Annotated in this window: 50 protein-coding genes and 2 pseudogenes (1 of these 52 running past the window's edge); 29 read left to right on the top strand and 23 right to left on the bottom strand. The window is 72.5% G+C overall.

All coding sequences use genetic code 11. The annotated features are described in order from the left end of the window. Positions 1-2,848, bottom strand: the 5' portion of a protein-coding gene (locus QMZ92_RS16820; protein ID WP_283298195.1) for an FAD-binding and (Fe-S)-binding domain-containing protein. Its footprint begins 86 nt before the window's first position; the window shows 2,848 of its 2,934 coding nt (coding positions 1-2,848); it begins with the start codon at positions 2,846-2,848; its stop codon lies beyond the left edge, outside the window. A 121-nt stretch (positions 2,849-2,969) separates the two neighbouring features. Here QMZ92_RS16820 and serC point away from each other — a divergent pair, with 121 nt between their 5' ends. Together serC and QMZ92_RS16810 are read left to right on the top strand one after the other, a co-directional pair. Further along, positions 2,970-4,088 carry a phosphoserine transaminase gene (gene serC / locus QMZ92_RS16815; protein WP_283298194.1) on the top strand — a complete coding sequence of 373 codons (1,119 nt, stop codon included), beginning with the start codon at positions 2,970-2,972 and terminating at the stop codon, positions 4,086-4,088. A 388-nt stretch (positions 4,089-4,476) separates the two neighbouring features. Beyond that, positions 4,477-5,130 (top strand): DUF4360 domain-containing protein, encoded by a 654-nt coding sequence (locus QMZ92_RS16810; RefSeq protein WP_283298193.1) that lies wholly within the window; start codon positions 4,477-4,479, stop codon positions 5,128-5,130. Between the two features lie 306 nt (positions 5,131-5,436). Here QMZ92_RS16810 and QMZ92_RS16805 read toward each other — a convergent pair whose 3' ends face one another. Beyond that, positions 5,437-6,426, bottom strand: a complete 990-nt coding sequence (locus QMZ92_RS16805) for an SdiA-regulated/phytase-like domain-containing protein (RefSeq protein WP_283298192.1) — start codon at positions 6,424-6,426, stop codon at positions 5,437-5,439. 70 nt (positions 6,427-6,496) lie between these two features. Here QMZ92_RS16805 and QMZ92_RS16800 point away from each other — a divergent pair, with 70 nt between their 5' ends. The 5 genes from QMZ92_RS16800 (at position 6,497) to QMZ92_RS16780 (ending at position 9,831) form a co-directional block, all read left to right on the top strand. Then, the gene (locus QMZ92_RS16800) at positions 6,497-7,186 is read left to right on the top strand and encodes a GDSL-type esterase/lipase family protein (protein WP_283298191.1); all 690 of its coding nucleotides are present in this window, start codon (positions 6,497-6,499) and stop codon (positions 7,184-7,186) included. 285 nt (positions 7,187-7,471) lie between these two features. Beyond that, positions 7,472-7,675 (top strand): antitoxin, encoded by a 204-nt coding sequence (locus QMZ92_RS16795; RefSeq protein WP_283298190.1) that lies wholly within the window; start codon positions 7,472-7,474, stop codon positions 7,673-7,675. 41 nt (positions 7,676-7,716) lie between these two features. Further along, positions 7,717-8,157: a CBS domain-containing protein gene (locus QMZ92_RS16790; protein ID WP_283298189.1), complete on the top strand. Its 441-nt coding sequence runs from the start codon at positions 7,717-7,719 to the stop codon at positions 8,155-8,157. A 662-nt stretch (positions 8,158-8,819) separates the two neighbouring features. After that, positions 8,820-9,344 (top strand): P-loop nucleotide/nucleoside kinase family protein, encoded by a 525-nt coding sequence (locus QMZ92_RS16785; protein WP_283298188.1) that lies wholly within the window; start codon positions 8,820-8,822, stop codon positions 9,342-9,344. Between the two features lie 46 nt (positions 9,345-9,390). Next, complete coding sequence (locus QMZ92_RS16780; RefSeq protein WP_502962074.1) at positions 9,391-9,831, top strand: NUDIX hydrolase; 441 nt, start codon at positions 9,391-9,393, stop codon at positions 9,829-9,831. A gap of 132 nt (positions 9,832-9,963) precedes the next feature. Here QMZ92_RS16780 and QMZ92_RS16775 read toward each other — a convergent pair whose 3' ends face one another. The 4 genes from QMZ92_RS16775 to QMZ92_RS16760 all read right to left on the bottom strand — a co-directional run bounded on the left by QMZ92_RS16775 (position 9,964) and on the right by QMZ92_RS16760 (position 13,826). Next, entirely contained in the window at positions 9,964-10,953 is a 990-nt protein-coding gene (locus QMZ92_RS16775; protein WP_283298187.1) for an aldo/keto reductase, read from the bottom strand. A gap of 380 nt (positions 10,954-11,333) precedes the next feature. After that, positions 11,334-11,903, bottom strand: a complete 570-nt coding sequence (gene thpR, locus QMZ92_RS16770; RefSeq protein ID WP_283298186.1) for an RNA 2',3'-cyclic phosphodiesterase — start codon at positions 11,901-11,903, stop codon at positions 11,334-11,336. Between the two features lie 91 nt (positions 11,904-11,994). Beyond that, positions 11,995-13,362 carry an MFS transporter gene (locus tag QMZ92_RS16765; protein WP_283298185.1) on the bottom strand — a complete coding sequence of 456 codons (1,368 nt, stop codon included), beginning with the start codon at positions 13,360-13,362 and terminating at the stop codon, positions 11,995-11,997. A 26-nt stretch (positions 13,363-13,388) separates the two neighbouring features. After that, positions 13,389-13,826, bottom strand: coding sequence for a MarR family winged helix-turn-helix transcriptional regulator (locus QMZ92_RS16760; RefSeq protein WP_138054584.1), 438 nt, complete (start codon positions 13,824-13,826; stop codon positions 13,389-13,391). 132 nt (positions 13,827-13,958) lie between these two features. On the opposite strand from QMZ92_RS16760, the gene QMZ92_RS16755 reads away from it, so the two are divergent. Next, a complete protein-coding gene (locus QMZ92_RS16755) occupies positions 13,959-14,222 on the top strand; it encodes a hypothetical protein (protein ID WP_283298184.1) in 264 nt (87 codons plus the stop codon). Positions 14,223-14,286: 64 nt separating this feature from the next. Here the strand turns inward: QMZ92_RS16755 and QMZ92_RS16750 are convergent, their stop codons facing one another. Beyond that, entirely contained in the window at positions 14,287-15,753 is a 1,467-nt protein-coding gene (locus QMZ92_RS16750; RefSeq protein WP_283298183.1) for an NCS2 family permease, read from the bottom strand. Positions 15,754-15,966: 213 nt separating this feature from the next. On the opposite strand from QMZ92_RS16750, the gene QMZ92_RS16745 reads away from it, so the two are divergent. The 3 genes and pseudogenes from QMZ92_RS16745 to QMZ92_RS16735 all read left to right on the top strand — a co-directional run. Beyond that, positions 15,967-16,257 (top strand): DUF2530 domain-containing protein, encoded by a 291-nt coding sequence (locus tag QMZ92_RS16745; protein WP_283298182.1) that lies wholly within the window; start codon positions 15,967-15,969, stop codon positions 16,255-16,257. A 319-nt stretch (positions 16,258-16,576) separates the two neighbouring features. Further along, positions 16,577-19,030 carry an HAD-IC family P-type ATPase gene (locus tag QMZ92_RS16740; protein WP_283298181.1) on the top strand — a complete coding sequence of 818 codons (2,454 nt, stop codon included), beginning with the start codon at positions 16,577-16,579 and terminating at the stop codon, positions 19,028-19,030. Positions 19,031-19,119: 89 nt separating this feature from the next. Further along, a pseudogene (locus QMZ92_RS16735) lies at positions 19,120-19,329 on the top strand (ISAzo13 family transposase); the annotation flags it as partial. A 29-nt stretch (positions 19,330-19,358) separates the two neighbouring features. On the opposite strand, the gene QMZ92_RS16730 reads toward QMZ92_RS16735, so the two are convergent. Continuing rightward, positions 19,359-20,375, bottom strand: coding sequence for a GlxA family transcriptional regulator (locus QMZ92_RS16730; protein ID WP_283298180.1), 1,017 nt, complete (start codon positions 20,373-20,375; stop codon positions 19,359-19,361). Positions 20,376-20,639: 264 nt separating this feature from the next. Here QMZ92_RS16730 and QMZ92_RS16725 point away from each other — a divergent pair, with 264 nt between their 5' ends. Beyond that, the gene (locus QMZ92_RS16725) at positions 20,640-21,623 is read left to right on the top strand and encodes a hypothetical protein (protein WP_283298179.1); all 984 of its coding nucleotides are present in this window, start codon (positions 20,640-20,642) and stop codon (positions 21,621-21,623) included. Between the two features lie 404 nt (positions 21,624-22,027). Here the strand turns inward: QMZ92_RS16725 and QMZ92_RS16720 are convergent, their stop codons facing one another. After that, positions 22,028-25,177 carry a sacsin N-terminal ATP-binding-like domain-containing protein gene (locus tag QMZ92_RS16720; RefSeq protein ID WP_283298178.1) on the bottom strand — a complete coding sequence of 1,050 codons (3,150 nt, stop codon included), beginning with the start codon at positions 25,175-25,177 and terminating at the stop codon, positions 22,028-22,030. Positions 25,178-25,598: 421 nt separating this feature from the next. On the opposite strand from QMZ92_RS16720, the gene QMZ92_RS16715 reads away from it, so the two are divergent. After that, positions 25,599-26,447 (top strand): helix-turn-helix domain-containing protein, encoded by an 849-nt coding sequence (locus QMZ92_RS16715; protein ID WP_283298177.1) that lies wholly within the window; start codon positions 25,599-25,601, stop codon positions 26,445-26,447. A 446-nt stretch (positions 26,448-26,893) separates the two neighbouring features. Next, a complete protein-coding gene (locus QMZ92_RS36380) occupies positions 26,894-27,175 on the top strand; it encodes a hypothetical protein (RefSeq protein ID WP_502962073.1) in 282 nt (93 codons plus the stop codon). Here the strand turns inward: QMZ92_RS36380 and QMZ92_RS16710 are convergent. Further along, positions 27,166-28,077: a DUF3027 domain-containing protein gene (locus QMZ92_RS16710; protein ID WP_283298176.1), complete on the bottom strand. Its 912-nt coding sequence runs from the start codon at positions 28,075-28,077 to the stop codon at positions 27,166-27,168. The genes QMZ92_RS36380 and QMZ92_RS16710 overlap by 10 nt on opposite strands. Positions 28,078-28,358: 281 nt before the next feature. On the opposite strand from QMZ92_RS16710, the gene QMZ92_RS16705 reads away from it, so the two are divergent. The 4 genes from QMZ92_RS16705 to QMZ92_RS16690 all read left to right on the top strand — a co-directional run bounded on the left by QMZ92_RS16705 (position 28,359) and on the right by QMZ92_RS16690 (position 32,058). Next, entirely contained in the window at positions 28,359-29,726 is a 1,368-nt protein-coding gene (locus QMZ92_RS16705) for an MFS transporter (RefSeq protein WP_283298175.1), read from the top strand. Positions 29,727-29,979: 253 nt separating this feature from the next. Further along, positions 29,980-30,459 (top strand): DUF2771 domain-containing protein, encoded by a 480-nt coding sequence (locus QMZ92_RS16700; RefSeq protein ID WP_283298174.1) that lies wholly within the window; start codon positions 29,980-29,982, stop codon positions 30,457-30,459. A 25-nt stretch (positions 30,460-30,484) separates the two neighbouring features. Beyond that, positions 30,485-31,204, top strand: a complete 720-nt coding sequence (locus QMZ92_RS16695; protein WP_283298173.1) for a futalosine hydrolase — start codon at positions 30,485-30,487, stop codon at positions 31,202-31,204. Next, positions 31,201-32,058, top strand: a complete 858-nt coding sequence (locus QMZ92_RS16690; protein WP_283298172.1) for a 1,4-dihydroxy-6-naphtoate synthase — start codon at positions 31,201-31,203, stop codon at positions 32,056-32,058. Before QMZ92_RS16695 ends, QMZ92_RS16690 begins: the two co-directional genes overlap by 4 nt. A gap of 53 nt (positions 32,059-32,111) precedes the next feature. Here QMZ92_RS16690 and QMZ92_RS16685 read toward each other — a convergent pair whose 3' ends face one another. Next, entirely contained in the window at positions 32,112-32,495 is a 384-nt protein-coding gene (locus tag QMZ92_RS16685; protein ID WP_017946048.1) for a cold-shock protein, read from the bottom strand. Between the two features lie 158 nt (positions 32,496-32,653). Here QMZ92_RS16685 and QMZ92_RS16680 point away from each other — a divergent pair, with 158 nt between their 5' ends. Beyond that, positions 32,654-32,920, top strand: coding sequence for a hypothetical protein (locus QMZ92_RS16680; protein WP_283298171.1), 267 nt, complete (start codon positions 32,654-32,656; stop codon positions 32,918-32,920). 120 nt (positions 32,921-33,040) lie between these two features. Here the strand turns inward: QMZ92_RS16680 and QMZ92_RS16675 are convergent, their stop codons facing one another. Next, positions 33,041-33,682, bottom strand: coding sequence for an HAD family hydrolase (locus tag QMZ92_RS16675; protein ID WP_283298170.1), 642 nt, complete (start codon positions 33,680-33,682; stop codon positions 33,041-33,043). A 379-nt stretch (positions 33,683-34,061) separates the two neighbouring features. After that, a complete protein-coding gene (locus QMZ92_RS16670) occupies positions 34,062-35,084 on the bottom strand; it encodes a hypothetical protein (protein ID WP_283298169.1) in 1,023 nt (340 codons plus the stop codon). 110 nt (positions 35,085-35,194) lie between these two features. Here QMZ92_RS16670 and QMZ92_RS16665 point away from each other — a divergent pair, with 110 nt between their 5' ends. Beyond that, positions 35,195-38,056, top strand: coding sequence for a helicase C-terminal domain-containing protein (locus QMZ92_RS16665; RefSeq protein WP_502962072.1), 2,862 nt, complete (start codon positions 35,195-35,197; stop codon positions 38,054-38,056). 714 nt (positions 38,057-38,770) lie between these two features. Here QMZ92_RS16665 and QMZ92_RS16660 read toward each other — a convergent pair. The 3 genes and pseudogenes from QMZ92_RS16660 to QMZ92_RS36375 all read right to left on the bottom strand — a co-directional run bounded on the left by QMZ92_RS16660 (position 38,771) and on the right by QMZ92_RS36375 (position 39,584). Further along, positions 38,771-39,268 (bottom strand): recombinase family protein, encoded by a 498-nt coding sequence (locus QMZ92_RS16660; RefSeq protein ID WP_349307731.1) that lies wholly within the window; start codon positions 39,266-39,268, stop codon positions 38,771-38,773. Then, a pseudogene (locus tag QMZ92_RS16655) lies at positions 39,242-39,379 on the bottom strand (recombinase family protein); the annotation flags it as partial. The pseudogene QMZ92_RS16655 and the gene QMZ92_RS16660, both read right to left, overlap by 27 nt. Further along, positions 39,351-39,584: a recombinase family protein gene (locus tag QMZ92_RS36375; RefSeq protein ID WP_502962071.1), complete on the bottom strand. Its 234-nt coding sequence runs from the start codon at positions 39,582-39,584 to the stop codon at positions 39,351-39,353. The gene QMZ92_RS36375 and the pseudogene QMZ92_RS16655, both read right to left, overlap by 29 nt. Before the next feature lie 194 nt (positions 39,585-39,778). Between QMZ92_RS36375 and QMZ92_RS16650 the strand changes: the two genes are divergently transcribed. Then, positions 39,779-41,419 (top strand): DNA repair helicase XPB, encoded by a 1,641-nt coding sequence (locus QMZ92_RS16650; protein ID WP_283298167.1) that lies wholly within the window; start codon positions 39,779-39,781, stop codon positions 41,417-41,419. 283 nt (positions 41,420-41,702) lie between these two features. Next, positions 41,703-41,984, top strand: a complete 282-nt coding sequence (locus QMZ92_RS16645; RefSeq protein WP_138054564.1) for a type II toxin-antitoxin system RelE family toxin — start codon at positions 41,703-41,705, stop codon at positions 41,982-41,984. A gap of 76 nt (positions 41,985-42,060) precedes the next feature. Here QMZ92_RS16645 and QMZ92_RS16640 read toward each other — a convergent pair whose 3' ends face one another. After that, positions 42,061-43,278: a glycosyltransferase 87 family protein gene (locus tag QMZ92_RS16640; RefSeq protein WP_502962070.1), complete on the bottom strand. Its 1,218-nt coding sequence runs from the start codon at positions 43,276-43,278 to the stop codon at positions 42,061-42,063. A gap of 226 nt (positions 43,279-43,504) precedes the next feature. Then, entirely contained in the window at positions 43,505-43,693 is a 189-nt protein-coding gene (locus tag QMZ92_RS16635; RefSeq protein ID WP_283298166.1) for a hypothetical protein, read from the bottom strand. Positions 43,694-43,912: 219 nt separating this feature from the next. Between QMZ92_RS16635 and QMZ92_RS16630 the strand changes: the two genes are divergently transcribed. Beyond that, positions 43,913-45,985 (top strand): HelD family protein, encoded by a 2,073-nt coding sequence (locus tag QMZ92_RS16630; RefSeq protein ID WP_502962069.1) that lies wholly within the window; start codon positions 43,913-43,915, stop codon positions 45,983-45,985. Between the two features lie 326 nt (positions 45,986-46,311). Here the strand turns inward: QMZ92_RS16630 and QMZ92_RS16625 are convergent, their stop codons facing one another. Both QMZ92_RS16625 and QMZ92_RS16620 read right to left on the bottom strand, forming a co-directional pair. Further along, on the bottom strand, positions 46,312-47,001 hold the full coding sequence (locus QMZ92_RS16625) for a copper homeostasis protein CutC (protein ID WP_283298165.1): 690 nt from the start codon (positions 46,999-47,001) through the stop codon (positions 46,312-46,314). A gap of 179 nt (positions 47,002-47,180) precedes the next feature. After that, entirely contained in the window at positions 47,181-47,555 is a 375-nt protein-coding gene (locus tag QMZ92_RS16620) for a DUF6479 family protein (RefSeq protein ID WP_283298164.1), read from the bottom strand. 254 nt (positions 47,556-47,809) lie between these two features. Between QMZ92_RS16620 and QMZ92_RS16615 the strand changes: the two genes are divergently transcribed. The 3 genes from QMZ92_RS16615 to QMZ92_RS16605 all read left to right on the top strand — a co-directional run bounded on the left by QMZ92_RS16615 (position 47,810) and on the right by QMZ92_RS16605 (position 51,166). Continuing rightward, complete coding sequence (locus QMZ92_RS16615; protein WP_283298163.1) at positions 47,810-48,508, top strand: HD domain-containing protein; 699 nt, start codon at positions 47,810-47,812, stop codon at positions 48,506-48,508. A 62-nt stretch (positions 48,509-48,570) separates the two neighbouring features. Continuing rightward, positions 48,571-49,803 (top strand): Cmx/CmrA family chloramphenicol efflux MFS transporter, encoded by a 1,233-nt coding sequence (locus QMZ92_RS16610; protein ID WP_283298246.1) that lies wholly within the window; start codon positions 48,571-48,573, stop codon positions 49,801-49,803. 157 nt (positions 49,804-49,960) lie between these two features. After that, positions 49,961-51,166, top strand: coding sequence for a hypothetical protein (locus tag QMZ92_RS16605; RefSeq protein WP_283298162.1), 1,206 nt, complete (start codon positions 49,961-49,963; stop codon positions 51,164-51,166). Between the two features lie 177 nt (positions 51,167-51,343). On the opposite strand, the gene QMZ92_RS16600 is transcribed toward QMZ92_RS16605, so the two are convergent. The 3 genes from QMZ92_RS16600 to QMZ92_RS16590 form a co-directional block, all read right to left on the bottom strand. Next, on the bottom strand, positions 51,344-52,012 hold the full coding sequence (locus QMZ92_RS16600; RefSeq protein ID WP_283298161.1) for a class I SAM-dependent methyltransferase: 669 nt from the start codon (positions 52,010-52,012) through the stop codon (positions 51,344-51,346). A gap of 300 nt (positions 52,013-52,312) precedes the next feature. Beyond that, the gene (locus QMZ92_RS16595; RefSeq protein ID WP_283298160.1) at positions 52,313-52,582 is read right to left on the bottom strand and encodes a DUF4031 domain-containing protein; all 270 of its coding nucleotides are present in this window, start codon (positions 52,580-52,582) and stop codon (positions 52,313-52,315) included. Next, positions 52,579-52,932 (bottom strand): DUF8819 family protein, encoded by a 354-nt coding sequence (locus tag QMZ92_RS16590; protein WP_138054553.1) that lies wholly within the window; start codon positions 52,930-52,932, stop codon positions 52,579-52,581. Before QMZ92_RS16590 ends, QMZ92_RS16595 begins: the two co-directional genes overlap by 4 nt. A gap of 184 nt (positions 52,933-53,116) precedes the next feature. Here QMZ92_RS16590 and QMZ92_RS16585 point away from each other — a divergent pair, with 184 nt between their 5' ends. From QMZ92_RS16585 to QMZ92_RS16575, 3 genes are all read left to right on the top strand, one after another. Beyond that, a complete protein-coding gene (locus tag QMZ92_RS16585; RefSeq protein WP_283298159.1) occupies positions 53,117-54,253 on the top strand; it encodes a MurR/RpiR family transcriptional regulator in 1,137 nt (378 codons plus the stop codon). A 23-nt stretch (positions 54,254-54,276) separates the two neighbouring features. Further along, on the top strand, positions 54,277-55,203 hold the full coding sequence (gene murQ / locus QMZ92_RS16580) for an N-acetylmuramic acid 6-phosphate etherase (RefSeq protein ID WP_283298158.1): 927 nt from the start codon (positions 54,277-54,279) through the stop codon (positions 55,201-55,203). A 576-nt stretch (positions 55,204-55,779) separates the two neighbouring features. Beyond that, positions 55,780-56,106: a hypothetical protein gene (locus QMZ92_RS16575; RefSeq protein ID WP_283298157.1), complete on the top strand. Its 327-nt coding sequence runs from the start codon at positions 55,780-55,782 to the stop codon at positions 56,104-56,106. Positions 56,107-56,363: the final 257 nt, after the last annotated feature.

Raw genomic sequence — 56,363 nt, 5'->3', positions numbered from 1 at the left:
CCAGCCCCTCGGCGAGCACCTCCGCCAGATGCCGTCCCCGCCGGCCCGCCAGCTGTTCCAGTTGGGTGCGGCAGGAGTAGCCGTCGGCGAGGAGGACCGTGTCGGCGGTCGCGGCGCGCACCGAGGGCAGCAGCCGGTCCTCCGCGCAGGCCACCGACACCTCGTAGTGGCCGCGCTCGAAGCCGAAGTTGCCCGCGAGCCCGCAGCAGCCGCCGCTCAGCTCGCCGGTGAGGCCGGCTCGTTCGCGCAGCCGGCGCTCGGCGGCGTCGCCGAGGACCGCGTGCTGGTGGCAGTGGGTCTGGCCGGCGACCGGGCGGTCCAGACGGGGCGGGCGCCAGTCGGGGGCGTGTTCCTCCAGGGCGGCCGCGAAGGTGCGTACGGAACCGGCCAGACGGTGTGCCCGCGGATCGTCCGCCAGGAGTTCCGGGAGGTCCGTGCGCAGGGCCGCCGCGCAGCTCGGTTCGAGGACGACCACCGGTGAGCCCCGGTCCAGGACGGGCTCCATCACGTCCAGGGTGCGGCGCATGACGGCGCGGGCGCGGTCCGGTTGGCCCGTGGAGACGTAGGTGAGACCGCAGCAGACCCGGCCCGGAGGCAGGGATACGCCCAGGCCCGCGGACTCCAGGACCCGGACGGCCGCGCGGCCGACCGACGGGGAGAGGTGGTCGGTGAACGTGTCGGGCCACAGCACGAGCGGTGAGCCGGGGGTTCCGTCGCGCCGCCACCAGGAGCTGAAGGTCCGCGTCGCCAGCCGTGGGATCTCCCGCTCCGGGGCGATGCCGCCGAGGCGTTTCGCGAGCGACGCGAGGGGCCGTACCCGCGAGGCCGCGTTCAGCACCCCGGCGAACGGTGCGGCGGCTCGCAGCCAGTGCGGCAGCCACCCCATCGTGTAGTGCGCGGCGGGCCTCAGCCGCCCCGCGTAGTGGTGGTGCAGGAACTCCGCCTTGTACGTGGCCATGTCGACGCCCACCGGGCAGTCGCTGCGGCAGCCCTTGCAGGCCAGGCAGAGGTCGAGTGCCTCGTGCACCTCCCGCGAACGCCAGCCGCCGGTGACCACCTCGCCCGCGAGCATCTCGTGCAGCAGCCGGGCGCGGCCGCGCGTGGAGTGCCGCTCCTCGCCGGTCGCACGGTACGACGGGCACATCACCCCCGGTCCCGTGGAGGGCCCGTCCACCCGGCACTTGGCCACCCCGACGCACCGCCGCACGGCGGCCGTGAAGTCCCCGCCGTCGTGCGGGTACCCGAAGGCCACGTCCACCGGCTCGCTCGGCAGGACCGCGAAGCGCAGGTTCTCGTCCAGTCTCGCGGGCCGGACCAGCATGCCCGGGTTCAGCCCGCCCGCCGGATCCCACACGTCCTTGAACCGGCCGAACAGCGCCACCAGTTCGTCCCCGTACATCCGCGGCAGCAGCTCCGCGCGCGCCTGTCCGTCGCCGTGCTCGCCGGACAGCGAACCGCCGTGCGCCACGACGAGTCCGGCCACGTCCTCCGAGAACGCACGGAAGCGCCGCACTCCCTGCTCGCTCAGCAGGTCGAAGTCGATACGGACGTGGATGCAGCCGTCGCCGAAGTGGCCGTACGGCGTACCGCGCAGCCCGTGTTCGGCGAGCAGCGCCCGGAAGTCCCGCAGATAGGCGCCCAGCCGGGCCGGTGGCACCGCGCAGTCCTCCCAGCCGGGCCAGGCCTCTCCCCCGGAGCCTCCGGTATCCCCACCGTCAGGAATCCGGGTCGCGGTGCCGGAGGCGTCCTCGCGGACCCCCCACAGCGCGCGCTGCCCCGCGGGGTCGGTGACGACGGTCCCGTCGAGGGCGTCCGCGCCGCGCACGATCTCCTCCGCGCGTGCCCGTGCCTCGGCGGCCGTCGCCCCGCCCGTCTCGACGAACAGCCATGCGCCGCCCCTCGGCAGCCCCTTGCCCGCGGCGTCCGGAACGAGATCGTCCGCCATCCCCTCGACCGTGAGCGGCCGGTACGGCAGCAGCCCGGCGGCCGCCTCGGCGGCCGCGCTCTCGTCCGGGTACCCGAGCAGGGCGAGCGCCCGTGCGGGCGGCGACTCCACCAGCCGTACGGTCGCCTCCGTCAGCACCGCGAGAGTGCCCTCGCTGCCGCAGAAGGCGCGGGCCAGATCGGTGCCGTTCTCGGGCAGCAGGGCGTCCATCGCATAGCCGGAGATCCTGCGCGGCAGCCCGCCGGGGAACCCGGTGCGCAGCAGCGCCAGACGGCCCGCGACCAGTTCGCGCAGACCGTCCTGGACGCGGGACCCGGGTGGTCCGCCGCGGGCGGCCGCGGCGTCCGCCCCCGGCAGCCCCCAGCCCTGCCCCAGCCGCAGCTCCTCGCCCCCGTACGTCACGACGGACAGCTCACGGACGTTGTCCGCGGTCGTCCCCCACGCCACCGAGTGCGAGCCGCACGAGTTGTTGCCGATCATCCCGCCGAGCGTGCAGCGGCTGTGCGTGGAGGGGTCCGGACCGAAGGTCAACCCGTGCCGGCCCGCCTCGTCCCGCAGCCGGTCCAGCACCGCGCCGGGCTGGACCACCGCCGTGCGGGCGGCCGGGTCGACGGAGACCACGGAGCGCATGTGGCGGGTGAAGTCCAGCACGACGCCGGTTCCCGTCGCCTGCCCCGCGATCGACGTCCCCGCTCCCCGGGGCACCACCGGGACGCCGTGACCGCGGCAGACGGCGAGCGCCGCCGCGACGTCCGCGGCGTCGAACGGCGTGACCACGCCCTCGGGCACCCGGCGGTAGTTGGACGCGTCCATCGTCGTCAGCGCCCGCGTCCCGGGCGAGAAGTCCACCTCGCCGCGGAGCTCCTTCCGCAGCGCCCGTTCCAGCTCCCTGCGATCAGCCATGGGCCCAGCGTGCCCCACGCTCGATCGGGTGATGCCCATACCCGTCCCGACCAGTGACCGCTTGTCTCATTCGCCGGACATCGAGCCCGGTGACCTGGCGGAACCGACTAGGCTCCGGCTCGTGGCCGATATCCAGATTCCCGCTGACATCAAGCCCGGCGACGGTCGTTTTGGCGCCGGACCCTCCAAGGTGCGGACGGAGGCGCTCGACGCCCTGGCCGCCACCGGTACGTCCCTGCTCGGCACCTCCCACCGCCAGGCCCCGGTCAAGAACCTGGTCGGCTCGGTGCGCGAGGGCATCCGCGAGTTGTTCTCCCTGCCCGACGGCTACGAGGTGATCCTCGGCAACGGCGGCTCCACCGCGTTCTGGGACGTCGCGACCCACGGGCTCATCGAGGACAAGTCCCAGCACCTGTCCTTCGGCGAGTTCTCGTCGAAGTTCGCCAAGGCGGCGAAGCTGGCTCCGTGGCTGGCCGAGCCGACCGTGATCTCCTCCGACCCCGGCACGCATCCGGAGCCGCGGGCGGAGGCGGGCGTCGACGTGTACGCCTTCACCCACAACGAGACCTCCACCGGTGTGGCCGCCCCGATCAAGCGCGTCGAGGGCGCCGACGAGGGCGCGCTCGTCCTCGTGGACGCCACATCGGGCGCCGGCGGCCTGCCGGTCGACATCACCGAGACCGACGTCTACTACTTCGCGCCGCAGAAGTCGTTCGGGTCGGAAGGCGGGCTGTGGATCGGGGTGTTCTCGCCCGCCGCGCTGGAGCGCGCCGCCCGTGTCCACGGCTCGGGCCGGCACGTGCCGGAGTTCTTCAGCCTGCCGACGGCGATCGACAACTCGCTGAAGAACCAGACGTACAACACCCCGGCGCTGGCGACCCTCTTCCTGCTCGACGAGCAGCTGAAGTGGTTCAACGGCCAGGGCGGGCTGGACTGGGCGGTCCGGCGGACCGCGACGTCCGCGCGCAACCTGTACGGCTGGGCCGAGGAGTCGAAGTACGCCACGCCGTTCGTCGCGGACCCGGCGCAGCGCTCGCAGGTCATCGGCACGATCGACTTCTCGGACGACATCGACGCCGCGGCGGTCGCGAAGGTGCTGCGGGCCAACGGGATCGTGGACACCGAGCCGTACCGCAAGCTGGGCCGCAACCAGCTGCGGATCGCGATGTTCCCGGCGATCGACCCGGCTGACGTACAGGCACTGACGGCCTGTGTGGACCACGTGATCGAGAAGCTGTGACCCGGGCGTCGTGAGCGCCGGCTCCGGCCGGTCGCGACACGGCGGAGGTGCGGCGCGCCGTACCAGGGTGAGAGGCACGGGAGGGCTCGGCGGCCATGGCGTCCGCCGGGCCCTTCGCCGTGCGCGGACGGACGCCGCCCCACCGCATGCGCACACGGTGCTGGTTTTGTGAGAACGGCGTGCAGCAGTCGTGGAGGTACGGCTGATAACCGCCCTACCCGGCGGGCGTGTTGGTCCATACGATCCAAGCGATCCGATGCGTTTGACATGTTCACACCTCAACAGTCCAGTGCTGTCGAGAGCGGGACACGGGATCGGCTGGACCCCCCACGGTTCACGTCCCGCAAGGCCACCGACCGACTCTCCTCCGACCACAGGAGTACGCATCATGCCCCGCGCCTTACGCGCCAGCGCCGCCCTCACCGCGGTCCTCGCCTCCACGCTCGTCGCCGGGAACGCCGGCAGCGCGAACGCGTCCATCGTCGCACCACCCGACAAGATCGTCATCGAGATCGCCACGGTGAACGGCTCGGGATGCGCGCCCGGGACCGCGGCGGTGGCGGTCTCCCCGGACAACACCGCGTTCACCATCACCTACAGCAACTACCTCGCCCAGGTCGGCGGGGGAGCCTCGCCCATCGACTTCCGCAAGAACTGCCAGCTGAACCTGATCGTCCACGTCCCGCAGGGCTTCACCTACGCCGTCGCCAGCGCGGACTACCGCGGTTACGCCAGCCTGCAGAGCGGCGCCACGGCCCTCCAGAAGGCGTCCTACTACTTCCAGGGCTCGCCCGACACGGCCGCGAGGAGCCACTCGTACAGCGGTCCCTACGACGACAACTGGCAGGCCACCGACGAGACCGAATGGGGACAGTTGGTCTGGGCCCCCTGCGGAGTGAAGCGGAACTTCAACATCAACACCGAACTCCGGGTGAGCGCGGGGACGTCCGACCCCGCGAAGACCAGCTTCATGACGATGGACTCCACAGACGGCGAGATCAACACCATCTACCGGCTCGCCTGGAAGGAGTGCCCGGAGTAATCGGGAGCGCCCGGCGCGGGCGGACCCGTTCCGACGGGAACCGCCCGGCGCGGGGCGACCGGCGTGGCGCCGTCCGGCCTCCTGCGGACCGGCGTCACGCCGACCGGGTGGCCCCCTCGCGGGCCCGCCCACCGGGGCACACCGCGCCGCGCTCGCGGTGCCGGTACGGGCCTCCCCCGGTGTCCGCCTCCCCGCAGGCGGGGTGGACCGCCGGCGCGTGGCCCGGCCGGGTCCGCGGTGCGTACTCCACGGCCCTGACGAACTCGTCGGCGGAGAAGGCCACCGCCCCCGGAGGGGAAAGCCCCGTCAGCCGCGACGCCGCCGGGACCTGAGCACGAGGAACGCCAGCACCGCGGCCACGACGGCGCCCGCCGGCACGGCGAAGCCCTTGCCGTCCTCACCGCCCGCGCCCCGCGCGGACGAGTCCGCGCCTCCGGAGCGGGAGGGCGACGCCGCGTCCGAGCCCTTGCCGTCTTCGCGACCCACGTCCCGGGGCAGGACCTCGCTCCGCTCGCCCTCCGTCCCGAACATCAGCTGTGTACCGTCCGGCGTGAAGGTCACCGACTCGGCCTGGCCCTGCAGCGGCGCGCTGACATGGCGGTCGGCGCCCAGCCGGCCGTCGTGCCAGGCGTAGCCGCGTGCGCTGAAGTACGAACGCAGCACCAGCTCGCGGCCGTCGGGCGAGAAGGCGCCGTCCGTCACCCAGGGCACCTCGCCGATCCGCCGGAAGACGTTCGTCCCGCCGGTCACCAGCCGGGACGGTCCCTCGTAGAGCCCGCCGCCGTCCTCGTTCTTGCTGGCGATGTAGACGCGGCCGGTCTTCGGATGCACCATCATCGCCTCCGCGTTCCGTGGGCCGTCCGCGTACCGGACCGTGTACTGGGTGGCGTGGACGGTCACGTCCCGCAGTGTCCGCGGTTCGGGGAAGCGGTAGATCCAGACGTGGTCCCAGCTGCCGTTCGCGTTGTCACCGATGTCGCCGACGTAGACGTCGCCGTCGGGGCCGACCGAGATCGCCTCCATGTCGCGCGGCCTGCCGACGCCCTCGAGGGTGACGGTCGCCACGGTCTCGCCGGTCCGGGAGTCGACCGCGAAGACCCGGGGCTCGTCCTGGTCGTTGTGCGTCCAGTACACACCGGGGTGGGCGCGGCTGGCCGCGAGCCCGCTCGACTCCGTGATCCGCGGGTCCTTGATGATGAAACCGCCGGAGTCGTCGGCCGCGGAGGGCACGGCGGCCCCCAGGACCGCCACGGCGGCGGCGACCGCAGCCGCCATAGTCGTACGCAACGAACGCATGCCACCAAGTGTCCATCGTCACGTCACCTGCCGGGGCCACGCCTGGCGGGGGTCGGCCATCATTACCCCCATGCGCTTCATGTTCGTCGGTGACTCCATGACCATCGGACGCGCCGGCGACTACACCTGGCGCTACCGGATGTGGCAGCACCTGAACCGCTCCTTCGGCGGCCCGTACGCGATCGTCGGCCCGCGCACGGAGCTGTACGACACCGCCGCCGACGCACCCGTGTCCGCCGACTACGCCCGCCCGGACTTCCCGGCGAAGGCCCGCCGCCACCTGGCGGGCTGGGGCGAGGGCTGGCTGCACATGGCGCCGCTCATCGGCGGGGCGGTGGCCGCGGCGAAGGCCGACGTGCTCCTGGTGTCGCTGGGGCTGATAGACCTCGGCTTCTACACGAACAGCACTCAGACCGCCGCGAACGCGCGGCAGTTCATCGCCGCGGCCCGCGGGGCCAACCCGCACGTCCGGGCCGTGCTGCTGCCGGTCATCCCCAACGTCCGCGCCTTGGCGGACGCCCCTTTCGCCGCCGAGTGCGACCGCTTCAACGAACTCCTCGCCAAGGCGGTCGCGGATCTGGACACGCCCGCGTCGCCGCTGCTGCTGGCCTCGACGCCGCACGCGTACGACATCCACACCGACACCTACGACGGCACCCACCCGGGCCCCTCCGGCGAGCACAAGCTGGCCGCGGCCTTCGCCGGTGCGATGCACCAGGCGTGGGGGCTGGGCGGACCGTACGAGCGGGGGGCGGACTGACCGGGCGCCGTCCCAGCTGCTGCTGATCGTCGGTGCCGGCCGCCTCGTCCCGGAGCTCGTCCGGCACCGGGCCGGGACGATCGGTGAGCGTCGCAGCCTCGGCCGGCGGCAGGGCGGCCCGCACGGCGCCCGGGAAGTACCGTGCCTCCCGCCACGCCGCGACCGGGCGATTCCGCGCGGTTCCGCCCGCGCGCGTGCCGGTCCTCGGGACGACCGCCCAGATGCGAACCGTGCAGGCGGAGGAGACGCTGGAGGAGCGGGGGCACACGGCAAGGAGGACCGCCCATGTCCATGATGGACAAGCTCAAGCAGATGCTGAAGGGCCACGAGCACCAGGCCTCGAAGGGCGTCGACAAAGGCGGGGACACGATCGACGAAAGGACCCGGGGCAAGTACAGCGGCCAGGTCGACACCGGTCAGGACAGGCTCAAGGAGCAGTTCGGCGGCGACCAGCCCGGCCAGGGGCAGGACAAGCCGCCGCAGCCCTGACGGGGCCAGACGGACGCCCTCCCGAGGAACGGAAGGCAATCATGACCGGCAACACCAAGCTCACCGCCCGCGACATGATGAGCGGCGGGGTGAAGTGCATCGGTGCGCACCAGTCGCTGCGGGAGGCGGCGCGCATGATGCGCGACCTGAACGTCGGCGCTCTTCCCATATGCGGCGACAACAACAGGCTCACGGGCCTCGTCACCGACCGCGACATCATCGTCCGGTGCTGTGCGGAAGGCATAGACCCGGCGACGGTCCAGGCCGGTTCCCTCTCCGGTGACCTGCACTGGATCAAGGCGAGCGCCCCGGCCGAGGAGGCGCTGCACCTGATGGAGGAGCACCAGATCAAGCGGCTGCCGGTGATCGACGTCGAGCACGGACACCAACTCGTCGGCATGATCACGGAGGCCGATCTCGCCAAGAACCTCTCGGACGACCAGATCGCGGAGTTCGTGTCCAAGGTCTACGCGAACGCCTGAGGTCTGTCCCCAGCGGTCCGGCCGTCCTCGGCGACCGCCCACTCTCCTGACCGCCCACCCCCGACAGGCCGCGCCGCCGCAACGGTCGCCCGCCGACCCTGCGGCGCGTGGCGCCGTGCACGCCGTGAACGTCACCCGGGCGTCCACGGCGTCCGGCTGCCCGGGCACGCCGCACGGACAGGGGGCGGTCCGCTTCAGACGAGCCAGCCGTACGGCAGCCGCAGCACGGCGGCGACGCGATCGGCGACGTGCTCCGCGTGCGGCGGGACGCCTCCCTCGGCGAGGCCCAGGGCGAGGTGCAGATGGGCGCGGTGCAGATGCAGGGCCTGGAGCGTGGCGAAGTTGGCTTCGGGTGCACGGGATCAGGTGTCGCCCAGGAGGGCAGCCGCCCGGCCGTCCAGCTCGCTGACCCCTGAGGTCCTTCTGTGGCCGGACAGCCGGACGCGCATGTCGGTCAGGGCGGCGCTGATCTTCACGGACCGGACGCCTTCGGCGCAGTCGATGAACTCGCCCCAGGGACTGCGAGCGCGAACTCGCCCAACTCGGCGACCGGGGACATCTGGTCGGCGCGTTCGATGCTTCGGGCTACGTCGAGTCGTGGCCTGGAGCCACCGTGGTCATGGCGGAGGTTCGCAGGCCCGCACGGCGGCAGCGTCGGTTCCGTGATCGTATGGCTCAACGGCACCCACGGCGCGGGCAAGACGACGACCAGTGCACTTGTGCAGCAGCTGATCGCGGATTCACGGGTGTTCGACGCCGAGAAGGTCGGCGAGACACTCATGGACATCACGCCGGGGCTGCCCGGGACGGACAACTTCCAGCACTGGCCGCCGTGGCGGCCGCTCGTAGTCGAGACCGCCCGCCGCGTACTCGACTACGCCGGCGGCACTCTGGTGATGCCCATGACTGTCCTGATCGAGGAGTACTGGCGCGAGATCAGCACGGGCCTCGCCAACCATGCCATTCCGGTACGGCGCTTCGTCCTCCACGCCGACCCGGACACCCTCCGTGAGCGCATCGGGGGCGACACTGTTCTTGGCCCCAACTCTCCGTTCCGTCTCAAGTACCTTGAGCCCTATGTCGAGGCGGCCCGCACGTGGCTACACGGTGAGGCCGAGGTCATCGACACCACCCACCTCACGCCCGCGCAGGCAGCACTGCGGATCGCAGAGGCCGTCAAGGGTTGAGGCCCGCCCGCCACGCGAAATCGGGCGGCGTCGGGCCGGTTCCTGGATGCGAAAACCCCGTAGCGCGGCGCGCGTTGCCGTCCTCGACCCCGACGGCGCGGTCTTCCTCTTCCGGTACGACAACGAGGAGGTCGGAGTCCACTGGGCGATGCCCGGCGGAGGGCTGGAGCGCGAGGAATCCCCGCGCGAGGGGGCCCGGCGCGAGTTGGGCGAGGAGACCGGGTGGACCGATCTGCTGCCCGGCGCACTGCTGTGCACCTGGGAACACGACTTCACCCGCGCCGGTGTCCCCGTGCGCCAGCACGAGCACGTCTACGTCTGCCACGGCTCCCGCCGCGAGCCCACGGACCGTGCCGTCGCCGCGCACGTCGAGGAGAGGATCCTTGCGTGGCGCTGGTGGACCCCCGAGCAACTGGCCCGGGCGACGGAGGCGGTCTGGCCGCCGGACCCCGCGGAACTGCTGGCCCCGCTGCGGAAGAGCACCTGACCGCTTCGCCCGCGCGGCCCGTGCCGCTCCGCCCGGCGATCCGCGCGCCGGGGGACGGGAGCAGCGCCCCCGTCCCCCGGCGTTCTCGGCCCCGGTGGGCCCCCGATGCCGGCAGCCCTCAGGCCCCGGCGTTCACCAGGCGAATGCCTCCGGGGACGGCCCCGGGCCCGGGAAGATCGCGTCGAGTTCCTTCAGCAGCTCGCCCGGAAGCTCCAGTTCCAGCGCCCGGAGCGCCGACGCCAGCTGAGCCTCGGTGCGCGGGCCGACGATCGGGCCCGTCACACCCGGGCGGGTGAGCAGCCAGGCCAGAGCCACCTCGCCGGGAGCCAGGCCGTGCTTGTCCAGCAGGTCCTCGTAGGCCTGGACCTTCTCGCGCACCGACGTGTCGGCCAGCGCGTCGGCGGAGCGTCCGGCCGAACGGCGCCCGCCCTCGGTCTCCTTCCTGATCACGCCGCCGAGGAGACCGCCGTGCAGCGGCGACCAAGGGATCACGCCGAGGCCGTACTCCCGGGCGGCCGGGATGACCTCCATCTCGGCGCGCCGCTCGGCGAGGTTGTACAGGCACTGCTCGCTGACCAGCCCGAAGGAGCCGAGTCGGCGGGCGGTCTCGTTGGTCTGGGCGATCTTCCAGCCGGGGAAGTTGGACGAACCGGCGTAGAGGATCTTGCCCTGGGAGATCAGGACGTCGATCGCCTGCCAGATCTCCTCGACCGGCGTGCTCCGGTCGATGTGGTGGAACTGGTAGAGGTCGATGTAGTCCGTCCGCAGCCGCTTGAGGCTGGCGTCGACGGCCCGGCGGATGTTGAGGGCGGACAGCTTGTCGTGGTTGGGCCAGACCTCGCCGTCCGCGCCCATGTTCCCGTACACCTTGGTGGCGAGGACCACCTTGTCGCGGCGGTCGCCGCCCTTCGCGAACCACGAACCGATGATCTCTTCGGTGCGGCCCTTGTTCTCGCCCCAGCCGTAGACGTTCGCGGTGTCGAAGAAGTTCAGGCCCGCGCCGAGCGCGGCGTCCATGATCGTGTGGCTGTCGGCCTCGGTGGTCTGGGGACCGAAGTTCATCGTGCCGAGGACGAGTCGGCTTACCTTGAGTCCGGTGCGTCCGAGCTGCGTGTACTTCATGGGGTTCAGCCAACTGCTTCGAGTGCGCTCGAAGCAAGGGCGAACCGGCGCGGCGCACCCGCCCCGGGCCTTGGTCACTCCTCGCGCGCGCCGCTCCTCCGCGCGCCACGCCACCCGGCTCGGGCGCTCAGCGGCCGAGCGCAGCCGCCACCGCGACGACGGCGAACATCAGCACGAGCACACCGGCCATGATCCGGTTACGGGTCTTCGGGTCCACCCTTTGAGCCTAACGGGCTGGGCCGGGCCCCCGGCGCCTGGGGCGTCCCGCGCGGACCCTCCGGTTCCGCGGGGCCGGTCCGCGGTGCCGTGCGGCGGGGCCGGTCCGCGGTGCCGTGCGGCGGGATCGGTCGGCGGTGCCGTGCGGTGTACGGGCTCCGGCGTCAGCCCGCCGCGCCCAGGGGCCACCGGCCGGCCTCCTCGTAGCGCGGTCCCTCGCCCGGGCGGCCCCCGCCGGGCAGGTTGCTGCGGATCAGCAGCAGCCGGGACACGGTCCACGGCCTGCCCTCGAAGGGGCCCAGTGCGTCGACGTACGGGCGCAGATCCGTGTCGGTTCGGGTACGGGCGAGGGTCAGATGGGCGTGGTAGCGGCGGGGCTCCTCCATGGCGACGCCCGCACGCCGAGCCGCCGCCTCCGTGCGCTCGGCGAACATGCGCATCGCGTCGAGCGCGCCGGCCGCGCCCACCCAGAGCGTGCGCCGGCCGAAGTGCCCGCCGCCGTGCAGCCGCAGCGGGAACTCCTCGGTGCGCCGTGCGGCCCGCCCGAGCCGTTCGGTCAGGTCGGGGAGCAACGCCTCGTCGACCTCTCCCATGAAGGCGAGGGTGAAGTGCCATGCCGGCCGCCCGGTCCAGCGCAGACCGTCCGCCCCGGGCAGCTCGTGCAGCCGGTCCACGGCCCGCCCGAGCTCCCGCAGGGCCTCGTCGGGCGGCAGCACGGCGGCGAAGAGTCTCATGCTCCGAGTCTCCCAGCGACGGGTTCCCCCACGCCCCCTCACACGAGGACGCGGTGGTGCGCACCACCGAGCGCGCGCCGCAGCCGCCACCCTATGCCGCAGCCGTCAGCCGCTCGCGCGGCACCATCCGTACGTGCCGGTGCCCGCGGCGCAGGTCCACCTTCAGACGCATGCCGCCGACCCTGACCAGGATCAGGCCGATCGTGACCGCCGCGATGACCGCGACCGCACCGCCCGTCGCCATTCCGACCCGCACACCGTAGGTGTCCGTGAGCCAGCCGACGATCGGTGCTCCCAGCGGCGTACCGCCGACGAAGACCATCATGTAGAGGCTCATGACGCGGCCCCGCATCACGGGGTCCGTCGCCATCTGGACCGACGAGTTCGCCGTCACGTTCACCGTCAGACCGACCATGCCGATCGGGACGAGCAGCACCGCGAACAGCCAGAACGACGGCGAGAACGCGGCCGCGATCTCCAGCACGCCGAAGAGGGCCGCCGCACCGAGGAGCATCCGCAGCCGCGAGGAGGCGCGGCGGGCACAGAGCAGGGCGCCGGCCAGGGAGCCGGCCGCCATCAGCGTGTTGAACAGACCGTACGTACCCGCACCCGCGTGGAGGACCTTGTCGGCGAAGGCCGTCAGCCAGATCGGGAAGTTGAAGGCGAACGTGCCGATGAAGCCGACGAGGACGATCGGCCAGATCAGCTCGGGCCGGCCGGCGACGTACCTCAGGCCCTCCCTCAGCTGCCCCTTGCCGCGCGGCACCCGCTCGGCCCGGTGCAGCTCGGCCGGGCGCATCAGCAGCAGACCGGCGATCGGCGCGAGGAAGGACAGCCCGTTGAGCAGGAAGGCCCAGCCACTGCCCACGGCGGTGATCAGCACACCGGCGACCGCGGGCCCGATCAGCCGCGCGGACTGGAAGTTCGCGGAGTTGAGGCTGACGGCGTTGCGCAGCTGGCCCGGCCCGACCATCTCGGAGACGAAGGACTGGCGGGTCGGGTTGTCGACGACCGTGACCATGCCGAGCAGGAAGGCGATGAGGTAGACGTGCCAGACCCGGACCTCGCCGGAGAGCGTGAGCACGGCGAGCGCCAGTCCGCAGAGGCCGAGGGCGCCCTGGCTGAAGAGCAGCAGCCGGCGCTTGGGGCAGCGGTCGGCGATGACCCCGCCGTACAGGCCGAAGAGCAGCATCGGCAGGAACTGCAGGGCCGTGGTGATGCCGACGGCCGCGGACGAGCCGGTGAGGCTCAGGACGAGCCAGTCCTGGGTGATGCGGGCCATCCAGGTGCCCGTGTTGGAGACGATCGCTCCGGTGAAGAACAGCCGGTAGTTGCGGACCCTGAGCGAGGAGAAGGTCCCCTTGCGCGCCGGTCCGGTTCCCGGGGCCGCGCCGTTCGTGTCGTTGTGGTCGTGGGGCTTCGGTGCGGGTGCGGAGTCTGCTCCGGGTCCCGAACTCAAAAGAGGTCGCCTCCTCGGGCTGGTCGTTACAGGTGTGCGAGCTTCTCCAGTACGGGAGCGGCCGCGCGCAGCTTGGCCCACTCCTCCTCGTCCAGACCCTCGGCGAGCGAGGCCAGCCAGGCGTTCCGCTTGCGGCGGGACTCCTCGAGCATGACCTCGGACCGCTCGGTCTGGCTGACCACCTTCTGCCGGCGGTCCTCGGGATGCGGCTCCAGCCGGACCAGCCCCTTGGACTCCAGCAGCGCCACGATGCGGGTCATCGACGGCGGCTGGACGTGCTCCTTGCGGGCCAGTTCACCGGGGGTGGCCGAGCCGCAGCGGGCGAGGGTGCCCAGCACCGACATCTCGGTGGGGCTCAGCGATTCGTCGACGCGCTGGTGCTTCAGGCGCCGGCCCAGCCTCATGACGGCCGAGCGCAGTGAGTTCACGGCGGCGACGTCGTCGCCGTGGGACAGGTCAGGCATGTTCCTTAGCATAACTCATTACCCATCCTAATGACTACTGGGTTACGGCTCACACCCACATCTCACCCAAAAGAGTGAGAGGGCTTCGGAAAGTGACGCACCGATCGGTTCCGGCCAACGATGCTGGCTGACATGGCAGCCACAGCATCGAGCGCATCATCAGTACTCAGCCTGCGGTTGGACGGCGAGTTGCTCGACCGGCTACGGGAGCATGCCGCCAGACGCGGAATGAGCGTCCAGGACTACGTGGTCCGGACGCTCGTTCGGGACGACTTCGACGAGCGCTTCAAGACGGCCGTCGACGAGACGGAGAAGTTCTACGGTCCCGTGCCGGGCCTGCCGGGGCCGGGCGAGGACCCCGGCCGGCCCGGCACGGGACGCGACACGACCGCATGAGGCCGGGAGCGGGCAGCGGCGGGGGCCGTCGAACGGACAGCCGGGTGCGGCCGGGCGCCGCGGACTACGTCAGGCCCAGCGCCGGCATCGCGTAGGAGAAGACGAAGACCGCCGAGACGACGTACATCGGGACCGGCACCTCACGGCCTCGCCCCACCGCAAGACGCAGCACGCTGAACGCGATGAAGCCGATGCCGATGGCGTTGGTGATCGAGTAGGTGAACGGCATCATCACCATCGCCAGGAACGCCGGCACGGCGATCGTGAAGTCGTTCCAGTCGATGTCCCTGACCGACCCGGCGAGGATCAGGAAGCCGACCGCGAGCAGCGCGGGCGTCGCCGCCTGGGACGGGACCATGGTCGCCAGCGGCGTCAGGAACAGCGCCACCGCGAAGAGACCGCCCGTGACGACCGAGGCGAGGCCGGTGCGCGCGCCCTCGCCGACGCCCGCCGTCGACTCCACGAAGCAGGTGTTGGCGGAGGAGGAGGTGGCACCGCCCGCGGCGACGGCGACGCCGTCGACGATCAGCACCTTGTTGATGCCCGGGAGGTTGCCCTTGTCGTCCATCAGCTTCGCCTCGTCACCGACGCCGAGGATGGTGCCCATCGCGTCGAAGAAGCAGGACAGCAGGACGGTGAAGACGAAGAGCGCACCGGTGAGCAGGCCGACCTTCTCGAAGCCACCGAACAGGCTGACCTGGCCGACGAGCCCGAAGTCCGGCGTGGCGACGGGGTTGCCCGGCCACTCCGGCACGGTCAGGCCCCACGCCTCGCCGGGGAGCCGGGCGATCATCTGGACGACGACGGCGACCAACGTCATCACGACGATGGAGACCAGGATGGCGCCCGGCACCCTGCGGATGATCAGCGCGAGCGTGAGCAGCGTGCCGAGGACGAAGACCAGGACCGGCCAGCCGGAGAGGTGCCCGGTGAGTCCGAGCTGGAGCGGGACGGTGGTGTGGGCGGCGTCCGGGATGCGGGAGACGAAGCCGGAGTCGACCAGCCCGATCAGCATGATGAACAGACCGATACCGATCGCGATGCCCTTGCGCAGGCTGAGCGGCACGGCGCTCATGACCCGTTCACGCAGGCCCGTCGCCACGAGCAGCATGACCACGAAGCCGGCGAGGACCACCATGCCCATGGCGTCGGGCCAGCTCATACGCGGGGCGAGCTGGAGGGCGACGACCGTGTTCACCCCGAGCCCGGCGGCCAGGGCGATCGGGACGTTGCCGATGACGCCCATGAGGAGGGTCGAGAAGGCCGCGGTGAGCACCGTCGCGGTGACCAGCTGGCCGCCGTCGAGCTGGTGCCCGTACACGTCCTTGGCGCTGCCGAGGATGATCGGGTTCAGCACGACGATGTACGCCATGGCGAAGAAGGTGGCGAAGCCTCCGCGGACCTCACGGGAGACCGTGGATCCGCGCTCGGAGATCTTGAAGTAGCGGTCGAGCCGGCCGGGGGCACGGGAACCGGAGCCCGGCCGCTGCGACTGCCGGGCGTCCGCGGGAGCGGTGGCCGTGGGGGGCATACGAGTCCTCGTCGAGGTGGTGCGGGGGTGGCTGACCACGACCGGCTCCCCTGGATGTTCATACGAAGGAAACCGGTCGGACACAAACCGGTTCAGTATGAACGTATATGCGGAAGATCGGTATCTCCGCGCGTAGACGACGGTGGGCAAAGACAGGTCGCGGCCCCCGGGGACAGCGTCGGGGCCGCCGAGATCGCCGCCTACACTGACCGCATGGCGAAGTGGACCCCCAAGCACGAGGCACCCGAGCCCCTGGAGGGGCCGGTCGTCGCCACCATCACCGGCGGCACGATCCTCTGGTTCGTCCTCTTCCTCGTCCAGGTCCCCTTCTACGGCTGGTTCGCCGAGCGCGAGCTGGACTGGTGGGTGTGGACCTGCCTGGCCGGCGGCGGGCTCGGCCTCCTCGGCATCTGGTACGTGCGCAAGCGCGACGCGGCCATCAGGCGCGCGGAAGCCGCCTCGCACGGCCCGCGCGCCGAAGCCGCCTCGCACGGCACCGACTGACGGGGCGACCCCCGGCCCCCAAGGCGGGACACCCTCGCGCGCCCCGGACAGCCCACCGGACGCCCCTCGTGCGGCCGGGATCCCGGGCCGGGCCCCGTGCGCACGCGCCGGACGGCGCCGGGCCGCTCACCCGGTCGCGCCGACGGCGGGGCGAGCCCCGAGCACGGGCGGACTCCCGCCCCGGCGCCAAGGGCCCCGGTGATCCGCCACCCGCGTCCGACGCGTCGCCGAGCCACGCTCCCGCTTCGGCGGGATCCGGCCATGGCCGGATCCGCGGCTCGGGGGGTGAAGGGGGCCACACCGCCGTACCGTCGGAGGCATGACTCAGCGGTCGGAGATCGGCAGCGACGGAGCCGAGCCGCACGGCGGCCCGGTCATCGACGCGGGGGCGGAGCTCGACCCCGTACATCCCGTGCCGCCGCCCGTGCGGCACCGGTCCGGCGGGCTGAGCGCCGACGAGGTCGCCGAACGCATCGCACGCGGTGAGGTCAACGACGTCCCCCTTCGCAGCAGTCGCTCCACCGTCGACATCATCCGGGGCAACGTCCTCACCCGCTTCAACGCGATCATCGGCGTGCTCTGGGCGATCATGTTCTTCGTCGCGCCGTTCCAGGACACCCTGTTCGGCTTCGTCATCCTCGCCAACACCGGCATCGGCATCATCCAGGAGCTGCGCGCCAAGAAGACCCTCGACGGGCTCGCCGTCATCGGCGAGGCGAAACCGACCGTCCGGCGCGACGGCGTCTCCGGGGAGGTGTCCACCTCCGAGATCGTGCTCGGCGACCTCATCGAGCTCGGACCGGGCGACAAGGTCGTCGTCGACGGCGAGGTCGCCGAGGCCGACGGCCTCGAGATCGACGAGTCCCTGCTGACCGGTGAAGCCGACCCGGTCCTGAAGCGGCGCGGGGACCGGATGATGTCCGGCAGCTTCGTCGTCGCCGGCGGCGGCGCCTTCACCGCCACCAAGGTCGGCCGTGAGGCCTACGCCGCCCAGCTGGCCGAGGAGGCGTCCCGCTTCACCCTCGTCCACTCCGAGCTGCGCTCCGGCATCTCCACGATCCTCAAGTACGTCACCTGGATGATGGTGCCGACCGCCCTCGGCCTCATCGTCAGCCAGCTCGTCGTCAAGGGCGACGACTTCAAGGGCTCGGTCGCCCGCACCGTCGGCGGAATCGTACCGATGATCCCCGAGGGCCTCGTCCTCCTCACCTCCGTCGCCTTCGCGATCGGCGTCATCCGGCTCGGCCGCAAGCAGTGCCTCGTCCAGGAGCTCCCCGCGATCGAGGGCCTCGCCCGGGTCGACGTGGTGTGCCTCGACAAGACCGGCACCCTCACCGAGGGCGGCATGGACGTCACCGAGCTGCGCACCCTCGACGGCTGCGACGAGGACTACGTGCGCACCGTCCTGGGGGCGCTCGGCGAGTCCGACCCGCGGCCCAACGCCTCCCTCCAGGCGATCATCGAGGCCTACCCGGACCGGGAGGAGTGGCGCTGCACCGAGTCCCTGCCGTTCTCGTCGGCGCGCAAGTACAGCGGAGCCGCGTTCAGCGAGGGCGACGGGCAGAGTTCGACCTGGCTGCTCGGCGCCCCCGACGTACTGCTGCCCCCCGGCGCGCCCGCCCTGCGCGAGGTCGACGGCCTCAACGAGCAGGGCCTGCGCGTCCTGCTGCTCGCGCGCGCCGCGGGCGAGCTCGACGACCTCGACGTCGCCGCGGGCGCCCGGCCCACCGCGCTGGTCGTGCTGGAGCAGCGGCTGCGGCCCGACGCGGCCGACACCCTGCGCTACTTCGAGGAGCAGGACGTCGCGGCGAAGGTCATCTCGGGCGACAACGCGGTGTCGGTGAGCGCCGTGGCCGGGAAGCTCGGGCTGCCGGGCGCGGCGGACACCGTGGACGCCCGCAAGCTGCCTGCCGAGCGGGAGGCGATGGCCGACGAGCTCGCCGCCAACGCGGTCTTCGGGCGGGTCACCCCGCAGCAGAAGCGGGACATGGTCGGCGCGCTCCAGTCGCGCGGCCACACGGTCGCGATGACGGGCGACGGCGTCAACGACGTCCTCGCCCTCAAGGACGCCGACATCGGCGTCTCCATGGGCTCCGGTTCCGAGGCGACGAAGGCCGTCGCGCAGATCGTGCTCCTCAACAACAGCTTCGCCACGCTGCCGTCGGTGGTGGCCGAGGGCCGTCGCGTCATCGGCAACATCACCCGGGTCGCCACGCTGTTCCTGACCAAGACGGTCTACTCGGTGCTGCTGGCGATCCTGGTGGTCTGCTCGCAGGTCGAGTACCCGTTCCTGCCCCGGCATCTGACCCTGCTGTCCACACTGACCATCGGCGTCCCGGCGTTCTTCCTGGCGCTCGCGCCCAACAAGGAGCGCGCCAGGCCCCACTTCGTACGGCGGGTCATGCGGTACGCGATCCCCGGCGGGATCGTCGCGGCGGGCGCCACCTTCTCGACATACCTCCTCGCCCGGCACCACTACAGCGGGCCCGGCGCGCTGGCCGCCGAGACCAGCGCGGCGACGCTGACGCTGTTCCTGGTCGCCATGTGGGTGCTGGCGATCATCGCCCGCCCCTACACCTTGTGGCGCATGTGCCTGGTCGCGGCGATGGGACTGGCCTTCCTGATCGTCCTCATGGTGCCCTGGCTGCAGGACTTCTTCGCCCTGCGGCTGGTGGGCACGACGATGCCGTGGGCGGCGGTCGCCATCGCCGCGCTGGCGGCGGGGGTGCTGGAGTTCGCATGGCGATGGGTGGACCGCCGCTTCCCGGCCTGAGCGCTCGCAGGGAACCAAGGTGTGCTTCCCGTCCTGGGGCCCGCTGCTGTGGTACGCGCTTCCCTGACGGGACTCGTGACCAACTCCCTGTGAAGTTTCCGGTGTTGTTCCCGCATGGACGCGCTGCAGCGTCGACTGCTGCCGGGGCTGCGGCCCGAGTGCCGGGCCATGGCGGCATTCGGGCCGTCGCCCGGGCCGCACGTGTCGGTGAGACGACGGTCCGCAAGAGCGGGTCCGAGCTGGAGGCCTGCGAGGAGCCGTTGGATCGGGTGCGGCGGTCCCGGTTCAGCGGGGGGCGCGGTGGGGTGGGCCTGGATGTCGCCCGCGGTCAGCGCGGTGCCGTCCGGATGAAGTGCGTCTCCGGACCGAAGCGTTGCCGGTAGGCCGAGGGGGTGAGTCCCGTTTCTCGGCGTAGGAGCGTTCGGAGGTTGGCCGCGGTGCCGAGTCCGGTGTGGCGGGCGATGTCGTCGAAGCGGGTGTCTCCGCGTTCGAGGAGCCGGCGGGCGAGGGTGACGCGCTGCGCGGTCAGCCATGCGAGGGGTGTGGTGCCCAGCTGGGTGCGGAAGCGGCGGTGCAGGGTGGTGGTGCTGACGGCTGCCTCGGCTGCGAGGTCCGCGACGGTCAGAGGTGCGTCGAGCCGCTCCTGGGCCCAGGCCAGGAGCGGGGCCAGGGACTCGTCGGGCAGGTCGGGTAAGGGGCGTTCGATGAACTGCTTCTGTCCGCCGTCGCGGTGCGCGGGGAAGACGAGGCGGCGGCTGATGGTGTTGGCGGTCTCCGCGCCGTGGTCGCGGCGGATGATGTGCAGGCCGAGGTCGAGTGAGGCGGCGCTGCCCGCGGAGGTGAGGATCGTGCCGTCGTCGACGAAGAGGACGTCGGGTTCGACGCGGACGGCGGGATGGTGAGAGCGCAGGAGGTCCGTGCACTGCCAGTGCGTGGTGGCCCGGCGCCCGTCCAGCACGCCGGCCTCGGCCAGAGCGAAAGCGCCGGTGCAGAAGGAGACCAGCCGGGCGCCCCGGCGGTGGGCGCGGCGTATGACGTCCAGTACGGCGGGGTGGCGCGGCCTGCCGACGTCCGGCCTGCTCGGGATGATCAGGGTGTCGGCTGTTTCGGCGGCTTCGAGGCGCGCTGCTGCGGTGAGCGTGAAGAAGCGGTCGCGCATGACCGTGCGGTCGTGGGGCGTGCACAACGTGAAGTTGTAGAGGTCACGGCCGAGCTCGGGCCGGGGCAGCCCGAACAGTTCCGTGGCGCAGCCGAGTTCGAAGGGGTTGGTGTCCTCGTCCGCGATGACTGCCACCCGGTGCGGTCGGAGCCCCCGGGAAGCGGCCTGCAAGGATTCTTGCGTCATGCGCCACTTCTACCACTCACACCCAACGATGCCGGTGGCAAAGGATGAGATCAGGCTCGGCGAGCGGCGGGGGCCTGCGCGTCCTTGGATGCGTGGCATGCCCCTGCCGTCTCAGCCGTATCGGCTTCGGTGAGAGGAGTACGGGCAATGCGCCTGTTCTTTCGGCGTACTTCCGCGGTGACAGGAACCGCGACGGGTTCACATGCGGCCGTGAGGCGAAGAAAGGGCGCCGCAGTGCCGCCCGGGCGACGATGGCGCGTACGGATGACCGCGCTCCTGGTCACCCTGCCCAGTGCGGTCGTGACGCCGCTGCTCACGGCACAGCCGGCGGCTGCCGCAGCGACCGACAGCACGGTCTGCAGGCAGTCGCCGGACGGCGTCTTCCGCTGGGACGGAGGCACCTCCTGGACCCAGATCAGCGAACGAGGAACAGCCGACCAGATCTACGGAGGCGGAGCCGGACTCCTCCGAGCCGCCCCTGACGGCACCGGCATCTACCGCTACCAGGGCTCCGGACAGAACTGGGAACGCATCGGCACCGCCGGCCCAGGCTCACAGTGGGTCGTCACAGACAACGCCATCTACGGCCGATCACCCGACGGCGTCTTCCGCTGGAACGGAGGCACCTCCTGGACCCAGAGCAGCGAACGAGGAACAGCCGACCAGATCGCACCCTGCGCGGCCGTCACCACGGCTGTCGGATGGACCACCTACTCCGCCGACAGCGATGACGGCAAAGCCGTCCTCGAGATATGTGCGGGCTCTCAGTGGGTCTGCACCATGACCTACACCCCTCAGAGCTATCGCACCTTTCCGGGGCCGGAGCACCCTGTCGGAGACAGCGTCTTCAATTACACGTCGCAGACCGAGACTCATACCCTGAGCTGGTCGGACACTGTAGAGAGCTCGGACACGCTCGAGGTGAGCTCGTCCGCCAAAGCCACCATCTGGGGAGTGGCGGAGGTGGGAGTGAGCGCCACTTACAGTCACACCTGGGGCAGGTCAAGCACCGTGTCGGAGACCGAAAGCCTGCCAGTTCCAGGGTGCAGTGTGGGCTGGCTGGCCCGTGCCGCGGAAATGGGCACCGCCTCAGGGGACATCCACGTACATTTCGCCAAGGGTACCCACGTAGACGGCCACCGGGATTTCATGATCACCAATGCTGTCTTCACGGCACCTACCGGAAGCGGTTCCATCGTCGCCCGCTCTCGACCCATGACCGCGTCTGAAAGCACCTCGTGCCCGTGATGGCTGCCCCGGGGATCCGAAGTCCCGACCCGTTCCGTACCACCCAGGCCCGGGGTTGAAGCATTTTGATGCGGTACTCCCGGTTCGCTCGCCAGGCAGCGTTGGGAACTGATCTCCCGCACCGTCAGCGGCCTGACCGGCGACGAGCGGCACGTACGGCAATCGGTATCGCTGCGGACGTGTTCTCGGTACCGCTTGGCCAGCCGCTACCGCCCACGACCTCACGTTGGTCGTGGGCGGTGGTCCGTCCGCGGCGGAGATCATTTGTACACGGCCCGACGGCCGATTCACCACCCGCCCACGACCTGTCCCAGCATGACGGGGCGCCGGCCGGCCCGGTGGATCGCCGCACCCCGGACGGGAGACCGGCGGGTTCCCCGCCCGGGAGGTGCCCTCGGGCTCCCTCAGTCGAACCAGCGGTCCCGCGCCAGTTCCTCCGTGCGCGACGGGTCCTCCAGCAGCGCCGCCACCTCGAAGCGGCGCGGCCACTGGCCCGCCGCCCAGGCCAGGCCTGCGGCGACGCCCTCCAGCGTGGCGGCGTGGATGGCCCCGTCGGAGGTGCGGCGCCAGTCGAGTTCGACACCGCCGGCGAGGAGCTCCTCGTGTTCGACGTACGACACGGGCGTCGCCGGTCCCAGCAGCGCGTGCACCGACTCCGGCACCCGGTGCTCCTCGCCCACCGTCGTCACCTCCGCCTCGACCGCCTCGCTGAGCCGTCCCACCTGGAACAGCTCGGCCAGATCGGCCGCGCGGTCCGGCGAGACCGGCAGCAGCGGACGCCCTGCGGTCAGCGGCAGCAGATCGGGAGCGTCCGCGACCAGCGCGTCCGAGGCGTCCACCACCTGAACCTCCCCGTCGACGACCGCGCGCAGTTCGTCCGGGAGCGTCACCTGCTCGGGGTCCAGGTCCGCCAGCGCCGTGTACAGGGCGTGCAGTTGGGACGCGGTGACGGGGCGGTCCGCGTCGGCGAGCCGCCCCAGCAGCTCGGCCGCGCCGCCGGGCTCGTCCAGCAGCGCCGCGACGGACGTCCGGACGCCGAGCGCGTGCAGCACCTGCTCGTCCTCGAAGCCGGTCGCGTCGGCCGCGTCGTAGAGACCGACCAGCAGTGGATCGCCGCCCGCGGACCGCAGACCCGCCGGGCGGCGGCCGCCCAGCACCGGGTGCCCGCGCAGCCACCACGCCGTGTACGGCCGGACCGTCTCGGTCGTGCCGTCGGGCAGCAGCACCCGGACGGTCTGTGTCAGCGCGTCCCGCAGCGGCGGCCTGGCCAGCAGCGCGAGGGCCCGCGGCCACTGGTCGTCGTCCACGAGTTCCAGGTCGCGCACGGCGGCGATCTCCGTCGCGACCGGTGGAACGGGGGTGTCGGGCAGCCGGTCCAGGACGTCCTCGCACCACACGTCGACCGCGTCCAGCAGCCCCACGTCGTCCGGCTCGGCGAAGTCGCCCTCGCGGGGCTCCAGTTCGTCCGGGTCCAGCACGACGTCCGTGGCGCGGACGAGCGCGAAGTTCGCCAGGACCCCGCAGGCGGCGAGCGGCTGCTCGCCCCAGCGCTCGGCCAGCTCGGCGTCGACGAGGGCCAGCTCGTCCTCGCGCATCACGGACGCGAAGGAACTCCCCGGCAGCACCAGTTCACCGGCCGGAGCGAGCTCGCCGTCCTCGTCGGGCAGCGCCAGCGCACCCAGCCACGGCTCGTCGCCCGGCTCCAGCCCCGCGTCCCTGACGAGGGCGAGGACGATCTCCGCCAGCTCCTCGCTGTCCGGCGCGTCCTCGTCCCAGAGCCCGTCGCCGTCCTCCAGCGACGCGGCGACTGCGGCCCGCACCTGCGGGGTCGTCAGCACCGCGCGCGGTGTCGCGGGCAGCGCGCCCAGCTTCTCCAGCAGCGGATGAGCGGCGTCCTGATGGGCCACCTTCAGCCCGAACCGGGCCAGTCCGTCAGGGGTCTCGGCGGTCGGCAGCAGCACCTGGCGCGGGCCGATGGTGGTACGGGGCGCGCGGCGTGGACGCGGCTCCTCGCCCTCCTCCCCGGACGCCCCCTCGCCTGCGGCCTCCCCCGTACCGGCGAGCGGCACCGGCAGGCCGGACAGCCGCTCCGGGTCCACACCGGCGAGGCTGTCGTACAGCCGCCACCACCACGAAGGGTCGCGCTCGATCCCGGCGAGCCGGTCGATCGCCTCCGTCAGCGGGACCCGTGCGACACCGAGCGTCCGGAGCTCCACACGGCGCTCCAGACCGGCGGGCAGGAGCGTCGGCAGCACATCCGCCAGGACCCGTACGGTCTCGGCGCCGGCGCCCTCCACGACCTCGGCTTCCAGCGGCCGCAGTGCCACCACGTCCTCCGAGGGGACGGCGGGGGCGAGGAACGCGGTGCGCGGCAGCAGTTCCAGGATCGCCGCGCGCAGCGAGCCGTCCAGCTCGCCCTTGCCCAGCGGCCCGGGGACGAGGTCGATCAGCCCGGTCCCGGCCGGCTGCCAGTCGCCGAGCAGTTCGGCGTACGCGTCGGCCGCGCGCCGCACCAGGAAGTCGGTGAGCGGGCCCGGAGCGGGATGGCGGCGGGCGGTGTCCAGCGGCAGGGAGGCGATCAGCAGCGCGGGCACGCCGAGCGGCTCGTCCGTCGGGGTCGGGGCGTGGACGACCGGCGCGGTCGCCGGGTACGCGGGCATCCCCTCGGAGTCCACGGGAACCGCCCAGGTCACGGTCCAGTGCGGGCGCAGCCGCTCCTCCACCGGCCGGTCCGCGAGCAGCGCGGGCTCGACGGGCCCGTGGTGGCTGACGACCCGCCAGCGGTTCAGCCCGCGGGCGCTGTCCTCGATGTGGACGTGGTCGCCGTGCTGCGAGCGGCGCAGGGTCCTGACCCCCTCCGGGGTCTCCACCACGATCTCGGTGAGCCCCGGCAGGGTCAGCAGCAGCGCGTCGTCGATCCCCGCGAGCAGCCGGCCGACCAGGTCCTCGGCGATCCCGTCGCGCAGCGGCAGGATCACGACCGTGTCGTAACCGTCGGGTGCGGTGCCCTCGGCGGGCAGCGGAAGCCGCAGCAGCGGTACGTGGCCGTCGCGACGGCGGAGCTCGTCCCCGAGACCGGGACCGGCCTGCGCCGTCTGCGCGGCGAGTTCCCGGGCCTCGGCCAGCGACCAGCGGACGCCGCCGTGCCGGCCGACGACGGCGGGCTCGTCGCTCACGGCCAGCACGGCGGCGAAGCCGACGCCGAACCGGCCCACGGCGGTCCGGTCGTCCTCACGCTTCGCGGACGCCCGCAGCGTCGACAGCGACTCCACACCGGCGGCGTCCAGCGGGGCGCCGGTGTTGGCGGCGACGAGCGTGCCCCGGTCGAGGGTGAGCCGGAAGCGCCCGGGGACACCGGCACGGGCGGCGGCGTCGGCGGCGTTCTGGGCCAGCTCGACGATCACACGATCGCGGTAGCCGCCGAGCGCGAGGTCCTCCTCGGCGTTGGCGTCCTCACGGAAACGCGCGGGGCTCGCGCTCCAGGCGTCGAGCACCCCACGCCGCAACCGCGCCGTCCCGAACGGGTCGGCCCCCTCGGTCGTCCTGACGCTCACGCCTGTCTCCGCTCTCTGATCTGTTCCGGCTTGCCCGGCGGGTTCCCCGCTGTCGCGGCTGTTCCGGCCGCGCGGGTCACAGCCCCGTCCCGGGGCCCGAAGGTACCGCGTCGCGCGCGCCCCCGCGCGATCGCTCCGCTGAGGGCTCGCATCGCACACCCGGGTGGCGTGGTGCGGGCGGAGGGGTTCGCGGTGGCGGTGTCACCGCCTGCGCGGGCGGGGTGGCCCTGACGCGGACCACGCCGGGGCCGCCCGGAGCGATCCCGCGGTGTGGCGAGGCACGCCGGACGGAGGCGATGTCACATCCAGATCCGGCCAATCCGCCGAAAAGAGACAACCCACCACAATATCGGTTACCTCTGAGTACACGGACGTGGGATCGATCTCCGATCTGAACCTGGCTCGGGGGGTTGCGTTCGTCATGCCAACATCGCGCCAGCTGAAGGAGCTCGGGAAGTTCCTCACCGTGCGCCGCGCCGAGATCGCTCCGGCCCAGGTGGGGCTGCCCGTCGCAGGGGTCCGGAGGACCCCGGGACTGCGCCGGGAGGAGGTCGCCCTGCTCGCCGGGGTGGGCGTGTCCTGGTACACGTGGATCGAGCAGGGCCGTGCGGAGAACGTCTCCGCGGAGATCCTCTCCGCGATATCACGTGTCCTCAATCTCGACGACACCCATCGCCATTACGTCCGGCGTCTCGCCGGACTGGGCTCGGACCACGCCGGCGCCTCCACACTGCCGGACGCCGAGTCCCTGCAGCCGTACGTCGACAACTGGCTGCCCAATCCGGCCTACATCGCCGATCGCGTCTGGAATGTGACGGTCTCCAACAGGACCGCCCGTGAAGTGCTCGGAATGGACGGCGGCTCGGGAAACATCATCCGCGATTTCTTCACCCACCCGGACACTCGTCGCCGATACCCGGCCTGGGAACAGGACGCGCCCACGGTGGTGGCCCGTTTCCGTTCCCACGCTGCGAGTTATCCCGGCGACCCGCTGCTCGCCACCGAAATCGACCGCCTGCGCGGCGAGAGCCGGGAGTTCTCAGACCTCTGGAACGCCCAGGACGTCCAGGAGGACTCCTGCGGCATCGACCTCTTCGAGCATCCCGACACCGGGGAGATCTCCCTGAAGCGCACCACGCTCGACTTCACCGTACGACTCGGCCTCAGACTCACCGTCTTCTTCCCGGTCCCCGGCACGGGCGCACAGCAGTCGATCGAGCGGCTGGCCTCCCACCTCCCGGACCGGACCCGGCTCGGTCACGTGACCTGAGGGCAGTTCCCCGGTCCCCCTTAGGCCGGGTCCGCAAGGAGCGGGCAGGCCACTCCTGGGTGCCTCTGCACTGACTCCCCGTCACGCCCTGGCGCACGCTGGACTCAAGGGGGCCGGATACCGCTCACACTGCCCGGCCCCTCCTCGTGCCGCACTCGACGCGGCCTGCTTGAGGCGTGGCGCGCCCCGGCAGCGGAGGAGCCTGTTGGCGGCGCCAGTATGTTGACCGCGCACTGGTTGGCTTCGACGCCCGGGTCGATGATCTTTCCATGTCGCATTCCCAGTCCCCCGAACCTCACCCCGAATGACGGGTAAGCAAAAGGCGATCCTCATCGTCCTGCTCGGCGCGCAATTCATGTTCGCCGTCGACTTCTCGATTCTGACCGCTGCTGCTGGGCGGTCAGCTGGGCGAGGCGCTGCTCGGCCATCACCGCGGGTTCACCGGGGTGGAGCTGAGGGACTCCGGTGTCCGCCGGGCACGGATCAAGGCCGGCGCGGTCCCGGTCGGACGGTCTCTCGGGTTCCCCGTCTCCGCCCGGCTGATTGCCGAGGCGGCCTCGCCCGACCCCGGCCGGACGGTCTCCGTCGTCGACGCGACCGTGGGGGGCCCTGACCGTACGGGGCGAGCTCGACCACTCCGGCGTACACCGCGGCGCCCGCGCCGGGACGGCCGGAACCGGTCTCCGGCCCCCGAGCCGGGCACGTACCTGCGAGAGGCCTACGAGTGACCCAGGTCCTCGTCCTGCGCGATCGTCTCCACGTGGTCCGGGACCGAGCCGCTGTCCGGTGCCGGGCGAAGCGGGAAGTCGTCCGACCGCATCGAGTCGAGCACGGGCGCCGCCGGCCGCGGCGGCTTCGGCATGACCGCCGCCTCGGAGTGCCCGCCGCACCCGTACGACAGCGAAACGACCCGTCCGTCCGCGGGGGCGAACTCGTTCGCGCACACCCCGAACGCCTGCTTGAGCGATCCCGACAACGGCATCAGGAAGCCGCAGGACTGGCACGACGCCGGCGCGGCCTGCGCCATCGGCGTCTTCGCGCCGAAGGAGTCCTCCCAGCGGTCCGCGGCGACGTGCAGGCCGTAGCGGGAGAGGACCCGTGCCCGGCGCATGCCCAGTTCCTCCGCCACGGAGGCGATCGCACCGCGCGACGGGGCGCGGGTCACGATCTCCGCGTCCTCGGCGTCGACGCGGTCGGCCATCTCCTCGGAGACCGCCGCGTTCGGCGGCGGCGCGTCCTCACCCGAGTAGCCGGGCTCGAGCCGCAGGTCCTCCGCGTCCGTGGGCAGCAGATCGCCCGGCCCCAGGTCGCCCGGCCGCAGCCGCTCGCTCCACGGCACCCACTCCGGCGCGAGCAGCGCGTCCGGGCCCGGCAGGAGCACGGCCTCGTCGACCGTGACGTTCTTCGCGCGGGACGCGCGGGCCACCGTGACGGCCCAGCGCCAGCCCCGGTAGCCGGCCTCCCGGCACTCGAAGAAGTGGGTGACGACCCGGTCGCCCTCGGACACGAGCGAGACGTGCTCACCCACCACCCCGGGCGCGGCCGCCTCGTCGGCAGCCGTCCGGGCGAGGTCTACGGCCTCGGCGCACAGACGGTCGGGGGTACGGCTTCGCGTCGTCGCAGCACTCACAGGTCTCGCTTCTCTCCTACGCCGTCTCACGGGTGCGCCTGGCCGATTCGCGATGTACGAGCAGCGGGCGGAGCGGACCAGAGGGCCGCATCGACGTCCGCACCCGGGCACTCTGTCTCGGGCACACCTACCGTCACCCATTCTGCGGGATGGCGAAAAGGCGCGCGGCCGGGAACTACCGCCGGTGGCGCGCTACGCACGCTACCCCCTCTGTGGCGTGCCGCCCACCTGCCCGTCCGAATCCCGGTTCGGGTCGGCGGCGGGTAGGGCACTATGACGACGTGACAACCGCGAGGTCGTCCGGCGCTCCCGGGCCGCTGAGCAGGGCGTGCCGAGCCGTCGGCCGCGCCCTGCACCTGCCGTTCACCCGAACGGCCAGAGGCATTCGACGGGCCACCCACGCGCACGGCGCGGGCGAGTCCGGACTGGGCAAGCTGATCGAACTGCACGCGGTCAACGGCGCCGGGGACGTCATGATCACCGTGGCACTGGCGTCGACCGTCTTCTTCTCCGTCCCCACCGACGAGGCCCGCGGGCGGGTCGCGCTCTACCTGGCGATCACCATGGCCCCGTTCACGCTGCTGGCCCCGGTGATCGGCCCACTGCTGGACCACCTTCCGCACGGCCGCCGTGCGGCGATGGCAGGCACGATGACGGCCCGCGCGCTGCTGGCGCTGACCATGTCGGGCGCGGTCGCGACGGGCGGCATCGAGCTGTATCCGGCGGCACTCGGCGTACTGGTGTGTTCGAAGGCCTACGGAGTGATCCGCAGCGCCGTCGTACCGCGTCTGCTGCCGACGGGGTTCGCCCTGGTGAAGGCGAACTCGCGGGTGACGCTGGCCGGGCTGCTGGCCACGGGCATCGCCGCGCCGATCGGCGTCGGCCTCCAGCAGATCGGCCCCGCCTGGCCGCTGTACGGCGCGTGCGCGATCTTCGTCGCGGGCACGTTCCTCTCGTTGAGCATGCCACCCAAGGTCGACTCGGCGAAGGGCGAACGGAAGGCGCACATGCTGACGCACGGCGAGCGGAAGCCGAGTCTGCGGACCGTCGGCCCGTCCGTGCTGCACGGACTGCAGGCGAACGTGGCCCACCGCATGCTGTCGGGTTTTCTGATCTTCTTCCTGGCGTTCCTGCTGCGCGTCCATCCGCTGGCGGGGCAGAGCGCGGCCGCCTCGCTGGTGATGGTGGGTGTCGCCGCGGGGATCGGGAACGCCTGCGGAACGGCGATCGGGGCCTGGGTGCGCAACCGGCCTCCGGAGGTGATCGTCGCCACGGGACTGACGCTGGCGCTGTCCGCGGCGGTGCTCGCGGCGGTGTTCTTCAGCCCGCTGATGGTGGCGCTGCTGGGCGCGGTGGCCGGGCTGTCCCAGGCGCTGTCGAAGCTGTCCCTGGACGCGATGATCCAGCGCGACGTGCCGGAGTCGGTGCGGACCTCGGCCTTCGCCCGTTCGGAGACGCTCCTGCAGATGTCGTGGGTGGTCGGCGGGGCGATCGGGATCTCGCTGCCGCTGAACAGCGTGGTGGGCATGTCCGTGGCGGCGGGCATCCTGGCCCTGGGCGCGGTGCTGGCGATGCGCGGACTGCTCGTGGCGTCCCGCCGCAGCACGACGGCGCCGAGCCGGGTCACGGTGGCGCCCCGCGTACGGTGAGGCGGGCCGCACGGCGGGCTCCGGAGCAGGGGTCCCACCGCGCGTGGCGAGGCCCGTACGGACGGCGGAGGGCGGACGGCCGGGCCGGCGGACGGGCAGCCGCGGGGCGCCCGGTGGGGGGCCTTGCGGGTGCCCCGGCCGGGCCCGCTCCGGCACGTCCCGCTCCTGGCCGGGCCGCGCCGGGGGAGCCATCGGAGACGCCACGCCGCACCCCCGCGCTGCGGGACACCGGGCGCCCGATAGCCTTCGGACCATGACCGTTGCGTTCCTCTCCGGCAAGCGCCGCCGGGCCGCCGCCGCCCTCGGTGCCGCGTCCGCCGGCCTCCTCGTACTCTCCGCCTGCGACAAGCCGACGCCGCTCGCGACCGTGACGGTCGGGACAACCTCGGTGCACACCGAAGCCGCCTGCTACAACGACGGCCAGGCCATCAAGGAGTCGCAGATCCAGGACTGCCTCAACGAGAAGGCCGAGAAGTCCATCACGGTCGCGCCGGACGACAAGATCCGCTTCGGTGTCGACCCCGAGATCGCCGAGAACGGCTGGACCATCTTCATCGGCGGTGAACGCGCCGAGCAGGAGCCCTACCACAAGACGTACCGGACGATCCCGGCCAGCGCCTTCTTCACCAGCCCGACGACCGGTGAGCCCTCCAGCTCCGCGCAGGTGTCCATCGTGGAGACCTCGGGCAAGAAGCTGACCGGCATCTGGCACTTCAAGCTGGCCCAGGACTGAGGCACCCGCCCCGAACGGCTCAGCCATGCGCGTACTCGTCGTCACCGCGGTGCGGGCGGAGGCCGACTCCGCCGCCGCCGGGCTCGCACCCGACCGGCCCCTGACCGCCCACCGCATCCCGGGTGGGCACACCCTGCGCCGCTGCGCGGGCGCGGGGACGACGGTGGACGTCATGGCCGGGGGCGTCGGTCCCGCCGCCGCGGCGGCGGCAACGGCCACCGCCCTGACGGCCGCCGCGGCCGCACCCGGCGTCCCCCCGTACGACCTGGTCGTGTCCGCCGGGATCGGCGGCGGATTCGCGGGCGTCGCGCCGCCGGGCACGCTCGTGGTCGCGGACGCGATCGTCGCCGCCGACCTGGGCGCACAGACATCCGACGGGCATCTGCCCGTGGAGGAACTCGGCTTCGGGCGTTCCGTGCACCCGCCCGCCGCGCTGTCGGAGCGGATCGCCGAGGCACTGGACGCGGTGCACGGGCCCGTCCTCACGGTGTCGACCGTCACCGGCACCGCCGACCGTGCCGCCGAGCTGACCGCACGTCACCCCCGCGCCGCCGTCGAGGCGATGGAGGGGTTCGGGGTCGCCGAGGCCGCCGCGACGCACGGCGTTCCCGTCGTCGAGATCCGCGCCGTGTCCAACGCCGTCGGCCCCCGCGACCGGGCGGCCTGGCGCATCGGCGAGGCCCTGGACGCACTGCGGAGCGCTTTCCGGCTGCTGCGCCCCGTCCTCGAGGAGGAGGCACGATGAGCAAGATCAAGATCGCCTACTCACCCTGCCCGAACGACACGTTCGTCTTCGACGCGTGGGCGCACGGACGGGTCCCGGGCGCGCCCCGCCTCGACGTGACGTTCGCGGACATCGACATCACCAACGGCATGGCCGAGCGCGGCGAGTTCGACGTCCTGAAGGTCTCCTACGCGGTGCTGCCGTACGTCCTCGATGAGTACGCGCTGCTGCCCTGCGGCGGCGCGCTGGGCCGGGGGTGCGGCCCGCTCGTACTCACCAGGGAGCCGGGCGCGGACCTGAGCGACGCGACCGTCGCCGTGCCGGGCGAGAGGTCGACGGCGTACCTGCTGTTCCGGCTGTGGGCCGCGGACGTGCTGCCCGAGGGGGTCAGCCGGGTCGTCGTCCTGCCGTTCCACGAGATCATGCCGGCCGTGCGGGACGGCAAGGTGGACGCCGGACTCGTGATCCACGAGGCACGGTTCACCTATCAGGAGTACGGCCTGAACTGCCTCGCCGACATGGGCGACCACTGGGAGTCCACGACCGGACTGCCGATCCCGCTCGGCGCGATCATCGCCAAGCGTTCGCTGGGCCCGGAGCTGCTGGACCTCCTTGCCGAATCCGCTCGTACGTCTGTCCGCATGGCCTGGGACGACCCGTTGGCGTCGCGCCCGTACGTGATGGAGCACGCCCAGGAGATGGACCCCGTCGTCGCCGACCAGCACATCGGGCTCTACGTCAACGAGTTCACCGCCGACCTCGGCGAGGCGGGCTACGCGGCCGTCCGCGGCCTCCTCACGCGTGCCGCGGCCGAGGGGCTCGTACCTCCCCTCGGCCGCGAGGCGTTGTCCTTCGTCGGACCGCGCCGCCTCTGACGCGCGAACCTCGGCCCGGCCGCGGTGCCGTCGGAGGGGCGGCGCGGTGCCGGTCAGACGTCGAGCTGGTCGGCTACCGCGCGCAGCAGGCCCGCGATCTTCTTGCCGTGGGCCTTGTCCGGGTAGCGGCCGCGCTCCAGCTGCGGGGTGATGTTCTCCAGGAGCGTCGTCAGGTCCTGCACGATCGACGCCAGCTCGTCCGGCTTGCGGCGCTGCGCGGCGGCCACGGAGGGGGTCGGGTCGAGGACCGTGACCGAAAGCGCCTGGTCACCGCGCTGTCCCGCGACGACGCCGAACTCGACCCGCTGACCGGGCTTCAGGCTGTCGACTCCGTCAGGAAGCACCGACGAGTGGACGAAGACGTCGCCGCCGTCGTCGCGGGAGAGAAAGCCGAAGCCCTTCTCGCTGTTGAACCACTTGACCTTGCCGGTAGGCACGTCTGTCCTCGTCCTCGTACTCGTCGGGAATTGCGAAAAACGGTCTGGATAGCACTGCAGCGGGCCGCCCGACCCGCCACCACACAAGGCTAATGGTCCGAGGGCCACTGACAAGACGTCCCCGGTGGTTCCTACGCGCTGGGAACTACCCTGGTCGGGTGACTCATGAAACCCAAGCGAATTCGGCCGGTCCCGGCGACGGGCTGGTCCGTGCCGGCGCGATCGTCTTCATCATCGGCGCCGTGGCCACTCTCGTCACCGTGGCCCCTCTGTTCCTCGGCACCGAGCCGTTTCCGACGGCCGCGTACCTCGTGAGCATGCTGATGGGCGTCGGCTTCCTGATCGCGGGCACCGGCGTGCTCCGGTCGATCGCCGCGCAGCGCCGTCAGGCGCGCTCGTCCGCGCCGTCCGCCCCCTCCGCGTAAGAGCAGCGGTCAACGCCGGTCGGCTCCTGCGCGGTCAACGCCGGGCGGCGCCACCGCGCAGGAGCAGCGATCCGCGCCGGTGCGTGAGGGCCGCCGCCTTCCTCCGCACAGCGGCTTCCGTCAGGCTGTCGCCGCCGCGCCCGCGTACCCGGCGAGCCAGGCGGGGAACGCGGTGAGGTCGGGGAGGACGACGTCCGCGCCCGCCACACGCAGCTCCCGCTCGTCGCACGGCCCGGTCGGCACGGCGACCGACAGCACCCCCGCGGTGCGCGCGCCTCGGACGTCCCCGACATGGTCGCCCACGTACACCAGGGCGTCGTGCTCGCGCAGCGCCTCCGCCTTGGCCTCCGCCCACAGCCATCCGATGACTTCGTCGGGCTCGATGCCGAGATGGGCGAGGTGAGTCCTGGCGTTCGGCTCGTGCTTGGCGGTGACGACGATCGCACGCCCGCCGAGCGCCCTGACCGCGGCGACGGCCTCCCGGGCGCCGGGCATCGCGGGGGTCGGGGATATGGCGTACTCGGGGTAGAGCTCGCGGTAGCGGTCGCTCATCTCCAGGATCCGGTCGTCCGGGAACCAGTGCGCGAGTTCCTGCTCCAGCGGCGGTCCCAGCCGGGTGACCGCGAGGTCGGCGTCTATCCACACGCCGGTCTCCGCGGAGAGCGCCCGGTAGGCGGCCCGGATCCCGGGACGCGAGTCGATCAGGGTCATGTCGAGGTCGAAGCCGACGGTGAGCGGTCGGGTCAGCGGTTCCGAGGCCATGGGTGCCATTGTGCCCAGGGTCCGGAGGGGCCCGGGTGACGGGGGCCCGGGGTGCATGGGTGCCCGGGTGCCCGGGTGACGGAGACCGGAAAGGCAGCGCCGGAGGACACCGGCACAGGACGCCGGGTCCGGAACACCCCCGGAAGCCTGACGCAGGACACCGGTCCGGAACACGCCCGGGGTCGGGTCGTGGAGCACCGCGCGGGCGGTGGCTCGGGACGTGGCCCCACGATGGCCGCGCCCGGTCGCGCACCCACCGCGAGAGCCGACGCTCGGGACGTGGCCACCCGCGTACGTACGCTCGACGCACCGCACCACACGCGCCGCCCCGTCCCGCACGCACGGGCGCACGGACGCACGGCCCGCCTCGGGCACGACGTCAGCGGCGGCGGGCGCGCCAGAGGAGGAAGAGGGCGGACGCCACCGCCGCACCACGCACGACCCACGGCCACGCCCCCGTCAGCGCCTCCCGCATCGCGTCGCCGCCCGGGGCGATCGGGTCGCCCCACCGGCCCTCGACGCGGCCCCAGATCCAGACCGCCGCGCTCGCGGCGACGAGCCCGGGGATGCCGAGGACCGCGAATTTCGCCTCGGTCCGGGAAAGGGCGCGCGTGGCGTAGGCGAGGAGCCAGCCGCCGGCCAGGGCCACCAGCGATCCCAGGACCGCGCCCGCGGCGAGGAGCATCGCGGCGAACAGCACCATGGGGTTGCCGAGCGCGAGGCGGACGCCCCCGCGGGACGGCGCGGGCGCGACCGGGGGCGCCCCCGCGGAAGCACCGGTGCCGCCGGAGGCGGCGTCGGAGCCCGGGGCACCCGCCGCCCCGGCGCGCCGCCACCGCGGAAACCGTCGGCGCCGCGCCGTACCCTGCCGCTCCGGCCCGCCGGCGCCACGCTCGCCGTCTTCCTCGTCCTTCCGCGGCGGCCGCAGCAGATCCGGGACCTCGACCCCGCCGACGAACGCGCCGAAGCCGGCCTCGTCGGGACGCCCGCGTTCGATCCTCCACCACTCGGGCTCCCGGGCCCCCGGGACCGTTCCGGGAGTGGCCGGCCCGGCGGACGCCTCCACGGCTCCGGCCTCCGGCGTCCCCGACCTCTGCTCGGGCACGGACGCGGGAGCCGTCCCGGCGGCGGGCTCCGTCCCGACGGTCCCCTCCGGGGAGGGGCGGCGGCCGGGTTCGGGGCTCGCCCCGTCCACCACCTCGTCGGGGCTGCCCAGCCGTCCCAGGATGTGCTGGACGGCCGCCGGGCTGTCGGTGCCGTACTTGGCACGCTGCCGGTCGATCTCGTTACGCAGCGACGACACGAGCTGCATCCTGGTGCCGGAGGACAGCTGACGCTGCTGCGCCAGATCGCCGACCCGGCTCAGGTAGTCGAAGACAAGCTGATCGCTCTCGATCCCCACGGTTGCCCCTCCACAGCGTGCCCGTCCCGGCGCCCGGTCCTGACGTTAGCGCCTGGGCAGGGGCTAACGTGGGGCGGATGGGGACCGGTGAGCTCGATCGGGAGGCGCACGTGCCCGCAGGAACGGCCGCAGGGACACCGGCAGGACGGCCCGCGCGTGAAGCGGGAGGCACCGCGGGCGCGACGGGGCGCCCGCACGGCGGCGCCACCGCGCACACGCCCGCGGATACCCACGGCGGCAAAGCCGGGCACTCGGTGCCCGGCGCCCACGGCCGCACGGACGCGCCCCCTGCCACCGCCGGCCTCGCCACCGACCGCTCCGGCACCGCCGCCCCGCCCCGCACCCTCGCCGAGGCCCTGCGGAACCGCGGCGACCGGGGGCTGGCCACGCTGCTGCGCGCCCGCCCGGATCTGCTGAGCCCGGTGCCGAACGATCTGACGCAGCTCGCGACCCGCGCCGGTACCCGTGCCTCGGTCATCAGGGCACTGGAGCGGCTGGACCGGTTCACCCAGCAGACCGCCCAGTCCCTTGCCGTGGCCGCGGAGCCCACGTCGTACGGGACGCTGCTCGCGCTGCTCGGCGGCGACGACGGCGACCCCGCGGTCGAGGCGGCGCTCCCGCGCGCGCTCGGCCTGCTGCGCGAGCAGGCGCTGGTCTGGGGCGACGACGACCGGCTGCGGCTGGTGCGGACCGCACGCGAACTGCTCGCCCCTTCCCCGCAGCACCCGTCTCCGACGGGTCTCGGCCCGACGGTCGCCGAGGCCACCTCGGGGATGTCCCCGGGCCGGCTGCAGGAGATCCTCGCCACGGCGGGGCTGCCGACGACCCATGACCCGGTGTCGGCCGTGGCATCGCTGACGTCGCTGTTCACCGAGCGGGAACGGATGACGGCGCTGCTGGACTCGGCGCCGACGGAGGCTTTGGCGGTGCTGGACCGTCTGGTGTGGGGCCCGCCGTACGGGACGGTGGCTCCGCCGGGCGGCTCCTCGGGCGCGGCGGACTCGACGCCGGTGCGGTGGCTGCGGGACCGGGGCCTGCTGCTGCCCTCGTCGCCGCGGACGGTGGTGCTGCCGCGCGAGGTGGCGCTCCATCTGCGCGGCGGACGGGCCCACCGCGAACCGGAACCGGTGGCGCCGGAGGTCCGGGTCGCCGCCGAACACCGTCCACAGGTTGTGGACAGCACGGCGGCAGGTCAGGCGTACACCGCGCTCTCCACCGTCGAGGAGCTGCTGAAGAACTGGCAGACGGGCGGGCCGGCGGTGCTGCGGGCGGGCGGCCTGAGCGTCCGCGATCTGAAGCGGACCGCCGCCGCGCTCGACGTCTCCGAGCAGATCGCCTCGTTCTGGCTGGAACTCGCCTACGCGGCGGGCCTGCTGGCCTCCGACGGCGGCGAGGGTACCTCCCGTGCGGGCACGGCTGCGGGGCAGGACGAGCGGTTCGCGCCGACGCCCGCGTACGACGAGTGGCTGGACCTGCCCGCGGCCTCGCGCTGGACGGCCCTCGCAACGGCCTGGCTCACCGCCACCCGGACGCCCGGACTGGTCGGCGGTCAGGACGCCAAGGGCCGAACGCTCGCGGCGCTCGGCCCGGACCTGGACCGCGGTGCCGCCCCCGAGGTGCGTCACCGCGTCCTGGCCCTGCTCGCCGAGCTGCCCTCGGGCGCCGCCCCGGACCAGGACTCGGTCCTCGCCCGGCTCCGCTGGGAGCGCCCGGTCCGCACCCCGGCACCGGCTCCCGGCGCTCCCGAACCCTCCGATCTGCGCTCCCGCATCGCGACGTGGACCCTGACCGAGGCGGAACTCCTGGGACTGACCGGCCGCGGCGCCCTCTCCACCGCCGCCCGCACCCTGCTGGCCGCCCCGGCGACACTTCCCGCCCCGGCACTTCCCGCAGCGGCACTTCCCGCGACGGGCGAACGTGCCGGTGAACAGCCGGGCGCCCGCACGGTCCCGGGCACGCCGGACGCCCGGCACGAGCGGGCCGGGGACGGCCCCGCGCAGCCCGCCCCGCACAGCCACGCCGCTCTCGCCGCCCGGGCCGCGCTCGCCGCCGAGGTGATCGCTCCGCTGCTGCCCGAACCGCTCGACCACGTACTCCTCCAGGCCGATCTCACCGCCGTCGCGCCGGGCCCGCTGGAACGCCCGCTGGCGGAGGCCCTGGGCATCCTTGCGGACGTGGAATCGAAGGGTGGCGCGACGGTGTACCGGTTTACGCCGGCGTCCGTACGGCGGGCGCTCGACGCCGGGCAGGCCGCGGCGGACCTGCACGCCTTCCTCGCCAAACACAGCCGTACCCCGGTGCCGCAGCCGCTGAGCTACCTCATCGACGACGTGGCCCGCAAGCACGGCCATCTGCGCATCGGCGCCGCCTCCGCCTACGTCCGCTGCGACGACGACGCACTGCTCGACGAGATCATGGCCGACCGCCGTTCCCGGAGCCTTCGAACGCGCCGACTCGCGCCCACCGTGCTGGCCGCCCAGGCCGACCCGGCCACCCTGCTCGAAGGACTGCGAGCCATGGGATACGCCCCTGCGGCGGAGTCCGCGGAGGGCGATGTGCTGATCATCCGCGCGGACGCCCACCGCACCCCGCGCCGCACCCCGCCGGTGCCCGTTCCGGACGGGCCGCCCGCCCCGGACGACACGCTGCTCGCCGCCGCGGTGAAGGCGATCCGGGCGGGCGACCTGGCCGCCACGGCCGTACGGAAGCCCGCACCGCACACCGGCGCGGGCGAACTCCCCCGCACCACCCCCGCCGAGACCCTCGCGACCGTGCAGGCGGCCGCGCTCACCGGGTCCGCGATCTGGATCGGGTACGTCAACGCCGACGGGGCGGCGAGCCAGCGGGTCATCGCCCCGGTCCGCGTCGAGGGCGGATTCGTCACCGCGTACGACCACACCGCCGACGAGGTGCGCACCTATCCCCTGCACCGCATCACCGGCGTGGCCGAGCTGGCCGACGAACGGGCCTGAGCGCCCGCCCCGTCCACGGCCCGCACGAGACGGGCGCCCAGGCGCCCCGGCGATTCCGCGAATCATGCGGACGAGGGCGGCGGTTACCGCTCGGGAGTGATCAATTCCCACTGAGGGGCGACCTTCGGCATTCCGGCTCCGGGCCATGGGCAGCCACCCGGCGTCCCATCTGACGATCCCGGGCCGGTCGGGCCACGGGACAGCCGGAAGGAAGGTCATTCCATGCGTCGTGTCACCAACGTCCTCGTCGCCGCAGCCGCGTTCCCGGGCGAGACGGCCGCAAGGTCCGCGCCGGTCGGCATCGATCCCGGCGGCGGACTCACGCGGTAGCCGGGTCCGCGGGCCGGGGGTCGTTCGTCCGTGGGGGGAGCCGGCCCAGACCGGCCCCCAGAGGGGAGGGGCCGGGAGGGGCACGGGCCCGGACGGGGAGGGGGACGGAAGGGGACACGGGCCGGACGCTGGGAGGGGTGCCGGACGGGGAGGGGTGCCGGACGGGGAGGGGGGCCGGACGGGGAGGGGTGCCGGACGCTGGGAGGGGTGCCGGACGCTGGGAGGGGTGCCGGACGGGGGGGCTGGCGAGGCCGGCGAGGAGACGCGGCCCGGTCGCTCAGCCGACCGAGCGACCGGGCCGCGGCGTGGCTTCGGGACCCCGAGGGGCGAGCTGCGGTCTTCTCCGGGGCGGGCCTTCGGGTCCGGCCCCGGAGCGGCTTCCGGTCAGGCCCCGCGGCACGTCCCCGGCAGCTTCGTGAGGGGGGCGACGGCGCCGGCACGCCGGTGGAGGAGAGGGGGCGGGCTCGGCGGCCGCGGCCGTGTCGGAGAGTGAGGCCGGCGCCACCCGGTCGCAGAGAAGGCCGCACTCACGCAGGATCGGCTTTCCGCCCTCGATGACCTGGCCGAGCAGCTGGGGTTGCCGAGCAAGCTCCGCAGCGTCGTCGTGTACCACTGCTCGGAGTCACTGCTTTTGCCCGTGATCTGGCGTGAGGAGTGGCCGGGCGACGGGACGCCTTCCTTGTTGAGGTCGTTGCTGATCTGCGTGAGGGAGTCCTTGGCCAGGACCCGTTCCACGATCTTCCTGATCGTCTTGGCCTCGTCCTCGTTGACCGCGGGGACCTTGCCCGCCCCGTTGGGGTCATGGGCGACCATGCAGCCGTACGGGCCCCGGCCGCCGGTGCAGCGGCCCTCGCGGCGCAGGTGCTCGTGGGCAGTGGACACCCGCGTGCCGATGGTGTCGGACTCCAGCTCGGCGAAGACCGCGATGACCTTCGCCATGGCCCGGCCCATGGACGGCGTGAGGTCAAGAGGTTCCGTGGCCGATGCGAGCGCAACGCTCTGGTGCTCGGCGAGTCATGATCTCCGCGAAGTCGACCGTCGAGCGCGCAAGCCGGTCGATCTTGAAGAACACGATCACGTCCAGCTCGGCGAGCCTGGTCAGGATGCGTTGCAGTCCCGGCCGGTCGAGGCCACGAGAGAAGCCCGAGACATCGAAATGTCCTCCTCGGCGACTACGACCTCCCCGCGTGCCTCGCACAACGCTTCACAGGCCGCGCGGCGGCGTTCGGGCGAAGTCGTCTCGTCGGTTTCGCGCGATAGGCGAACATAGACAGCGGTGCGCATCCCCGGCGCGCCGGCCGGGACGCCCTTCCGGCGTCGGGCACGGGGCATAGCCCGTGCTGTGACAGGCGTTGTTTCTGTCATGAGACGACCCCATCTCCGGAGGTATGTGTGTCCTGCCTAATCGTCCAGAGCGACAAGACCCTCCTGCTCGAGGTCGACCACGACCAAGCCGACGCCTGCCGCCGCGCCATCGCACCCTTCGCCGAGCTGGAGCGCGCCCCCGAGCACATCCACACCTACCGCGTGACACCGCTCGGCCTCTGGAACGCACGGGCGGCCGGACACGACGCCGAGCAGGTCGTGGACGCACTCGTCGAGTTCTCCCGCTACCCCGTCCCACACGCGCTGCTCGTCGACGTGGCGGAGACCATGGCCCGCTACGGCCGCCTCACGCTCGTCAAGCACCCCACCCACGGCCTGGTGCTGACCACGACCGACCGGCCCGTGCTGGAGGAGGTCCTGCGTTCCAAGAAGGTCCAGCCACTGGTAGGCGCCCGGATCGATCCGGACACGGTCGTCGTCCACCCCTCCGAGCGCGGTCAGATCAAGCAGACGCTGCTGAAGCTCGGCTGGCCCGCCGAGGACAACGCCGGTTACGTCGACGGCGAGGCCCACCGCATCGACCTGGACGAGTCCGGCTGGGCCCTGCGCCCGTACCAGAAGCACGCCGTCGAGGGCTTCTGGCACGGCGGCTCGGGCGTCGTCGTGCTCCCCTGTGGCGCGGGCAAGACCCTCGTCGGCGCGGGGGCGATGGCCCAGGCGAAGGCGACCACCCTCATCCTCGTCACCAACACCGTCTCCGCCCGCCAGTGGAAGCACGAGCTGGTCAAGCGCACCTCGCTGACCGAGGAGGAGATCGGCGAGTACAGCGGTGCGAAGAAGGAGATCCGCCCGGTCACCATCGCCACGTACCAGGTGCTGACGACGAAGCGGAAGGGCATCTACCCGCACCTGGAGCTGTTCGACTCCCGCGACTGGGGCCTGATCGTCTACGACGAGGTCCATCTGCTGCCCGCGCCGGTCTTCAAGTTCACGGCGGATCTGCAGGCCCGCCGCCGGCTCGGCCTGACGGCGACACTCGTGCGCGAGGACGGCCGCGAGTCGGACGTCTTCTCACTGATCGGCCCGAAGCGGTTCGACGCTCCCTGGAAGGAGATCGAGGCCCAGGGGTACATCGCGCCCGCCGACTGCGTCGAGGTCCGGGTCAATCTGACGGACTCCGAGCGGCTCGCCTACGCGACGGCGGAGACCGAGGAGAAGTACCGCTTCTGCGCCACCACCGACACCAAGCGGAAGGTCACGGAGGCGCTCGTCCGCAAGCACACGGGCCAGCAGACCCTGGTCATCGGCCAGTACATCGACCAGCTCGACGAACTCGGCGAGCACCTGGACGCGCCCGTCATCAAGGGTGAGACGCCGAACTCCCAGCGGGAGAAGCTCTTCGACGCGTTCCGGAACGGCGAGATCTCGGTCCTGGTCGTGTCCAAGGTCGCGAACTTCTCGATCGACCTGCCCGAGGCGACGATCGCGATCCAGGTCTCGGGCACCTTCGGCTCCCGCCAGGAGGAGGCCCAGCGCCTCGGCCGCGTCCTGCGCCCGAAGGCGGACGGCCACAAGGCCCACTTCTACTCGGTGGTGGCCCGCGACACGATCGACCAGGACTTCGCGGCCCACCGCCAGCGCTTCCTCGCGGAGCAGGGGTACGCGTACCGGATCGTGGACGCGGACGACCTGTCGGTGGACGGCTGACGGCTACGCGGCGGGCGGCCTCGTCCTTCCGGACGGACGGCTTCCCGGCGGATGAAGGCCGGGGCGCCGGCCGCCTCTGCCGATGCCGGACCCCTGGGATCCGTTGCTCGCTACCCTGGTCCCTGGCGCAGGACCCCGGCGCAGGACCCCGGTCCGGGGGACGGCTGCGGATGACCGGACCGGTAGGTGCGACGAGGCCGCTGTGCGCCACGGGACCGACACACACCAGAGGCGCCGGTACACACGACGAGGCCGGTACGCGATACGGCCCGAGGAGAACTCGATGCCGCACCACGACAGCTACGAGGTGCTCTTCACGGAGTCGGCCGCCCGCGACCGCGACCGCCTGGACCCGGTGCGCCGTGCCTCGTTCGACAAGGCGGTCGAGATTCTCGCCCGCGACCCGTACACCGAGCACTCCCGCCCGATAGGCCCCGGCGAACAGGACCGCGAGATCCGGCTGACCTCGCAGGTGGTGGCCGAGTACATAATCTCCCGGGGGCGGCTGCTCCTCGTCGTCCTGCGGATCTTCGACGACGCGGACATCCTGCTCCCGGAGAGCTGACGTCACCGTGCCCGCCGGACCGACCCGGCGGGCACGGCCCTGCCTGCGGCGGCAGGCGCCACGACTGCCGCAGGGGTCAGCCTGCGGCCCTGGTGCCCGCGCCCGCCGCCGCGTCGCCCGCCGCTTCCGTCCCCGGGGTCCCGCGCTGCCCGGGCAGCCCGCCGTCACGGTCGCCTCCGTCGCACGCCCGGAAGACCGCGATCGCCAGGACCACCAGCCCCAGCGGCGCGTAGGGGGACGCCAACGGCTGGTGCCACCACGTCAGTCGGAGGTCCAGATCCCCCGCGTGGGGTACGAGCCACATACTGCGCGCCAGGAAGACCACGGCCATCAGCGCGGCGGTGCCCCTGCGCCCCTCGGCGATCAGGACCGCCAGCAGCGGGACGCACCACACCCAGTGGTGGGACCAGCTGATCGGCGCGACGAGCAGTGCGGCGAACGCGACGGCCAGCACGGCCCAGCGCTCCGGCGCCCGGCGGGCGGCCCACAGTGCCGCGACGGCGACGGGCAGCGCCGCCGCCCGCACCGCATCCGGTTCCGTCGTGCGCAGTAGGCGCGCGAACACCCCCTGCAGCGACTGGTTGTCGACGATCCACGCCTTGCCGATCCGGTCGGCCTCGAAGATCTGCCGCGTCCAGAAGTCAGCGCTGGCCTCGGGGAGGACGAGCGCACCGAGCAGGACGGTGCCGGCGAGGGACGCGAGCGCCGTGAGCCCGGCGCGGCGGCGTCCCCTGATCAACAGCAGGACGACGAAGACGGCGGGAGTGAGCTTCACACCCGCCGCGACTCCCAGGGCGAAGCCCTTGCCGACCGCGTCGTCCGGCCGGGAGAGGTCCCACAGCACCAGACACACGAGTGCGAGGTTGATCTGGCCGAAGACGAGGGTCTGGAAGACGGGTTCGAGCCACAGCCCGAGGGCGGTGGCTACCAGCACCGCGGGTACGGGGGCGGACAGCCCGGCGAAGCGGCAGGAGAGCCGGACGAGCAGGGCGAGGAGCAACGCGTTCCCCACGACGAAGACGACCTTGAGGGCGGCGACGGGCAGCCAGGTCGTCGGCACGAACAGGATGGCGGCGAAGGGCGGGTAGGTGGCCGGCCACTGCCAGTGCGTGACGGTGAAGCCGTAGAGGTCCGTGCCGTTGGCGACGGCCGCTCCCTCGGCGCGGTACACCAGGGTGTCCGCCATGGGGATGCGCTGAGCGACGCAGAGCGCGGCCAGGCCGGCGAGCGAGAGGACGAGAAGGACAGTCGCCGGGAGCGATCGGACGGTCACGGTCCGGTGCGGAAGCGTCACGGCCGCGACCCTAGTGGATCAGCGGGCGGCGGTCCGTCGGCCGAGGCCACGGCCGGTACGCGGTCCGCCGACGGCACGGGCCCAGTCCACGGCCGGGCGGACGGAAGGCCACGGCGGGGCAGCGGGGCGGCGGGGCGGCGGGCGGAAGATCACGTCACACCGGCCGGGCGGACGGAAGGCCACGGCGCGGCGGCCCGCCAGGAGCCTCCGACGGGACCCGCCCGCCTCAGAGATGGCGGCGGACGCCGGCCTCCTCGCTGTACTCGCCGAGGACCGCGACGCCGAAGGCCGTGGTGACGAAGACCCTGACCGCGCGCAGCGCGTCGCCGAGACGGTGGGTGCGGTGGGCCGGGGCGCCGGTGGCGGTGGCTCCGCGACCGGGCCGGGACGCTGGGGTGAGGGTGGCTGCACTCATGGGACCAGAATCGGTTCTCGGCGTCCGCGACACATCGACCTGCGGGCTGAACGCCGGTCGCGGACGCGTACGACTTCAGATAGAGGGCCTCCCCTACGGGATGGACCCCCGCCCCGCGAAATCCATTCGCCCCGGCTCGGCGGGCTGAGTAAAATCGCCCGCCTTGCCCGCCTCCCTCGCAGGAGTGCCGCCTCCCGGACGGAAACCGGGTGCGCTGTCATGTCGTACTTCCAACGTACCTTCGGAGGCAGCACCGTGCCCGCGCCCGAAGCGCCCGAAGCACCGGCGCACGATCCCCTGGGCCGTGAACGGGCCCATCTGACCGCCTCGCGCTCCGCCCTGCGCGCGATGCGCGAGGACGTCGAGGCCCTGGACATCCGGGACGTCACGGCGAACTGGGTGAACGCCGTCGTCCTCGAGTCGCAGATCAACGAGCGGATCAGAGCGCTCGCGGATCTCGCCCACACCCCGCTCTTCTTCGGGCGGCTGGACTACCTGCACACCACGCAGGAGGGGCAGCGCTTCTACATCGGCCGCCGTCATGTGCACGACCCCGACGGGGATCCGATGGTGATCGACTGGCGCGCGCCGGTCTCCCAGCCGTTCTACCGGGCCTCCCGCAAGGACCCGATGGACGTGCGGCTGCGCCGCCGCTTCGGCTACACCGGCGGCGACCTCACGGCGTACGAGGACGAGCACCTCACCGACCCGACGGAGGCGGACCGGACCAGCCGGCTCCTCCAGGCCGAGATCGAGCGGCCGCGCGTGGGCCCGATGCGGGACATCGTGGCCACGATCCAGCCCGAACAGGACGAGATCGTCCGGTCGGGCCTCTCCGGCACGGTGTGCGTGCAGGGCGGTCCAGGGACCGGGAAGACGGCCGTCGGTCTGCACCGGGTGGCGTACCTGCTGTACGCGCACCGGGAGCGGCTGGCCCGCACCGGCACCCTGGTCATCGGACCCAACCGGTCCTTCCTCCACTACATCGAGCAGGTCCTCCCTGCGCTGGGTGAGTTGGAGGTCAAGCAGGCGACCGTCGCGGACCTCGTCGCCCATGTCGAGGCGCGCGGGGCGGACGAGCCCGCGGCGGCGCTGGTCAAGGGCGACGCACGGATGGCGGAAGTACTGCGGCGCGCGGTCCGTTCGCATGTGACGATGCCGGCCGAGCCGGTGATGGTGGTCCGCGGCTCACGCCGCTGGCGGGTTCCCGCGTACGAACTGGAGGACATCGTCCGGGAGTTGCTGGACCGCGACATCCGCTACGGCGCGGCCCGCGATGCGCTGCCGCAGCGCATCGCGCACGCCGTGCTCGTCCGCATGGAGCAGGCCGGCGAGGCGCCGGACGACCGGGTGCAGGACTCGGTGGCACGCAACGCGGCGGTGAAGGCGGCGGTGAAGACCGTCTGGCCGCAGGTCGACCCGGCGAAGCTGGTGCTGCGTCTGCTCTCCGACCCGGACTTCCTGGCGGAGCACGCGGACGGGGTGCTGAGCGCGGACGAACAGAAGGCGATCCTCTGGACCCGGCCGCCGCGCTCGGTCCGCTCCGCACGCTGGTCCCCGGCGGACGCGGTGCTGATCGACGAGGCGAAGGACCTCGTCGAGCGCACGCCGTCCCTCGGCCATGTGGTCCTCGACGAGGCACAGGACCTGTCGCCGATGCAGTACCGGGCGGTGGGGCGCAGATGCACGACGGGCTCGGCGACGGTCCTCGGCGACCTGGCGCAGGGCACCACCCCGTGGGCGACGGCGAGTTGGGCCGAGGCGCTGGCTCATCTGGGCAAGTCCGACGCGGTGGTGGAGGAACTGACGGCGGGCTTCCGGGTGCCGCGCGAGGTGATCGCGTACGCGTCCCGGCTGCTGCCGCACATGTCGCCCGGGCTGGCGGAGGTCCGGTCGGTCCGCGAGTCCCCCGGCTCGCTGGAGATCCGCCCGTCGGCGGGCGATGGGGACGTGGTCGCCGCGTGTCTGTCGGCACTGCGGCACGAGGGTTCGACCGGCCTGATCGCCGCCGACGACCGGGTGCCGGCCCTGGCTGCGGCGCTGACCGACGCGGGTGTCCCCTTCCTGGCTCCCGGCGAGGAGACCACCCCGGACGTGCGGCTCACCCTGGTGCCGGCATCCCTCGCGAAGGGGCTCGAGTACGACTACGTGGTCCTCGACGACCCCGCGGCCGTGGTCGCGGCCGAGCCGGACGAGCGGACGGGCCTGCGCCGGCTGTACGTGGCACTGACCCGTGCGGTCTCGGGTCTCGCGGTGCTCCACTCGTCGCCCCTGCCGTGGCAGCTGGGGTGATCCGGGCGGGAGCCTGCGGGAGCCGACAGCGGGACGGGGTCGGGGACGGGCGCACGTGCTTTGCCGGGGGGCGCCTCGGCCCGGGTTCGGGCGCTGTCCCGGCCCTGCGCGCAGGGCCGGGACAGCGGAGCTCCCAGCCCAGCCCGAGGCGCCCTCGGCCCGGCGGCTGTTGCGACCCGACCCGGTCCGTGAGGTGGCGCGTTTCGGCAGGTGCGACAACCCTGCCCGGGTCGGGATGGCGCCTCGGCCCGCCGCGTTCCCGGGCAGTGGCTCGGCTTCCGGCGCGCACCAAGGCCGCGGACGGACCGGGAACCGGACGGACCGGACTAGCCGTCCACCGCCTCGCGCCATTCGCGTACCGTCGCCTCGTCCACCGGCGCCTCCCAGCCGGCGGGCCGGGCGGCGCCGCCGATGTGGAACGCGTCCAGGCCGGCCACGCGGAGGACCGGCAGGTGGTCGAGGCGGAGACCGCCGCCGATCAGCATCCGCGGCTCGTAGCCGGGCTCGTCCCGCCTCGCCGCCTCCGCCTGCAGCACCGGCAGCCCCGCGTCGACACCCTCCGCACTGCCCGCCGTGAGATACGTGTCGAGTCCGGGCAGGTCGGCGAGCTGCTTGCGCAGGGCGTCGCGGTCCGCGGCGCGGTCGATCGCGCGGTGGAACGTCCACCGGCAGCCCTCGATCTCGGCGACCAGCCGCTCGACGGTGACGAGGTCGGGATCGCCGTGCTCGTCGAGGAAGCCGAGCACGAACTCCTCCGCACCCTCGCCCCGCAGTCCGAGCGCCGCCCCGACCAGTGCGTCGACGTCGCCCGCACCGAAACCGTCCGCGAGCCGGAGCATCACCCGCAGCGGTACGTCCACCGCCGCGCGGATGCGGCCGAAGGTCTCCCGGGACGGGGTGAGCCCGTCCGCCGCCATGTCGCTGACCAACTCGAGGCGGTCCGCTCCCCCGGCCTGCGCGGCGACCGCGTCCCGCGCGTCGAGGGCGATCACCTCCAGGAGTGCTCCGTTGCTCATGGCTCATCCTCCGCCAGTAGACGCCATACAGGTCTAGTCCAATAACGGAGTCAGCCTAGTCCGCACCCTCGCACCACGCACCGGAGCCCGGGCACACACCCCACCCCGAACACACTTCTCGGCCACCGCGCCCTTCACCTACGGGGGGCCGCGACGCGACGCTCGCGCGTACGCGGGACTCAGCCGCCCAGGCTGCCGCTCCCGAAAGCCCCGCCGCTGCGACTGCCGTGCTGCGGCCGGGCCTCGGGCCCCTTGCCGGTGGTGTGCGACGTGTGGGTCTTCATGTTGTAGGGCAGGAGCCGGCTGCCGTCGTCGGGGAAGGCGTCGTCGTCCCCTTCCCTGACCTCCTCGATGTGCTCGCGGTGGTCGGCCGGCTTCGGCTGCTCCTCGGGAGTCGGGACGCGCAGCCGGGCCCGCCGCCGCCCGTCCCACCACATGGCGCCGCCCAGGAGGACGATGAGAATGACCCCGAAGGTCAGGGGGCCGATCGCGGCGAGGATCTGGGCCGCGAGCTCCGTCTTCGGCAGGCTCTGCGCTGTGACCGCTGCGTTCATGGTGTCCGCCTCCGCACAGAGGGATGAGACACAGGCGCTATCCATTATCTCCTGATATGACCGTTATGCCAGCACCCCGGTCGACGCCGGACGGCGATATCGGACCGATGCGGACCACCCCGGAGGCACTGAGAACAGGAGCGGCCGATCCGGATGGGCCGGGGACGAGTCCGCAGGGACCCGGGACGGATGCGCAGCGCCCGGGAGGAGCGCCCCGGCACTTGCCGGTCACCGGCCGGCTGGACAATACGGCCATGCCCGCGCTTCCGAAGCACCCCGCCCATGACGACCTCCGCCGACGCTGGGCCGCCACCGTGGCCGCGGCCGCCGACCGCGCACCGGACGCCTCCCCGCACGAGCCGGACCGGTACGCCGACGACCTGCTCGGCCGCTGGGCCGAGCCGCAGCGGCGCTACCACACCACCGACCACCTGGTCGCGGTCCTGGACCGCATCGACGTCCTCGCCGAGTACGCGGACGACATCGACCTCGTACGCCTCGCGGCCTGGTTCCACGACGCGGTGTACCTGCCGGAGCGATCCACCAACGAGGAGCGCAGTGCCCGCCTCGCCGAGCGCGCCCTGCCCGAACTCGGCGTCGGCCGGGCAGGCGTCGAGGAGGTGTCCCGGCTGGTGCTGCTCACCCGTACCCACACGGCCCAGGACGACGACGCCAACGGCAAGGTCCTCTGCGACGCCGACCTGGCGGTCCTCGCCTCGCCGCCGGACGCGTACGAGAGGTACGCCGCCGCCGTGCGCGAGGAGTACGGCTTCGTCCCGGACGACGCCTTCCGCGCGGGCCGGGCCGACGTCCTGCGCCATCTCCTCGGGCTGCCGAGACTGTTCCGCACCCCGTACGGACAGCGGGAGTGGGAGGAGGCCGCACGGCGCAACGCGGCGGCGGAGTTGCGGCGCCTCGTCCACCACGCGGACGGTTCCGGAATCCGGGAATGACAGGCGTCATCCGGCTGTTGGGCACTGTCATGCCCGCAGCAACCGCCGGCTCACGCCCCCGTATGCCACCGGCCGTCTACATCCTTGGCCTCTCGGTCTTCGCGCTCGGCACCAGCGAGTTCATGCTGTCCGGGCTGCTGCCGCCCATCGCCGAGGACATGGGCGTCTCGATCCCCCGGGCGGGACTGCTGATCTCCGCGTTCGCCATCGGGATGGTCGTTGGCGCGCCGCTGCTCGCCGTGGCGACGCTGCGGCTGCCGCGCCGCGCCACGCTCATCACCCTGATCACCCTCTTCGGGCTGGGCCAGGTCGCGGGTGCGCTGGCTCCCACGTACGAGGTCCTGTTCGTGTCCCGGGTGGTCAGCGCCCTCGCGTGTGCCGGATTCTGGGCGGTCGGCGCGGCCGTGGCGATGGCGATGGTGCCCGTCGACGCGCGCGCCCGCGCGATGGCCGTGATGATCGGTGGACTGTCGATCGCCAACGTGCTGGGCGTACCGGCCGGCGCGTTCCTGGGCGAGCACCTCGGCTGGCGCTCGGCGTTCTGGGCGGTCGGCGCGGCGTCCGCGGTGGCCCTGGTCGGCGTGCTGACCAGGATCCCGCCCATCCCCGTGCCCGACGAGAAGCCGCGGCTGCACCGCGAGCTCACCATCTACCGCGACCGCCAGGTCTGGCTCGCCGTCGCGGTCACCGCGCTGTCCGCGGGCGGGGTCTTCTGCGTGTTCTCGTACCTCGCACCACTGCTCACCGATGTCGCCGGACTCGGCGGCGGCTGGGTGCCGACCGTCCTCGGACTCTTCGGCACCGGCGCACTGCTCGGCACGACGGTCGGCGGTCGCATCGCCGACGCGCACCTCTTCGGCGTGATGCTCGGCGGCATCACCGCCTCGACGGTACTGCTGGCGGTGCTCGCCCTGACCGCCGAGTCGCCGGTGCCGGCGGTGGGCCTGTCGTTCCTCATCGGCGTCGCGTCGTTCTTCACCGCCCCCGCCCTGAACGCACGGATGTTCAACGTCGCGGGCGCGGCCCCCACGCTGGCCGCCGCGACCACCACCGCCGCGTTCAACCTCGGCAACACCAGCGGCCCCTGGCTCGGCGGCACGGTCATCGACGCCGGCCTTGGCTTCGCCGCCACGGCGTGGGCGGGCGCGGCGATGACAGCCGTCGCCCTCGGGCTCGTCGCCCTGGCCCTGCGGTTCGAGCGCCGCGGGGCGGACGTGGCGCCCGGGAGCAGCCGCGTGGTCGTCTCGTCCACGGCGAACCGCGACGCCGGCGCGACGCGCTGCGGCACGGCCTGACGCAAGGGGACGGCCCGTCCGTTCCCGCCCGACACTCCGCTCCGGGGTGCGCCGTGTTGCTCCGGATGGCGGGCACCTCGGTTGCCGGTGCGCGGCGCCGGGGCGAGGGTCGCTCAGGGGGAGGTAAAGCCCCGTCAGTCTTCTCCTGGAGCGCCCAATGAGATTCGTCGCGAGCGCGGGCGGCGCCGTCGCCCTGGCCCTGGCCGTCGTACCGATGACCCCGGTCCAGGCCGCCTCTGCCAACCCCGGCCACGAGAACAACCGCATCGCCTGCACTACGAGTGCTCTGACGAACGCGATCAACGGCGCCCTGAGCGCGAGGGGCGGCACGATCGAACTGGCTCGCGACTGCCGGTACGTCCTCACTTCGGCCCTCCCGAACATCACCCAGCCCATCACCCTGCACGGAGGCAAGGGCACGAGCATCGAACGTTCGAGCGCACCCGGTACACCGCTGTTCCGCATCTTCGAGGTCGCGGCCACAGCCGGCTTTCTCACGCTCGACGACCTGACCGTCCGCAACGGCCACGTCAACGGTGACGGCGGTGCCGTCCTCGTCGGGGACGGCCGGACCCTGCTCCTCAGGTCCGTCACGCTCACTCGCAACCGGGCCGAAGGCAATGGCGGGGCGGTGGCGAACGTCGGCGGGCGGGTGATCCTCCACGACAGCAAGGTGGAGAAGAACGCCGCGGACAACGTGGTGGGCGGCGGAGGCGACGGAGGCGGCATCCACACGACCGGCGGCGTGGTGTCCATCGACTCCAGCGCCGTCAGCGGAAACAGGGCGGCGGACGACGGAGGCGGCGTGGCCTCCGAGAGTGGCTATGTGACCACCACCCACAGCACTGTGGGCAAGAACGAAGCCGAAGGTGACGGCGGCGGTATCGACAACAACGGGACGGCGCACATCCGGTTCACCAGCGTCACCGGCAACAGGGCGAGTGGAAACGGCGGGGGCATCCGGAACGCCGGCACCCTGGTCGTCGGTCGCAGCAGCATCAACATGAACACCGCGGCGAGCGGCGGCGGGATCCACAACACCGACAACGCGTGGATCGGCCGCAGCGTGATCAAGGGCAACACCGCCACCACCGGGGGCGGCGGTCTCTGGAACGACGGCGAAGCCACCGTCGAGTCGAGCGACGTCACTGGCAACGAGACCAACGGCGTGGCCGCGCCGGGCGGCGGCGTTCTCAACAGCGCCGGCAACACCGTCCTGACCGACAGCACCGTCACGAAGAACCAGGCTTCGGACGGCGGCGGCATCTACGAAACCGCGGGCGACGTCACCCTCAACCGGACCCGTGTGAAGGACAACGACCCCAACAACTGCAGCCCCACCATCACCGGCTGCGTCGGCTGACCCGCATTCAGCATCGCACGCCCGCCCCCTCGCGGGGTACGGGGCGGCCCTCCCACACCAGCGGGAGGGCCGCCCCGCCGTCCCGTCCCTCCGCGCCATGGCCCTCGGGAAGTACCCGAACGAAAAGCGGCGGTAGGTGACCGGCAGGAAGGCTGAGCCGTTTCCGGTGCCCGGCCGTCAGCCGGGGCGCCTGGCCATGACGACCAGTCCCGGCCCGCTGTGCTCATCCGGAGGGAGGCGGAGCTCGGCGACCGTGGACAGTCCAGCCTGCTCAATCAGGTTCACGAGTGGTTCCGGTTGCCATTTGTGTGTCGTCCAACGAACGGGTACGCCCCCGTAGGCCTCGGTGCGCAGCACGTCTTCGTCGCCTACGTGTGTCGCGGTGATGAAGTGCCCGCCCGGCTTCAATGCGCGCGCGAACAGGGCGAGGACCTGTGGAAGGACGTCACGGGAAAGGTTGAACAGTGACCACCACCCGAGCACACCACCGAGGGATGCTTCACCAAGGTCGAGGTCGGTGGCAGAGGCGACACTGAAGCGGCAGTGCGGATGAAGACGGCGCGCGTTCTCGATCATGCGGGGGGAAAGATCCACCCCGGACACGTCGAGTCCACGTTCGGCGAGGTAGGCGGTCACCGTTCCGGGGCCGCAGCCGACGTCGAGGACAGGGCCGAGTTCACTGACGGTGTCGGCGAAGGCGTCGATGGACGCCTTGAGCCATGGATGGCGACGGATGTCGCCGACCCCCGTCGTCACCACCATGTGGGCGTAGTTGTCGGCTACGCGGTCATAGGACTCACGAACCGTGTCGAGATCGACTGGGCGATCAACAGAGTGTGCACGCATCAGCCAACGATAGGATTCGGCAGCGGACTCGGGACTGGTGAAGCGGTAGGCGCCAAGCTGTTCGTCACGGCCCGGCTGTACTCGTGAGGGCGCTGACGCGGTTCTCGTACTCACGCCGGCCCGCGCGGCGCCGGGATCGCCGGGATCGCCGGGACACCCTCGACACCGTCGAGAGGGCTGCTCGCGCCGGTGCGCTTGGCCGACGGCTACCGGGACCACGACGAGCACGACGAGCACGACGTACTGTTCCGACTCCCCGGCGATGGTTCCGTTCGGATCCCCCGGAGGGCCCCTGCCGGCCTACCGCCCGCCGCGGTGCTTCCGCCGCCGCAGTCCCGCCTCCGTGAGCCGCCGGACCAGTTCCTTCGATCCGATCTCGACCGCGCCGGCGCGCACGGCGTCCTCGTAGCGGTGCGCTGGTACGTCGTAGTGGTCGCGTTCGAAGGCGCGTGTGGGGCAGCCGATCGACCCGGCGAAGGTGTGCAGCTCCTCGAACGACACGTCGCTGACCAGGTGGGACCACAGCATCCCGTGCCCCGGCCACGTCGGCGGGTCGATGTAGACGGTCACGACAGTCCGCCGACGGGCGCCACGACGACGCCCGCCTTTCCGCACACCCAGTGCGGGTCGGGGCCCAACTCGGGCTCCACGTCCAGCGCGTGGGGCTCGCCGGTGGTGCAGACCGGGCACAGCGGCCACCGCCCGTACCGTTCCAGCAGGGCGTCCTGCACGTCCTGGGCGATCAGCCCGGCCACGTACTCCGCACCCTCCGGCCACTGCTCGACCCACCAACGGCGCTCCCTGACCGCCTCCTCGACCAGTGAGACGACCTCTGCGTGCGCCACGTCACGGGCGGTGAGATCCGCGAGGACGAGGGCGCGGGCGGCGTGCAGCGCCTGCTCGAGTGGGTTGACGTCCATACGCTCATTGTCACCCTTCCGGGTGTGGGCCCTCAGCGCGGCCCGCGTCATCCACACCTGCCCGCGCCGTCCGCGGGGCGTCGGCCCCCCGAGTCCCGTCGGCACGAATGCCCGTCCGCACGAATGCCCGTCCGCAGGACAAAGGGGGTTGACCGTTCACAGTGGGCGAAAATATCTTTCAAGGGTGACCAAGGACCTGAAGGATTCTTTCAGCGCCGCGGGAGCCGGCCGACGCCCCGGCGCGGCCGCTCCGGGCACGTCCCGCGCCCCCGGCGGCTCGGGGGCGGCCACGTCCGCCGCAGGTGGATCCGGTGCGAGCGGCCCCGGCCCGAGCGGTGGCGCCACGAGCAGCACCGGCCGCGGCGGCACGAGAAACCCAGCCACCGGCACGAGCGGCGCCAGCGGCCCCAGCACCAGCACCAGCACCAGCACGGGTGACGCCCCGCCCGCCCCCGCCGCTCTCGCCGCGAAGGTCCGCACGCTCGCCCCGTCGATGACCCGCTCGATGCAGCGGGTCGCCGAAGCCGTCGCCTCAGACCCCGCCGGCTGCGCGGCCCTCACGGTCACGGGCCTCGCCGAGCTCACCGGCACCAGCGAGGCCACCGTCGTCCGCACCGCCCGGCTCCTCGGCTACCCCGGCTACCGCGATCTGCGTCTGGCGCTCGCAGGTCTCGCCGCCCAGCAGCAGTCCGGCCGCGCGCCAGCGGTCACCGCGGACATCGCGGTCGACGACCCGATAGCCGACGTCGTCGCGAAGCTCGCGTACGACGAGCAGCAGACCCTCGCCGACACCGCCGCGGGCCTGGACACCGTCCAGCTGGACGCCGCCGTCACGGCCCTCGCCACCGCGCGCCGCATCGACATCTACGGCGTGGGGGCGTCCGGCCTGGTCGCCCAGGACCTCGCCCAGAAGCTCCTGCGCATCGGACTGGTCGCACATGCGCACAGCGATCCCCATCTCGCCGTCACCAACGCCGTGCAGCTCCGCTCCGGCGACGCCGCCGTGGCGATCAGCCACTCCGGCTCGACCGGCGACATCGTCGAACCGCTCCGCGTCGCGTTCGACCACGGGGCGACGACGGTCGCGATCACCGGCCGTCCGGACGGGCCGGTCTCCCAGTACGCCGACCACGTGCTGACGACGTCGACGGCGCGCGAGACCGACCTGCGTCCGGCCGCCATGTCCTCCCGGACGGGCCAACTCCTCGTCGTCGACTGCCTGTTCATCGGCGTCATGCAGCTCACCTACGACGCGGCCGCGCCGGCCCTCGCCGCCTCGTACGAGGCCCTTGCGCACCGCCACAGCCCCCGCACCCGCTGAACCACCCGAGAGAGCCGCCTCCCATGACCTCCACTCCCGGACCGGCCGAAGTGCGCACGCAGCTGGAGAGCCTGACGACCGAGGCCTTCCGCCCCGAGCTCGCCGACATCGACCGGCTCCCGACCGCCGAGATCGCCCGCATCATGAACGGCGAGGACCGGACCGTCCCCGACGCCGTCGCCACACAACTGACTGCCATCGCCGCCGCCATCGACGCGGCCGCCGACCGGATGGCCCGCGGGGGCCGCCTGGTCTACGCGGGCGCGGGCACGGCGGGCCGGCTCGGCGTCCTGGACGCGAGCGAGTGCCCGCCGACGTTCAACACCGGCCCGGACGAGGTCGTCGGCCTGATCGCGGGCGGCCCACCGGCGATGGTCGAGGCGGTCGAGGGCGCGGAGGACTCCAGGGAGCTGGCCGCCGCCGACCTGGACGGTCTCGGCCTGACGGCGCTCGACACCGTGGTCGGCGTCTCCGCCTCCGGCCGTACGCCGTACGCGATCGGCGCCGTCGAGCACGCCCGTACGGCCGGCGCCCTCACCATCGGGCTCTCCTGCAACGCGGGCAGTGCTCTGGCAGCGGCCGCGGAGCACGGCATCGAGGTGGTCGTCGGACCCGAACTCCTCACCGGATCCACCCGGTTGAAGGCGGGCACGGCGCAGAAACTGGTCCTCAACATGATCTCGACCATCACGATGATCCGCCTGGGCAAGACGTACGGGAACCTGATGGTCGACGTCCGCGCCTCGAACGAGAAGCTCCGCGCCCGGTCCCGCCGGATCGTGTCGCTGGCGACCGGCGCTCCGGACGAGACCGTCGAGACGGCCCTGACCGCGGCGGACGGCGAGGCGAAGACGGCGATCCTGATGCTGCTCGCCGATGTCGACGCCCCCACGGCCGCGGACCTCCTCAAGCGCGCCCACGGTCACCTCCGCGAGGCACTCCGGCTCTGACGCGGCGCCGGCGCGCGCAGCACCCACCGGGGGCCGCCCGGAAAAGGGAACGGGCCCGCGTCCCCGGAGGAACACGGACCCGGCCCCACGCACGTCGGGACGGGTGAACCGGGCGCGCCTTCCCGCTCGGCGGGGAGCCCCTGAGGCCTGTCCCGCGATCCCCGGCGGGCGCGCGACGACAGCTACGGCGCCTCGTGATCGCCCCCTCGACAAGCGACTGGAATGCCTCTGGGGGAACTCGTTGGCCGGCGCTGGCACCCATACGCTTCCCGTTCGCCGTGAGCCTCGAAGCCGCCCGTGCAGTACGCATTTTTACCCAAGCCTTAGGGACTGTGCCGCGACCTTGCACCGAGGACGCCGAAGGCGGGCACACGGATCCGCCGAACCGGTTCACCGACCCGGAATTGCGCCTCTGAGGCGTGGCCTATCGGACACACCTCATTGAAGGAGGGGGAGGAGCACCACTCGTCTTCGTACAGTTCCCATGCCCCTCACTGACTCGCGTGGCACAGGTCTGCAGTCGCCACCGGAATCCACAGGGTCACGCCCCAGGAAATCCCCCCAGAGGAGAGCATTGTGAAGAAAACGCGCATATTTCTTTCGGTGACGGTGTGTACCCTCATGGCCGCGGCATGCGGTGGAAGCGACACCCCCCTTGACACATCCCACCTGACCGACCGGGAAAGGGAATGGGTCGAATTTTCCTACACACACGAGAAGAACGAGGACATCAAACGAACGTGGGAACAGTTGCCCGCCGAAGGCGTCAAGTCCTATCTTGACCAGCAAATTCCCCGCCTGTGCGGCGACCCGGCGTCACTGATGCACAGCCTCAAGGAAGCGGGCTATGAGGCGGGCGAAATGCAGGAGTACAGAGAGAAAACCGAAGAGCTCATCTGCTAGCCTGCCTGTTTCACTTGCCGCGGTGTCCGGATCTTGATCCGAAACGCGAAAGTGCCCTCTGAGCTGGGAAGATGAGGCTTGTCGAAGGTCTCTGTCATCCCAGCAGGAAGGCACTTTCTGCGTGCACACTACCGCCTCGCGCCCCAAGCTCGTCGTCTCGGCCGACGGCCACGGTGTGGTCAGCCATGCCGGGTCCCGTCTGCTGGCCGATCTCGCTGACGCCACCGGCCTGACCGCCGCGTTCACCGACGCGCTAC

This window comes from Streptomyces sp. HNM0645 (assembly GCF_030056615.1).
GTDB lineage: Bacteria > Actinomycetota > Actinomycetes > Streptomycetales > Streptomycetaceae > Streptomyces > Streptomyces marianii.
This window is presented reverse-complemented; position numbering and strand designations above follow the sequence as displayed.

What these genes read in the sequence shown, in the direction of transcription:
- QMZ92_RS16620 (WP_283298164.1), bottom strand. Translation starts at nt 47,555, where the DNA reads ATGAACGCAGCGGTCACAGCGCAGAGCCTGCCGAAGACGGAGCTCGCG.
- QMZ92_RS16590 (WP_138054553.1), bottom strand. Translation starts at nt 52,932, where the DNA reads ATGGACGTCAACCCACTCGAGCAGGCGCTGCACGCCGCCCGCGCCCTC.
- QMZ92_RS16625 (WP_283298165.1), bottom strand. Translation starts at nt 47,001, where the DNA reads ATGAGCAACGGAGCACTCCTGGAGGTGATCGCCCTCGACGCGCGGGAC.
- QMZ92_RS16645 (WP_138054564.1), top strand. Translation starts at nt 41,703, where the DNA reads ATGCCGCACCACGACAGCTACGAGGTGCTCTTCACGGAGTCGGCCGCC.
- QMZ92_RS16745 (WP_283298182.1), top strand. Translation starts at nt 15,967, where the DNA reads ATGGCGAAGTGGACCCCCAAGCACGAGGCACCCGAGCCCCTGGAGGGG.
- thpR (WP_283298186.1), bottom strand. Translation starts at nt 11,903, where the DNA reads ATGAGACTCTTCGCCGCCGTGCTGCCGCCCGACGAGGCCCTGCGGGAG.
- QMZ92_RS16775 (WP_283298187.1), bottom strand. Translation starts at nt 10,953, where the DNA reads ATGAAGTACACGCAGCTCGGACGCACCGGACTCAAGGTAAGCCGACTC.
- QMZ92_RS16605 (WP_283298162.1), top strand. Translation starts at nt 49,961, where the DNA reads ATGAGATTCGTCGCGAGCGCGGGCGGCGCCGTCGCCCTGGCCCTGGCC.
- QMZ92_RS16790 (WP_283298189.1), top strand. Translation starts at nt 7,717, where the DNA reads ATGACCGGCAACACCAAGCTCACCGCCCGCGACATGATGAGCGGCGGG.
- QMZ92_RS16810 (WP_283298193.1), top strand. Translation starts at nt 4,477, where the DNA reads ATGCCCCGCGCCTTACGCGCCAGCGCCGCCCTCACCGCGGTCCTCGCC.
- QMZ92_RS16800 (WP_283298191.1), top strand. Translation starts at nt 6,497, where the DNA reads ATGCGCTTCATGTTCGTCGGTGACTCCATGACCATCGGACGCGCCGGC.
- QMZ92_RS16725 (WP_283298179.1), top strand. Translation starts at nt 20,640, where the DNA reads ATGACCGCGCTCCTGGTCACCCTGCCCAGTGCGGTCGTGACGCCGCTG.
- QMZ92_RS16740 (WP_283298181.1), top strand. Translation starts at nt 16,577, where the DNA reads ATGACTCAGCGGTCGGAGATCGGCAGCGACGGAGCCGAGCCGCACGGC.
- QMZ92_RS16805 (WP_283298192.1), bottom strand. Translation starts at nt 6,426, where the DNA reads ATGCGTTCGTTGCGTACGACTATGGCGGCTGCGGTCGCCGCCGCCGTG.
- QMZ92_RS16615 (WP_283298163.1), top strand. Translation starts at nt 47,810, where the DNA reads ATGCCCGCGCTTCCGAAGCACCCCGCCCATGACGACCTCCGCCGACGC.
- QMZ92_RS16750 (WP_283298183.1), bottom strand. Translation starts at nt 15,753, where the DNA reads ATGCCCCCCACGGCCACCGCTCCCGCGGACGCCCGGCAGTCGCAGCGG.
- QMZ92_RS16635 (WP_283298166.1), bottom strand. Translation starts at nt 43,693, where the DNA reads ATGAGTGCAGCCACCCTCACCCCAGCGTCCCGGCCCGGTCGCGGAGCC.
- QMZ92_RS16610 (WP_283298246.1), top strand. Translation starts at nt 48,571, where the DNA reads ATGCCACCGGCCGTCTACATCCTTGGCCTCTCGGTCTTCGCGCTCGGC.
- QMZ92_RS16715 (WP_283298177.1), top strand. Translation starts at nt 25,599, where the DNA reads ATGCCAACATCGCGCCAGCTGAAGGAGCTCGGGAAGTTCCTCACCGTG.
- QMZ92_RS16690 (WP_283298172.1), top strand. Translation starts at nt 31,201, where the DNA reads ATGAGCAAGATCAAGATCGCCTACTCACCCTGCCCGAACGACACGTTC.
- QMZ92_RS16630 (WP_502962069.1), top strand. Translation starts at nt 43,913, where the DNA reads ATGTCGTACTTCCAACGTACCTTCGGAGGCAGCACCGTGCCCGCGCCC.
- QMZ92_RS16700 (WP_283298174.1), top strand. Translation starts at nt 29,980, where the DNA reads ATGACCGTTGCGTTCCTCTCCGGCAAGCGCCGCCGGGCCGCCGCCGCC.
- QMZ92_RS16780 (WP_502962074.1), top strand. Translation starts at nt 9,391, where the DNA reads ATGCGAAAACCCCGTAGCGCGGCGCGCGTTGCCGTCCTCGACCCCGAC.
- QMZ92_RS16755 (WP_283298184.1), top strand. Translation starts at nt 13,959, where the DNA reads ATGGCAGCCACAGCATCGAGCGCATCATCAGTACTCAGCCTGCGGTTG.
- QMZ92_RS16695 (WP_283298173.1), top strand. Translation starts at nt 30,485, where the DNA reads ATGCGCGTACTCGTCGTCACCGCGGTGCGGGCGGAGGCCGACTCCGCC.
- QMZ92_RS16730 (WP_283298180.1), bottom strand. Translation starts at nt 20,375, where the DNA reads ATGACGCAAGAATCCTTGCAGGCCGCTTCCCGGGGGCTCCGACCGCAC.
- murQ (WP_283298158.1), top strand. Translation starts at nt 54,277, where the DNA reads ATGACCTCCACTCCCGGACCGGCCGAAGTGCGCACGCAGCTGGAGAGC.
- QMZ92_RS16795 (WP_283298190.1), top strand. Translation starts at nt 7,472, where the DNA reads ATGTCCATGATGGACAAGCTCAAGCAGATGCTGAAGGGCCACGAGCAC.
- QMZ92_RS16675 (WP_283298170.1), bottom strand. Translation starts at nt 33,682, where the DNA reads ATGGCCTCGGAACCGCTGACCCGACCGCTCACCGTCGGCTTCGACCTC.
- QMZ92_RS16600 (WP_283298161.1), bottom strand. Translation starts at nt 52,012, where the DNA reads ATGCGTGCACACTCTGTTGATCGCCCAGTCGATCTCGACACGGTTCGT.
- QMZ92_RS16760 (WP_138054584.1), bottom strand. Translation starts at nt 13,826, where the DNA reads ATGCCTGACCTGTCCCACGGCGACGACGTCGCCGCCGTGAACTCACTG.